The organism is Algivirga pacifica (genome assembly GCF_039543525.1).
Classification (GTDB): domain Bacteria; phylum Bacteroidota; class Bacteroidia; order Cytophagales; family Flammeovirgaceae; genus Algivirga; species Algivirga pacifica.
On the sequence record NZ_BAABJX010000056.1, the window covers coordinates 1 to 46,139 of the forward strand.

A 46,139-nucleotide genomic window follows, 5' to 3' on the forward strand; every position below is an offset into this window, starting at 1 on the left:
GTGAACCGTATCGCTCAGCGCTCCAGACCCATCAGCTACCTTGAACACCAATGTATCCAAGGGACTTCCGTTCAAGTCCGCATCCGGCGTATAAACCAGCTTGCCGATATCTGTTGCACTGATCAGCGTATCCACCGTGCTGACCACATTCCCATCATAACTCAACGTTCCGTCATCAGGGAAAACATGCAGCTGAACCTTACCCAGCGCTTCATTCTCTACATCGCTATAATCCTTGTTGAAGTCTGATAACTCGAAGGTGTAATCTGAATCCTCATCCAGTACCGTGCTATCGCCAGATACCGTCGGTGCATCATTCAATGGCGTCACGTACAACGTGAAGTGAACCGTATCGCTCAGCGCTCCAGACTCATCAGCTACCTTGAACACCAACGTATCCAAAGGACTTCCGTTCAAGTCCGAAGTCGGCGTATAAACCAGCTTGCCAATATCTGCTGCGCTGATCAGCGTATCCACCGTACTTACCGGATTGCCGTCATAACTCAATGTTCCATCATCAGGGAAAACATGCAGCTGAACCGTACCCAGCGCTTCATTCTCCACATCGCTATAATCCTTGTTGAAGTCTGATAACTCGAAGGTGTAATCTGAATCTTCATTCAATACCGTGCTGTCGCCAGATACCGTCGGTGCACTACTCCCTCCACAACCAGTTGTCTGCGTATAAATCGTATCCTTTACAATACTATAGGAAGCATGATATTTATCATTAACCAACTGTATACTGTATATCCCTGCCTGCGTTACAGAAAGTGTGGTATCTGCTGTAATATTAGCGATGGTTGTCGTATCTCCACTTCCCTCCTTAGTCCATTTGATCTCCCAAGGTGCGGAACCGGAAAAGTCCAGTCCCAAGTCGACCGAGCTTCCTGAACATATAGAATCCGGTGCAGAAATCACGATGGAGGGCTGTGGATGTATTTCCAGCTCTACTGACTTAGTTGTTGAATCATTATAATGTTCACATAAGACAGGGCCTAGCTTCACTGCTTTGACAATAATCTTTGTCGTGCTACTCAACACCGCATTGGTCGTCAGGGTTAACGCAGCAGTACTAGAAGCATATTTAGGAGCACTAACTACAGTACTATCTGTTTTTGTCAGTGTATAAATAAACCCTTCTTCTGGGTTCTCAATAGTCACTTCTGTTCCTTCCGGTATCTCCTGATAGAAATCCGTAATGGAAGCTGAGATTGTTCTGTCCGTTATATCCGCACAAGCTACTGTCATCACGTTAGACGGCTCACTCTCACAAGTCCCTCCATTATCGAACGTGAAATACACTTCTGCTCCTGCGTAAAGTACTTCATTAGCTGACAAATTACCTATTGCTCTTATGTCAATGGTATTCTCGCCTGAATTAACAGTAAACTTAGCAATTGTCTCGGATGATGTTCCTCCATCAATATACATCCATACAGCACCACTACTCGGTGCTTCAACAATAACCTGTGTATCTCCCTCTTTCAGTTCTGTTGCAGGTGATACTAATTTCAAAGTAGGAGCAGTAGCAGGTCTTGTCCCTACTGTAACAGAAGAGGAAGCATCACTCTCAATATACTTATAAGTCGTATTGTCCGAGCATTTCGTATTATTCCAAGCGGTCGCATAAATACCCGTTACTCCTGTTAGGTCTACATTATCAATCACCCAGCCTCCTTCTGTGGTTACTGTAGTAGTTCCTTTTTGCGTGCCAGACTGATCATATAAGATAATTGTACTTCCACTTGCTGCAGTCGCACTTCCCATTACCGACACACCATTTCCTTGACAATAGGTCCCTACGATAGAAGGGGTCGCTGTTTTTTCTTTAATGGGCATGGAAACGTCAGGGGTTTCTGAACGTTCCTTTCCTGACTCAATTTGATACGCCGTAATAACATCGCAAGAAGATAATCCTGGAGAAGTAATCGACCAATTCCCAGAGCCATCTACCACAGAAGTTCCAATTTCCAAATCATTAAGAGCGATAAATACTGTTGCTCCTACAACACCTGTACCTGTAATATCTGACGCTGTATTAATGATGTAATCCTGAGATTGATCTGTATCTGTTTTATCAATTGTTGGCTTTGCTGACACCCCTGTCAAGTTTAATTCAAAAGAAGTGAAAGGTGATTCACACTTACCTCCTGACACATCTTCTGCTGTAACTAAAACAACATCACTAAAACATTGACCTGTTTTACATAATTGAATAGACCAAGAACCATCTGCTGCAGCGACTGCTTCAACCTGGCATTGCTGTCCACAACCTGAAATATCAGTTGACGTATAAGGTTCTCCTGTTGCTTTGTATGCCCTGATAGTAGCTCCAGCTGGAGCAGAACCAGCTCCTCCTTTAACACCTTTATTTCCACTTACTGCTGTTAAGCTAATAGGCACTGTTGTTTGCTCACCATCACATATAGCTTTCGGTGTCTTCACTAGAATACCTGTACAACTCCCCGAAAAAGCCTTACCACTTACATCATCGGCTACTGCAGTCAAATAATCTCCTACCGCAAGTGTCAAGCTAGCAATGGACCAACTACCATCTCCAGCGGCTGTGGCTGAACCAATTTCAGTCCCATTATTGTATAAGGTAACTGTTGCTCCTGCCTCTGCTGTTCCAGAAACTGTCGTATCATCACTATCTACCGCATCAATCGTAGGGCAATCTGCCTTTGTTAACTTGCTGTAAGACTGCTGTGACGTTAAATCTGTCATCGATACGGAAGGAAACACACACACCAATTCCTCCAATATATTATATATATCCCCTCCATAGGCCAAATCATCCACACCATTCAAATCGGATACCGGTGGGTTTCCAATCAGTGGTTTATGGTTCATGGTCGTTACCGCTACAAAACGCATAGGTGTAGAAGTCGTAATAGATACTCCCGATGCTGTAGCCGCTGTTTGTAAATCCGTAAAGGGAATATAGAAGTCGTAAAAATAGTCATCTGACCCATCCACCGTTGAATTAGCAATCGACTTCTGCGCGTACTGAGCATAAGGTCTACTAGTACTAGCAATGACCTCAGTTGCCTCAGTCTTTCCATTCACATTATATAGGCCTATACCAAAATGAGATTCCAAGGTCACTTCAATCTCAAAGCCTGGGTTGCCCTCTACCTTGTTGCCTTCCGCATTAGCACCTAACGTACCCACCTTACCATCGGTATCAATCAACACGGTATATCCTTTAGCAGCCTTAGCGGTATTACCCATTCTAAAACGGAAGAGTAGGTTCTCTCCATCAAAATACATGTAGAAAGACTCTTTGCTTTGTGCCGACCCAACATAGTCCGTAAACTTGGTCTTAGGTCCTCTAAGGATATCCTCACTGGGGTCTGTAACCTGAAAGGAAGAGAATGGTATCTCAAATACCTCATCTCCTGTAAACGTGTACCCATCCCCATTAGGATCAAGTACTAGTGTGGTACCGTCGCTTTTTGTTCCCGTAGCAGTCTTGTAAATCAAGCCGGGAGTTTGCCCCCATACCTGTTGTAAGGGAAGCATCAACCATAGCAATACCAGAGGATAATAGTAGTTTTTATGCTGCATACTCTGATTTAGTTAATTGGATAAAATAGTTGGCGGAATTAATGGAATCATTCTTTTTATTGACCCCGGAAAGAGGTTTATATCTCCTCACTTAAGACAGTATTCCCCTAGACAAACAAAGACACAAACGCCTTGACCTTTAATCTTTTCAAAGATAAGGAAAGTACTCATTTACAAATATTTGTAAATATCTTAAAACGCACGTTTAAATGTACTAATTGTTTGGGCAGCTTGTCAGTTTAGTATGAACCTCAGTCCATCGTCATCTATTTTGTCCTGTTCTAATATTTGTTTTTAGTTTTCGTTGTTAATGAAGCATCATCAACATGTTAGTTTTGGAACTACAAAGAATGTTATTTTTCCTTAAGAATGAAAACATTCTTAAGGATAGCCACCTCTTTTCTAAGAAAAATCCAATATCAAGCCTTATATATTCCATAAAAGATCCCTTTGCAAACATAAAGAGTTACAAATTCAATAAGCTCTAATGTAATTTTACAAGGGCTATCTATCTTTTAATGAAATTGAAATACTTTTCATTAACTTATCGGCAAGAAATTATTTTTTTTATTAATATTAGGACATAATTAACAGGGTGACATTATTGTCATAGCTATACACAAGTTCAATTAGCTATTTTTTCACGTAAACCAACATGAATTCCTATGTACCCTACCCGAAAAAACTAAACGCTCAAGCTTTTTACGATTGATCATGGAACTAGAAACAACGGCTAACAAACCGATCACTAGCTATTTTATTGCGAATAACGATATTTTTGAGGCGATGCGAGAGTTGAACGTATCGGACAAATCCTTTATCCTTTATATGTTTTACTTGGCCGTAGGAGATGAAAACGGCGTAAGCCAATACACCAACTCCTATATTGCTCAAGAAATGAGTTGGAGTAAACGAACTGTTATACGCATGAAAATGGAACTTTTACAAGCTGGATTGATCAGTGTAAAGTCCAACTATATAGACAAGCAGCAAACAGCCGATTACGTAAAGGCCTTTTACCTAAAAGGCCCGCAAAATCTTATGGATATTACAGAGGAAGAAACAGAACACACCGGCCGATTGAGTGCATTTTTAGGTGCCTTCGATAGTACCGACCTGAGGGACAATCTCAATGAAGATGAATTGGAGGATGATTTCCCAATCGGAAATCTTATACAAGCCGGAAGAAAAAACACGGAAGACGAAAAGGATATTGTCTATGCTTTTGAATATATCAAGAAGCAATTCATTATGTTAGGGAAATCCGTAAACGACTGGTTACTAACCCCCCATAACCAAAAGCAACTGGAACATTTTCTAACGATGTATTTTCTATGGGGAGAGCAAGAGACCATTGCTCACACCATTAATAATCTATTTGTCAAACATGAGATTTACTTAAAAGAAGCACGTTCTATGGACAACTTCTTTAAGATCACAGGAGTATTGCATAGTCTGGAAAGCTTTGGGAAAGCCGTAAAACAATAGACTATAGTAGTTGAGGCGGCTTGCGCCGCTAGTTTAGTGACACTACGTGTCGTTGAGTAGCCCTTCGGGCTGTTGAGATTTTACAGTACAGTTCTTTCTCAACAGCCCGAAGGGCTACTCAACGAAGCAAAGCTTCTCTCAACGGCACACAGTGCCGCTCAACAAAGCCATTTAGTAGTATGAAAGTTATTGTCTATAAGCGATAAGTAGCATAGTATTCCGTAGACAACGACAAGGTGAACCTGCAAGCCTAAATATCATGAAATGGACCTAACGGGCAAAGATACTTGTTAATAGGATAGATGAACATTCAAGACCACTATCCACTACAATATCATGAAAACGAAACTCTTTGCCCTTTTCATTCTTCTGTTATGCAGCTGTAATCTATACGAAGTAAGAACAGACTATAATAGTCGAACAAATTTTGCCCGATACAATAGTTTTGCCTTTGTTCCACCACAATACCGTCTGCCGGTTAACGAGATAGACATCGGACGTATACGTAACGCCATTACTTACGAACTACAAAACAAAGGATATGTAGAATCCTCTACTCCTGAACTATTAATCTCCTTTCAAGTCACTCAAGAAATGCGGGAGCGCATCACGACCTACGATCCTTACCCTTATGGCGCCTACGGCTGGGGTGGTTGGGGCGGATGGGGTCCCTATGGTTGGGGTGGCTATGGATGGGGATGGGGTGGTTACTGGCGCCCCTATCCTTACTTTGGCTACTATAGCAGTGAGGTCGAACAATATGATGTAGAACGTATTGCCATTAATATTCGAGATGCCAAAAGTAATGAGTTAATTTGGCAAGGCATTGTCTCTTTGGGAGATCTGGATGACTATAACAACCCGAACAAAAAGCAAAATGTGATCAACAATTCGGTTAGTAAACTAATGGAGCAATATCCTCCAGAGCAATAAGGATCTATTGTGAGAAGTTCTTGTTCATGATGTTTAATTGAGCTTCGCTCGTTCAAAATGTTTAGTTGTTATTTCTTTAATTTCAACTAAACATTTTGAACGCAGTTGCAAAGCAACTGCAATTAAACATCATGAACAAACTTATAAGCTCATGTAATAAGCAATACTTTCCTTGGCTTCATCCCAACTCACCACATAATCAAATCCACAATCACCGGTAGCTTCCAACAAAGAACAGTTGATTTTCTCACCTTCATTTTTCTTGTCCTGTAACATATAATCCTGCAAGTGAGGAATATCCGCATCGGTTAATTCCACTTTTCCGTAAACCTTTAGAATATAGTCTTGGATACTATCCAACTCACTTTCTGGAAGCCCTGCCTTCTTTACCGATAAATATGCTTCGCAAATCATACCTATGGCAATAGCTTCTCCATGTAGCAATTTTCGTCCAGAAATATCCAGTAAATAGCTTTCGATCGCATGCCCTATCGTATGTCCAAAGTTCAAGATCTTGCGTAGCCCTTTTTCTGTGGGGTCATTTTCTACCACATTTTTCTTAATGGCTACCGAACGTTGAATTACTCCTTCCCAATCTTGTTCTAACAATGACTTGGATGATAAATCTTGCCACTCTTCCTTATTGGCAATCAATCCATGCTTGATTACTTCTGCATACCCAGAGCGCAGTTCATTTTGTGGCAAAGTCTCCAGGAAGTCTGGGCAGATCACTACATGATCAGGCACTCTAAAGATTCCGATATGGTTTTTCAGTTTTCCAAAATCAACCCCTAACTTCCCTCCTACACTAGCATCTACCTGAGATAATAATGTAGTAGGCATTTGCCAGAAGTCAATTCCTCTTTTGTAGGTAGAGGCACAAAACCCTCCCATGTCACCAATTACTCCTCCACCAAGATTTAGAACAAAACTTTTGCGATCAAAACGGGCATCAGTCAAAGCCTGCCATATCTTAGTACAGGTTTCAATGGTTTTATTTTCCTCTCCACTTTGTATCTGAATGACAGTATGTTCTGGCAACCATTGCTTTATTTTGGGGTAGCAATGAGTTACGGTATTCTCATCCACGATCACAGCCACCTTAGTATACCTTTGCAGTTCCTCAAAAACGGCAGCGTCTAGCTTTTGTTTGAAGCTTACTCTGTTTGTTTGCATGTTGTTTCGTTCTAGTTTCTGGCTGAGAGCTTGTTAAAAAATATAATCATTGAAGGATATACGTTTATAACGTCAAAGGAGAAAGAATGAAGGACAAAAACCTTAATAAGAACATGTTTGGAACCACATCTTTTGGTATAAAACTCCTCAAAATCTGGATTACAAACATGTTCTAAGAAGCTTATCTCCTTTATCCTTCCTCCTTTATCCATTTGAAAATGATTCTATCTAACGATTATGTGATAGCCTCATCAATATAGTTACTGAAATGTTTTCATTAAACATTTTCTTTCTCAGTGTTCACAATTTTAGTCTGTAGCCTGATCGACTCATCGTGGATCAACTTGAACATTTGCTCTACAAACTCTTTGCTCAAACCTAGATCAGAAGCTGCTCCTGGTCTCGACTGGAATACGTTGATCCAACGATCTGCTTGGAAAACCGTAAGGTTGTGATCTCTCTTGTACTCACCGATTTGATTTACTACACCCATTCTTGACGCCAATGCATCCAGGATTTCGTTATCGATACGGTCAATTTTTCCTCTAAGATCATCCAACTGATTAGCATCCAAATCAGATGGATCCAATTGACGCTGCTTAATTTTCACTTCATTCAAGATCTCAGCCAAACGTGCCGGCGTCACCTGCTGTGCTGCATCAGACCAAGCTTCTGTTGGATTGTAGTGTGTTTCGATCATCAAACCGTCGAAGTCCAAATCCATCGCTTTCTGAGATACCGGAAGGATAAGGTCACGGCTACCACCAATGTGGCTTGGGTCACAGATCAATGGAATATTTGGAAGATCTGTTTTTAATTCAATCGCCAATTTCCACATTGGGATGTTTCTATACTTTGTTTTCTCGAAAGAAGAGAATCCTCTGTGCAAGGCAGCGATATCACGGATACCTGCATTGTAGATACGCTCAATTGCTCCTTTCCAAAGTGCCAAATCCGGGTTCAATGGGTTCTTGATCATTACTGGTACGTTGGTTCCTTTCAACGCATCAGCAATCTCTTGCACAGTAAATGGGTTTACCGTACTTCTTGCACCAATCCAAAGAACATCCACATCATGTTTCAAAGCTAGTTCTACGTGCTCCGCATTGGCTACCTCTACCGTAATTGGCATATCTAGCTCTTTTTTCACGTTCTTGAACCACTTTAGACCTTCCTCACCTACTCCCTCGAACGACCCTGGTCTTGTTCTAGGCTTCCATACCCCTGCACGGAACATTGTAATATCAATATTTTCTTTGATTTGCTTACAAGTAGCCATCAACTGCTCTTCGGTCTCTGCGCTACATGGGCCTGCGATAGCAATAGGTGTATTGTTTTTTACTACTGACCACTCGTTTAATGCTCGGATGTCTTTCATAGTTCTAGAAATTTTCGTGTTTGTGTTTTACTAACAACCTGTTTAACAAAAAGGATTAACCGGTATAGAATTATTAAAGAATTAATATGAATTGCCGAAGACGAAAACCATCCAAAGTTCATTAGTCGAAGTCATCTGTCAGCAGCTTAGTTATTTTGGATTCCTTAATAAAGAATAGGAAAAAGGTAAAAAAAAACCTGATTCCTTCTTAGCAAGGAATCAGGTGTCTCATCAGCTTTTAATTTTTGGTATAAGCTATTGCCTGCATTCCTTGCTGGAACGAGTAAAATAAAAAAACCAAAAATAATAATATGTAGTGCTGAAGATATTCATATTTGCTTTTCTCTATGCCGTAGTGTTTTAATGATGAAACAAACATACAATAATAATTCAATTAATTCCAAACATTATTTTATTTTTTTCAAATAATTCCATTAACACCACTGAAATATTAAACGAATAACAATTATTTAAGAACTTATACAATATTTCACATTAAACGCCTTCTATAGAATTTGGCTTGTAGCGTTTATCGCTTATTGTTTATTACTTATTGTTTTTTCATTACTGCTTATCTAAGCAAAGCGATGAGCGATAACTGACAAACATATCTTACACGCTTTCACAGCATTGCCAAAATCAAAGGGAAATCCATAGAAATTATTTTAGACTCTAACTCGAAAAGTGTACCTTTGTCCTTGGAAAAATGTTAATTTTCATAGATTGAAGGTTATATTCTAAGAATTAGAAGTCTTATCTTTAAGGCTATGTAATTAATTGTCTAAGAAATAAGACATTCATGCTCAACCAGAAACATTAACCGATTTTTTGATTTAAAAGACACATAATCGTGGAGCAGACACCAAAATATTTACCTAGCATTCATACCATCGCTGTTATTGGAGGAGGAAGCTGGGCTACTGCATTAATCAAGATATTTACTGAAAACGGTAATACCCGTATTAATTGGTGGTTACGTAACGCTGACGACGTGGCCTATATCAAGCGATATCGTTCCAATCCTCGTTACCTTACATCGGTAAAACTAAATCCGGAATTGGTTCGTCCTTTTGAAGACATCAAGGCTGCTGTAAAAGAAGCCGATGCTATATTACTTGCTGTTCCTGCAGCCTTTATTACTTCTGCTCTCAGTACACTATCTGCTGAAGATTTTGAAGGAAAGTATGTCATTTCCTCTATTAAGGGCATGATTCCTACGCATAATACACTGGTGACAGAATATATAGAAGAGCACTTTCAAGTTCCTCATAAAATGGTAGCAGTCATCGGAGGACCTTGTCACGCAGAGGAAGTAGCTATGGAAAAACAGGCTTATTTAAGTCTTGCCTCTTCCAGTAGCAGATACGCCACTGCCTTGGCCGAAATGATGCACTGTCGCTATATTAATACGACTGTCATCAAAGACTTATATGGCGTAGAGTACTGTGCCGTCATGAAAAATATTATTGCCATCGCCTGTGGCATCGCCCATGGCTTAGGCTACGGAGACAACTATCAAGCAGTGCTGGTATCCAATTCCATGCAAGAGATTAAACGACTCCTTAAAGAAGTATACAAAGTCAAAAGAGACCTAACAGCCTCTGCTTACCTAGGAGACCTACTGGTCACGACTTACTCTCAATTTAGCCGAAACAGGACTTTCGGTAACATGATTGGAAGAGGTTATACCGTGAAAGCAGCTCAAATGGAAATGGAAATGGTCGCTGAAGGATATTACGCAGTGAAGTCCATCCACCAGATTCATACGCAATATGAAGATCTAAATATGCCTATTACCACAGCGGTATATAATATTCTTTACAACAAGGTGTCTCCTTCTGAGGAGTTCTTGTGGCTAAAAGAACAATTACAATAGATCAAAAGCACAAGAGCTTGTTTGGAATACGGACTCCAAACAAGCCCTAAATGGACGCTTATAAAAATTTTCTCGAACCTCCTACAGGTCCAAAAGGTTACTACTATAGTTGGTAACCTTTTTTTTATAGCCATAGCTATATCCATTATAACCTATGCTATTTTCCAACTAACTAAAAGTAGATATCTATGAAGATCAATGATACACTCGCCGTACAACGTACTACCATGGCCAATGACAGAACCCTATTAGCCTGGGTAAGAACCTCCTTGGCCATTATCGCCTTGGCGCTAGCAGTATTACACTTTGGTCCTAGTCATAAAGGAATCACTGCCGGTGCATTTATCTTAGTATTTGCTAGTGGGTATTGCTTCACTTACGGACTTAGAAGGTACTTAAGAAGCCGAGCAAGGTTGTACAAACAACTCAATCGACTTAGACAAGCCCAATCCTTTGAACTGGAAATTGCCCGACGTAAAGCTCAGGGAAAGGCAGAAGGAGAATTTAACCTGTAACCTTTTTACTTTTTTTGTAGTATAATAAGATGATGTGTACCTTATTTACGGTCATTAAACATTCTATTGTTTATCCATTTTAAACGATACACTTAAAAAACTATCGCACTGTAACTACACATTATACTGTCAAATTAATTAATTACTGATTATATGAAAGATACCATCATACCTTATTATCTAGGGAGTACACTTCCTTATGAGGTTGTTACTAAAGTCACTGAACTTCCTGAAGAAGCTCAGCAAGAATTCTTAGGCACCTTCCATTACATGAAGAAATCCCCCATTATTTCTTATATTCTACATTTTTTTCTGGGAGCTCACCATGGGTATATGGGGGAATGGGGCAAGCAAATTCTTTTTTGGTTAACAGGAGGAGGATTTGGTATCTGGTGGTTAATCTTAACCTTTACGATTCCCAGAAACATCAGAAGACGAAATCGTGAAATATCAAAGGACGTCTTGAAGGATGTTCTATTAAGGTATAGAAAAAGACAAAATAAGGCATTGCACAAAGAACCTGCCCGTGTCGCAAGCAAGCGTACCCTTAACATTCCATTTGATCCTACAGATTTGCGGCTGGAAAACCTTGAAAAAGGCTTTATGATTGATTTTGAAACAGAAACTTGGGAGGTTTTAGAGAAGCAACAAATGGATTGGCAAAATGACGAAAGCCATTTCTTTTACCATTTGATACACGGTAGTCAAGAGCGTTACCTATACTTGCATAGAGGTAGGTACTTTACAAAACACTACCTTATGAAAAGTGTCAATAAGTTTATCCTACACGAAAATTTGGAAGCCCTTGTTGCTGGACATAAAAGACCTCCAAATATTCTGGAATACGAAGGTGCCTCTTACTATAAAGAAGCTCACCACTATGGCTTTGGGTTTGATCATAATCACCCTTCCGGCATTAAAGAAGACAGTTGGATCTATTATGACGAACAACAGCAAAATGTCTTATTGATTGTCTTAAAAGGAAAATCGGAAGTCAAAACCTATGCGGGAAAAATCAAAGATGCTGAAGAGTTTATTGATATTCTTCCTAGATAGATTAGCGCTTGTTTGAAATACCCTCGCCATCAGGCGAGGGCCTACAGAAATCCCTTCCTCCTTCCTCCTTCCTCCTTCCTCCTTCCTCCTTCCTCCTTAAAATGACCTCTTTTTCAGGAACACTATAACTTTTTACTACAACCCTGTGTCTTTTGATTAAGAACCAACAAGAAACTATACTTATGAGCGCTAAAACAATCATAGGAATATTCCTCTCACTAATTTCCTTAAGCAGTTGCCAAAACTCATCTCCTGAGCCAGCCCAGCTCCTTCCCATCGACGGTAATCAGCGAACCGTTATTGAGGCAAATAATGATTTTGCTATTCATCTACTAAATACGGTGGGAAAGGATGAAAAAAAGAACTTTATCATTTCTCCTTATAGCTGTAGTATGGCACTAGGAATGACTGTCAATGGAGCTAAGGATGACACTAAAGAAGAAATCCTTTCCGTATTGGGCTTAGAAGGTTTAACCCAAGAGGAGGCAAATCAGTCTTATGCAAAGACTATCAACACACTGCAAGAAGCTGACCCTGCAGTCAAGCTACTGCAAGCCAATAGCGTTTGGTATCGAAATTCTTTTCAAGTCGCTACTCCATTCAAACAAGCTGCAGAAAACTTTTTTGGTGCTAGCGTTGAAGGTCTTGACTTTACTAAGTCTGAGGAGAGTAAGCAATTCATCAATGATTGGGTGGAAGAAAAAACGGAAGGAAAAATCAACAACCTTATTCGTGAGATACAAGACAAGCACGTAATGTTCTTGATCAATGCGTTATACTTTAAAGCCAATTGGTCTACACAATTTAAGAAGGAAGACACTTATACTGCAGACTTTTTGGTGGAAAGTATCGGTCAAAAGCCAGTCGATATGATGCGAAGCGCTGACTACCCTATCGCCCACACGGAGAATGAAACGATTCATTTTATCCAAATCCCTTATGAGAATGGACAGTATAACTTGCAGATACTCCTACCAAAACATGAAGAAAAGATTCATAATTTAGTTGCAAGTATAGACTATAATAAGTTAACAGAATTGCAAAATTCACTTGTAGAAGAGGAAGTTGACTTCCATATGCCCAAGTTTGAGATTACTTATCAGAAAGAATTAAAGGGGCCTTTACAACAAATGGGTATGACAAAATCTTTTACTCCCGAAGAAGCAGACTTCAACAACTTGTTTGAGCAGCAACGGGAGGATTATCATCTCACAGAGGTTTTCCAAAAAGTTTATATCAAAGTAGACGAGGAAGGAACAGAAGCCGCAGCAGCTACTTCCGTAGGTGTAGGAATTGAAAGTGCCCCTATGCCACTGATTATCGATCGATCTTTCCTGTTTTTCATCACCGAGAAACATAGCAATACCATCTTATTTGAAGGCATTGTTTGGGATCCTAGATAAAGTAAGAGGTAAGAGGTAAGAGGTAAGAGGTAAGAGGTAAAGTTACTTTTGAATGAGAACAGATCAAATTTAATTACCTTTTACCTCTTACCTTTTACCTTTTCTTATATTTTCCCTATCGGCATAATTTCTTCCCCATATACTTCATTCAATATCTGGGCAATACAAGCATATAATGCTGACAAACCACACAAAACCCCTTCAATGCCTGCCAAGGTATGGATCATATGACTTCCAGTGAAGTTGGCAGCTGCTAACAAAAAGAATAATACGGTCAGTGAGCCAAATACAACTTGTAATGCCTTATTGATACGAAGTGTTCCGACAAACATTCCGGCCGTAAACAATCCCCATAATCCTAGGTAGAAGCCCATCGCTACAGCGCTGGAAGCATTGGCATTCAACCCTGCAGAGGGCAATAACCAGGTCGCCACCAGTGATAACCAGAAAAATCCATAAGCAGTAAATGCTGTTGCGCCAAACGTATTGTTCTTCTTCCATTCTTGTACTCCGGCAATTACCTGGGCAGAACCTCCCATAAACAATCCCATTCCCATAATCATGGAATTTAGTTCAAATAAACCTGCATTATGCAAGTTGAGCAAGATGGTGGTCATCCCAAATCCCAATAATCCCAATGGAGCGGGATTAGAAGTAGTGTCAGATAGTGTTACTTTCGCCGTGGTAGAGTTTGCTGTAGTCATCGATGTCTATTATTTGATTTAAATGTTTGCTGTGCTTTTTAAAAGCCTGCAAAGATAAATGAATAGTCCATCAAGAATCACTACAGTATGTTAATAGGTGTTCATACCGCTACACGGCGTATGTTAATTGAGCTTCGCTCGTTCATAATGTTTAGTTGTTGAGTCATTGCATTGCATTGCGCTTCGCTTCATCCTTCATCCTTCATCCTTCATCCTTCATCCTTCATCCTTCAATAAGGAAAGACTTTTTATCCAAACCGCTCCAGTGATATGTTCCATTTCCCAATTTTCTATCTTCAACTTACAAAAAGGGCCTTTCCTTAAAAAAGACGCATCAAAAAACCATAATGTTGTTTCTTCTTTTGCCTGAGCATTTTTGACGACACATACAATATAACCATACAGCTCCTTCTCCACCCCTAATAGTTCTGAAAAATGCAATCTAGGCACAAACTGCATCCCTAGTAATTTATCCCCTCGCTCAAACGTATAACTATCTTCAAAGGTCATTTCCTCTGTATTCTGTCGAAGAATGCAAGGAGGCAATTCCTTCTCCGCTAATTGCAGGATTTTATCAGGAGCAGCCATCCTATAGGAAATATCCTTATATAACTCATAAGCATCTTTCATCAGTTGTTTCCCTTCAAGACCATAGCTTTGCCAAAATAAATAAGGGACCTTCACATTCGTTGTTCTTTCTTCTTGATAATAAGTACAGTAACCCAACTCCCAGGTATGCGCATTCCCTTCTTTTCGCCAATCCTCTGCCAATAGACTTTCGGACACTAAATGGGTATACTTATCTGCAAATACATACTTACCGATTTTCCCAATATCCATACAGTTAATTGCACTGCTTCCTACCTTAGTTACTGTAGTACTATTCTCCCAATATTCTTCATCATACTCCCGTACCCATTCACTATAAGGGGTATAATTTCGATGTTGTACATGCAATACCTTAGCTGTATTTTCAGTCGTCAATAACGCGTGTTGTATTTCTCCCTTAATAGGTTCCATCATAATTCGAGCCTCAACCCTATGCGGATTGTTGATCAATGCTGCCTTCTCTACCGCATAAATCACAGACTCAGAAGTGTGTATTTGCAGGTTCAGTTTTCTAAGAAAATCATCAATCAACTCACTCTGAGGGAAAGGATTATTCAATATGAATTTTTCATAAGGTATTACCGACGAATCAATAAGCAATAAGTGCTCCTCGGCATCAATTACCTGATAAAGCTGCCTTTGAAGTTGCAAAGGCTTCCCCCATTCATCCATCAACAACCATTTTTGCAAAGCACCTTCTCCATTCCAGCGATATAGGTAAGCTCCTCCCCCTTGATATAAAAAAAACTTGATAAGTTCTTTTAGCTTTCCTTTGAGAAGGTGTTTCCAGCTTTTCTTCCAAGAGACTTTCCCTAATACTTTACTTAGTATGCGATACCAATCTGTTATACTGTAGTAATCAAGATACCCATAAGCATACGACTGTATCTCTTCCTCTATACTTTCTATTAACCCCTCTATGGTACAAGTATCCAGCAAAAATAGTATATCCTCCAAAGCCTGCTGCTCCTCCGTTTCGGCCTTTACATGCGTAAAGTAAAAAGCGTTTTCACGATCAGCATAGGCTGGATAGAAACAGGTATTACAAAAAGGAAGTAAGAGCTGGTCTAGCACATGAGTATACCAATCGGAAGGGCTTCCCACCGAATCAATAGTTTCTAAAGTATAAGGATTGATTTCAAAAGGCCTTCCTTGCTCCGCAGTGACCAACATCCGCATCCGGTCTCCTGTGCGATACCTAAACGGTATCAGCGTACCGTTAAGGTAATTTCTAACGCCCAAGTTACTAGCAAACACATATCTCCCATAATGATTAGGAGCCTGTATTTTTTCAAACAGTTTTTGACAGGCAGTTTGGATGCTGCGTTCTGTTAAATGCACTTTATCCGGAAGAAAATCAAGACGTACGATTTTTCGCTCCCTGTTCAGTTGAGAAGTATTAGGATACAGCTGTTCTGAGCGACTAGTAATACTTGTATTAAAAAATAGATGACCTTCTATATCCTGAGGGTATACCCCTTCTATTCTTGTTACAAAGGGTTGTTGCTGGTTATTCATTTGGGTTGACATACTATTTTCATATCCCTTATGTGTTGGGTTTACACAATATTAACAAACACAACCCTGTAAACCAACCTGTAAACAGGTATCACCTTCAAATCTCTATAGCAAGTAAGATTCTTTCCTATTTTGCAAAAAACCTCACCAAATCACCTGCTTTTGCTAAAGCTCCTTCTCTCAAGGAAAACAAAGTAACTGACGTGTGTCCTATGATTTGCCACCCTCCTGGCGTGTCCATAGAATATACTCCTGTCTGCTCTCCAGCAATACCCACTGCCCCAGCACGAACAGATTTACGAGGAACCGCTTTTCTTGGACAAGCAATCTGAGGGTTCATTCCTCCCAAATACATAAACCCTGGTGAAAACCCAATCATATACACCCTATACTCCGGCTCAGTATGTCGGAAAATGAGTTCTTCTTTTGTCAATCCTGTGTACTCCAAGACTTCCTGAATATCCGGTCCCTCATAGCGTACTGGTATCTCAATCAGTCGCCCTTCCGGAAGGGTAAGCACATCGATGGCCTTAATCTGCTCTTCAAGCAATTGCGATAAATAAGTAAAATCTACCTTGCTGGAATCATAATGAACAGTCAAGGATGCGTAAGCTGGAACTAAAGCTTTCAGCCAACTAAACTTTTTGGTTAATAATAATTGCTGTAAAGCTAAGACACGATCATTTAATTCCGGGGTAATCTTATCTCCGAATGAGATCACGATCGCTTGTTCTCCTAAGGGGTATAATTTGTTCATATTGTTTAATTGAGCTTCGCTCGTTCATGTTGTTTAGTTGTTGGCCCGATGTCCTCAACTTAAGGAAACAGTGCATATAGAAAGAGTAGTGTAAACCCGCTGCAGGTCGTATCATTACATGACGTGCGGAACGCTACGAGCAGTATCTACTCTCACTTTGACTCCTTAACTTGACAGCATTGGACTGGAGCCTAAGACCAATTTCTAGTTATTTATCAAAACCCCGAAGGGGTAACATCACATAGAGATGGGATTATTAAGTTTGAATATTTATCCGTCACACTACCCAACAGGTTTGTTGAATCGTTGAATTTCAATACTTCGTATTGAGTTGAATTGAGCTTCGCTCGTTGATTCGAGTTGAATCGTTTATTGAATTCAATAAACGATTCAACGTTTCAACAAAGCCATTAGGTAGTGTGACTGTTATTTTTTCAATCCTTGGATTCACGAATCAATAACACAGGGCAATGCCCTGTGTGAAAAAAGAGAACAACTAAACATTATGAACGAGCGAAGCTCAACTAAACATCATGAACAATTTACCTGGTCAATCGCATCACCACTGCTTTTGCAAAAGACAAGGACTCCGGATGATCCCCATGAATACAAAGTGTTTCCGCTTTTATTGGGATTTGCTTCCCTTCGATGGTATCAACTACTCCTTTGTGTAGCATATGCTCTAGCTGTTGTAATGCCTCTTGTTGATCATGAATGACCGCTTGGGGATTACTGCGAGGGACCAAACTACCATCTGATTGGTACCTTCGATCTAAAAATACCTCATGTACAAATTCCAGCCCTATATCAGCTGCTACTTCCCCAACCAAACTACCGGAAAGTCCAAATAACTTCAGTTCATTGTCCACAGCAGCGATTGCCTTCACGATAGCCTGAGCAATTCCTTCATCTCTTGCCGCATCATTGTACAAGGCCCCATGAGGCTTGACATGGTGTAGTTTTCCTCCCATTGCTTCTACCATACCCTTCAAGGCACTCACCTGATACAACATCAGGTTAAATAAGGACTCATGAGTCATTGGAATATGCCTCCGGCCAAAGCCATGCAAGTCTGCATATCCTGGGTGCGCCCCTATATTGACTCCTTGCTTTATTGCCAGCTCTATCGTTTCTCTCATGACATCTGGGTCTCCGGCATGAAAACCGCAAGCGATATTACAGGAAGAAATCAGTTGTAGTAGCTCCTTATCATTTCCGATAGTGTAAGCGCCGTAGCTTTCTCCTATGTCGGCATTAATATCAATCATATCGTTTTGTTGTTGAGGCCGTTTGTGCGGCTGGTTGAGTGACATTTCGTGTCGTTGAGCTTCATCTTCGGTGAGTTGAGTTGCTTTTTGTATATCGGTGATTATTTTGAGCGTGGACGCTCAAATTTTGCTTTGGGTCTGGGCGTCCACGCCCAGACCAGACAATGGAACCAAAAGGAGGGCGACCACGTGGGATCGCCCCTACTTTTACCTTTTACCTTTTACCTTTTACCTTTTACCTTTTACCTTTTACCTTTTACCTTTTACCTTTTACCTTTTACCTTTTACCTTAAATAAAGAAACTAAATAAGTCAGATCTTTCATTTACTAACTCTGCCTGAATACCTTTTTCCTGCATGCGCTGCTGTAATGCCTGAAAATCCTCTTTGCTTTCTACTTCCAATCCTACCAAGGCAGGCCCTTTCTCCCGGTTCGTTTTCTTGGTATACTCGAAGTGTACAATATCATCTTTGGGGCCTAATACATTGACTAGGAAATCCTTTAAGGCTCCCGCTCTTTGAGGAAAACGTACCAGCATATAATATTTTAACCCTTCATACAGTAAAGAGCGTTCCTTAATCTCTTCCATGCGAGTAATATCATTATTACTCCCACTAACTACACAAACGACACTTTTTCCTTTTAAGGTATTTCGGTATAGATCCAAGGCGGCAATGGTTAAGGCTCCGGCCGGTTCTACGACAATAGCCTCCTCATTATAGAGCTTTAAGATCGTAGAGCATACTTTTCCTTCGGGTACGGTGATTACTTCATCCAGTAATTCTCTACAAATCTCAAACGTATTTTCTCCTACACGTTGTACAGCTGCCCCATCCACAAACTTATCAATCTTCCCTAAGGTCACAACCGTTCCTTTTTCCAGAGATAACTTCATGGCAGGTGCCCCTTCTGGCTCTATGCCTATAATTTTCGTCTTGGGGCTAATTTGCTTGAAGTAACTACCAACTCCTGCGGCTAATCCTCCACCTCCTATCGGTACCAATAAATAATCTACTTCATCTGTTACTTCTTCCAGTATTTCCATTCCAACAGTCCCCTGCCCTTCTATCACTTTTGGATCATCAAAGGGATGAATAAACACACTGTGATGTGCCTCTGTATAGTCCATCGCTGCCGCATAGGCATCATCAAAAGTATCTCCGGTAAGGACCACTTCCACATGTTGTTGGCCAAACATTCGCACCTGTCTTACCTTTTGAGAAGGTGTAGGGCTTGGCATAAAAATCACTCCCTTAATATTCAGTTTTTGGCAGGCATAGGCGACCCCTTGTGCATGATTCCCCGCACTAGCACAGACCACCCCCCTGCTCATTTCTTCCTCTGTCAAAGAGGAAATCTTATTATAGGCTCCCCGGATTTTATAAGAACGTACGACCTGTAAATCTTCTCTTTTCAGGTATACTTTGGCTTCATACTCCTTGGATAAATTCAGGTTATACATCAAGGGAGTTTTGGTGACGGTATCCCTTAACCGCATTTGTGCTTTTACAATGGATTCTACACTAGGCAAAACCACCTTTTGCTCTTTTTCAATTGTTGCTTCTTTTGTCATTTTGTTGGTAGTTTATATATGGTTAGTTAATCAATACGGTAAAAACCGAAAAGGCTTCCTCTTACTCGGGGAAGCCTTTTCGTACCTATTGCATACTCGTATCTGGAAAGCCGCTCGTTTAAGAAACTAACTCTGCTGCTTTCTTCTGATCAAATTCCTTTAGAATAGTACTTACATCTTGTCTTTCTTGTGTCAATGCAATTCTTCCGGAACGGGCAAACTGTAGCAACCCGAAGGGCTTCAACTGGTCATACAATTCATGAGTCTCATGCTCATGTCCTGTCTTCTCAATGATCAAGTGCTCTGGCCTTGCAGCCAAAATACGAGCACCGTGCTGGCGAACAATGCGTTCCACCTCATTGCCTGAGTGCAGACCTACTGTTGATACCTTGTATAGCGCTATTTCCTGATAAATAATCTCATCATCCTGATAGCAATAGCACTTGATGACATCAATTTGCTTTTCAATTTGCTTTCTCACCTTCTCAGCCATCACCTCATCTCCATAAAATACTACCGTGAAACGGTGTACGTGGTCAATCTCAGAGGCAGAGGTTGTCAGGCTTTCAATATTGATCTTCCTTCTCGTAAAAATCAGGGTAAGTCTGGTCGTTAGACCAACCGTGTTTTCCGTAAAAATCGATAATGTGAATCTTTTCTTTTCCATGGTTCTATTCTAGTCTAACGTTAGCAACAGATTCTCCTGTAGGAATCATTGGGAATACATTGGTTTCTTTTTCTACCACTACCTCCAGCAAGAATGACTCCTCAGAGTCCAGCATTTGCTGTAATCCGGCATCCAGATGCTCGCGGTCTTCTACTCTCAAGGCATTGATCCCATAGCTATCCGCCAACTTAATGAAGTCAGGGTTCACCATCTCTGTAGAAGCATAGCGCTTGTCGAAGAACATTTGCTGCCACTGACGTACCATTCCCAGGAAGCTATTGTTCAGGATCAATATTTTCACTGGCAACTTCTCCTGCATGATGGTTCCTAGCTCCTGTACGGTCATTTGGAAACCTCCATCACCAGCAATCATCACTACTTCTCTATCAGGTCTTCTGAACTTGGCACCAATCGCCGCCGGCAATGCAAAGCCCATCGTCCCTAAACCTCCAGAGGTAACGTTACTGTCTGTTTCCTCAAACTTATAGTAACGAGTCGCTACCATCTGGTGCTGCCCTACGTCCGTTACGATTACTGCTTTTCCTTCCGTTTTTTCAGAAAGCATACGAACCACTTCCGCCATCTTTGGCTTAAGGGTATCTGCTGCAAAATCACGGGCAAAGACAATCTCTTCTTCCTTCTGATCACAAGCCTTGAATTCTTGTACCCAAGCCTCATGGCTATTTTCCTGTACCTTTTCCGTCAAGCGAGGCAAGGAATCTTTCACATCCCCCAATACAGCAACATCCGCATGGATATTCTTATTGATTTCTGCAGGATCCAGCTCCAAGTGAATTACTTTGGCTTGCTTGGCATAGCGGCTCAAATCACCTGTTACCCTATCGTCAAAGCGCATTCCAATGGCGATCAAGACATCACATTCATTGGTTTTGACATTCGGACCATAGTTTCCGTGCATTCCAAGATAGCCTACGTAATTTGGATGACTCGCAGGTAGTGCTGAAAGTCCAAGCAAGGTACTCGCTACAGGGATACCTGTTTTCTCTATAAATTGCTTAAACTCTTCTTGTGCCTGTCCCAACAATACGCCCTGCCCCACTAAGATATAAGGTTTCTTAGCTTGATTAATCAAAGCAGCAGCAGCATTCAATGCTTCTTCCTGAGGCGTTGACTTAGGCACGTAGCTTCTTACCTTCTCGCATTTCTCATACTCAAAGTCAAATTCTTCGAATTGAGCATTCTTGGTAATATCAACCAGGACAGGTCCCGGTCTACCACTCTTTGCCAAGTAAAATGCTTTGGCGATTGCCCCAGGAATTTCAGAAGCCTTAGTCACCTGGTAGTTCCATTTGGTCACTGGCATAGAAATACCGACCACATCCGTTTCCTGAAAGGCATCCGTACCCAAAAGGTGCTCTGCCACCTGCCCTGTGATACAGACCATAGGCGTAGAGTCGATCATCGCATCCGCAATACCCGTAATCAGGTTCGTAGCTCCCGGGCCAGAGGTTGCCATACACACCCCTACATCATTAGAGACTCTGGCATACCCTTGTGCCGCATGTACCGCTCCTTGCTCGTGTCTGACCAGGACATGCTTCAGTTTATCTTCATATTTATACAGTTCGTCGTAGACAGGCATAATAGCCCCTCCAGGGTATCCGAACAGAACATCCACCCCCTCTGCCAATAAAGACAGAACTACGGCTTCTGCTCCTGAGACCCTGCGTTTTTCAGGCTTTTCAGCACTTTGTTTCTCTTTAGCAACAGTCTTGATCATGCTATCCATATTTACAGTAATCAATTGAAGTCTGGGTTATTTTCCCATACGTAAGTTTTTACAGTTTATCGGTCATCATCAAAATATATACTTTGATGATGACCGATAAACTACAGTATTAAAATTCGTCAGTAACACATCCTTCGGATGCAGAAGATACCGTCTTGATATATTTATAAAGCATTCCTCTATTCGCCTTCATTTCTGGGGCTACCCACTCCTTTCTTCTTTCTGCCAGCTCCTCTTCAGATACATCCATGTTGATACGGTTATTGATCGCATCTACGGTAATGATATCTCCATCTTTAATCAAGGCGATATTTCCGCCTTGTTGTGCCTCAGGAGTAATATGACCTACCACAAACCCGTGTGTTCCTCCAGAGAAACGTCCATCAGTAATCAGAGCTACGTCTTTACCTAGACCGGCACCCATAATCGCTGAAGTTGGCTTCAACATCTCTGGCATACCCGGGCCTCCTTTTGGTCCCGCATAACGAATCACTACTACCTGTCCTTTCTCCACTTCTCCATTCTGTACCCCTGCAATGGCTGCAAACTCATCATTAAACACTTTTGCAGGCCCAGTGAATAGCTCTCCTTCTTTTCCTGTAATCTTAGCAACTGATCCTTCCGGGGCGATATTTCCATAAAGAATCTGTAAGTGTCCAGTCTCCTTGATAGGATTATCCAACGGTCTTAGCAAGTCCTGATCTGCCGGAAGAGGCTGTACATCTGCCAGGTTCTCTGCCAACGTTTTACCTGTTACGGTCATACAATCACCATGTAGCATTCCCCACTCTAGCAATTGCTTCATTACGGCAGGAACACCACCCATATGGTGCAAGTCTTCCATCAGGTATTTACCGCTTGGCTTAAGATCTGCCAGGAATGGTGTTGCATCACTAATTCTTTGGAAGTCCTCCAAGCCCAATGGAATATCTGCTGCTTTGGCAATGGCAATCAAGTGCAATACTGCATTCGTTGATCCACCCAATGCCATAATTACTGTCAAGGCATTCTCAAACGACTTTTTCGTCAGAATATCTTTTGGTTTCAAATCGTCTTTCAATAATTGACGCATCACACGTCCTGCCGCCTCACACTCTGCCAATTTCTCTGGAGAAGTCGCTGGATTAGAAGAACTATACGGCAAGCTCAATCCCAAAGCCTCCACTGCGGAAGACATCGTGTTGGCTGTATACATACCTCCACAAGCTCCTGCACCAGGACATGCATTCTTGATCACTCCCTGATAATCCTCATCAGAGATCGTTCCCGCGAAACGCTCTCCCAAGGCCTCAAAAGCAGAGACAATATTCAGTTTCTTATCTTTATAACACCCTGCGGCGATTGTACCACCATATACCATAATAGAAGGACGGTTCAGACGACACATAGCCATCACTGCTCCAGGCATATTTTTATCACATCCTACGACCGTAACCAAACCATCGTAAAATTGTCCTCCACATACCGTCTCAATAGAGTCCGCAATAATATCTCTGGAAGGTAACGAATACTTCATCCCTACGGTACCATTGGTCATCCCGTCACTCACACCAATCGTATTGAAGATCAGTCCAACCAAGTCTGCCTCCGCAGTTCCTTTTTTCACATAGTCCGCTAGGTCATTCAAGTGCATGTTACAAGTATTCCCTTCGTAACCTGTACTCGCAATACCCACCTGTGCCTTAGACATATCATCTTCTGTCAAACCAATACCATAAAGCATGGCTTGGGCGGCAGGTTGTGTTTCATCTTGCGTAATCGTTCGGCTGTATTTGTTTAGTTCTTCTGACATACAGAGCAATTTTAAATTTCGTTGACTAAAAAAATTGTTTGTTTTCCGGCTATTGATTGCCAGCAATGTATTTTTCACAAAGGATGAGGTATCCTTCTGGTTATTCCAAGATTATGGTTATTGCTTACCGTTTATCGCTTATCATTTATTTAACACGCTTTAATTAAACGACAAGCAATAAACGATAACCTTTACTATATAATAGAATACGTATCGTACTCATTCTGAGCTACCTTATGGCCGTATTGTTCAGCGATCAAGTAGCCTAATGTAGCTTTCCAAGGCTTGTTCATATTTCTTCTGTGGATCGATCGTATTCCAGTAATCTGTGCTGCCGTACCCGTAAAGAACGCTCCATCAATATTCGACAGATCTGCTGGCTTAAACTTCCCTTCGATTACCTCAATGCCGTGGTCCTGACAAATTTCCATCACCACTTCTCTCGTGATTCCAGGAAAAATATGGCCCTTTTGAGGGGTATATAGTTTGCCATCTACCTCAAAGAAGAAGTTCGCTCCTGTTCCCTCTGCCAAAAAGCCTTCTACATCCAACAACAAAGCATCATCAAAGCCATTCTCTTTAGCGGTTGCTGCCGCTACAATACCGTTGGTATAGTTTCCAGAAATTTTCGCTTCTACATCTCCAGACTTAGGGCTAGGACGTGTATAGGTGGAGATCTCGATATCCAACAAGTCTTTTCCTAAGTACTTCTCCCACTCCCAAGTGGCAATAAATAAATTTCCTTCTCCAGCTGGTGTTAATTCCATATTGGCACCAGAGTATAGCAACGGACGGATATATGCATTAGAGAGATTATTTTTCTCCAAAAGCGTATAGGTAATACTGATTAGCTCATCAACCGTATAGTGTACTGGAAGATGCATACGCTTTGCTGATTCCAGAAATCTTGTATAATGTTCTCTTGCTTTAAAAACATGCGCTCCCAAAGGCGTATCATAGGCACGCATCGCATCAAAAATGCCATTTCCGTAGTGCAAAGACTGTGTATAAAGATCTGTTACCGCATTTTCTGCTTTAATAAACTTCCCCTTATGAAACACCACCGTTTCCTTGTCAAAATATTTCATATGCAAATGTGTTTTCTCCCATCATCAATTAGGTCCAATGGGGAGTGGTTTAGTAAATAGACATTCAAGTTGTTAGTAAGGCTTATAAAAAAACCGGCTATTGTCGAGTGTGTATAGACAATGGCCGGCTTCTGTTAAATATTAAGATATAAGGTTCCGCCATTGTCAGTGCACGAGCACTGCAATAATGACAAGTAGACGGACGATATTTTGTACTTTTCTTAACATATAACGAAGTTCTTTTAAACAAAGATAAAGTAGAGATGATTCAAAAAACAAATGTTTTGAAACATTTTTTAATAAAAAAATTCTACAATTTATTACCCTCTTAATACAATTCCTCAAAGCAACTTTTGTATACCGAATAATATTTGGATTTAAAGAGATAAGCAAGAATCGAGTATAAAAATCACTGATTTCAGTACATATTATTTTGTCATTAACTGAAAAAGGGGATTCAAAAAAATAGAACTACCTTTAGCAAAGAAATATTATTTCGCAAAACGAACAAAGATCATTCTTTTGAAGGCTTTCCTTATCTAGGCATCTGGTCACCTTCTGCCGATGCCCCATTTGTTTGCATAGAGCCTTGGTACGGCATAGCAGATCATAAGGATAGCACACAGGTATTTCAGGAAAAAGAAGGTATTTTGTCTTTGGAGAAAGGAGAAGTGTTTGAGGCGAATTATACGGTGAGCAGTGAGCAAGTTATGTTGCTATTTAAATCGATTTGTATTCAGGACCTGTTTATAAAAATAAGAGCAACTTTACAGCTATTGGCAACGCTGTTCTTTCGTGACCCCTCGCGTCACGCGAGGGGCTACATTGCATCATCTTTTGTAAGCAAGTCATATAGTTGCAGATAAAGGTCTTTGATGAAGATGGTTAACTTCTCCCCTTTTTCGTTTCAATTCCTTATAGGTGCAGATGAAGGGTATCGGGTGCGACCTACAATTGGTATACGACAAGGTTTCAATTCCTTATAGGTGCAGATGAAGGCTTGTTAATTTTCATATTTTCCCTTGTTTAGTCTTGGTTTCAATTCCTTATAGGTGCAGATGAAGGTTATCAACGACTGTTTGTAACGTTTCTGTACCATGTTTCAATTCCTTATAGGTGCAGATGAAGGCAAAGAATCTTAGTGACAAGTCACGTTCATAATAAGTTTCAATTCCTTATAGGTGCAGATGAAGGCTTCTATTCAAGTATTCAACCGTTGTTGCGGAGCTAGTTTCAATTCCTTATAGGTGCAGATGAAGGTGAGATGAATTGCAACGAGGTACGTTTGATGAAGAGTTTCAATTCCTTATAGGTGCAGATGAAGGAACAGCTTTTCTAGTCTCATTTTGTTTTAGGTTCAGGTTTCAATTCCTTATAGGTGCAGATGAAGGTAGCAAATTTACTCGCTTCCTTATTGATGTTTCGGAGTTTCAATTCCTTATAGGTGCAGATGAAGGCAAGGGGTTCTTTCAAACTGATCCATCAACCTATAAGTTTCAATTCCTTATAGGTGCAGATGAAGGGAACAATGATCCTCATTGAATAGATGTAGTCCTCATGTTTCAATTCCTTATAGGTGCAGATGAAGGTGTTTCTAAGTGCGCTTGTGCATAAATGGTCATTGTGTTTCAATTCCTTATAGGTGCAGATGAAGGCATTCCTTTGCAGTTCTTCAATGAATTAGCAGTAAGTTTCAATTCCTTATAGGTGCAGATGAAGGAGGCTTTGATCCTTGAGGACACTTGTAAGCACTAATGTTTCAATTCCTTATAGGTGCAGATGAAGGTCAGAGCTGACTCTGAATTATAAGACACAAAAAAAGTTTCAATTCCTTATAGGTGCAGATGAAGGCGGAGCACCTCGCCAGACGTAACGCTCCGGAAATACGTTTCAATTCCTTATAGGTGCAGATGAAGGCCTTTTTTTATACCTAAAATTTAAAAATATCAGATAGTTTCAATTCCTTATAGGTGCAGATGAAGGAGGATTTCAACAAGCTGAGGGAAGCTGCAAAGCTGAGTTTCAATTCCTTATAGGTGCAGATGAAGGAAGTAATCGTGCCACGCTCCGTACTCCTCTGCAAAGTTTCAATTCCTTATAGGTGCAGATGAAGGAATTGTACATTCTCCCTTATCTGCGTTCGTTCCGTAGTTTCAATTCCTTATAGGTGCAGATGAAGGCCAACAAGCAATCATGTAAGATGACTTAGGATCTAGTTTCAATTCCTTATAGGTGCAGATGAAGGTTGTACTTTTTAAGAACTGCCGCTCCTTCTTCTGAGTTTCAATTCCTTATAGGTGCAGATGAAGGAAAGAAGATATTGATTATTCAAGCCTTACTTTTGAGTTTCAATTCCTTATAGGTGCAGATGAAGGCTGGAGGTACATGTCATAGAGGCGGTCCTGCGGCATGTTTCAATTCCTTATAGGTGCAGATGAAGGCTTGTCTAAATCTGTCACTTTTAGCTTTGTTCTAGGTTTCAATTCCTTATAGGTGCAGATGAAGGATCCGTCGTTCCGCGTTAATATCCCTTTTCGATCGTGTTTCAATTCCTTATAGGTGCAGATGAAGGCTTCGCGAAAGAATTAAAATTGGACTTTTAAGAAAGTTTCAATTCCTTATAGGTGCAGATGAAGGGGGAGAACGGTATTAAGGAAAGTGGGATTGAAGAGGTTTCAATTCCTTATAGGTGCAGATGAAGGTTTTGGGTTGACAGGTGCGTAAGGGGGGTTGCATCTGTTTCAATTCCTTATAGGTGCAGATGAAGGATCCCCTGGTCCACATATTTCAACATCACTTACCGTGTTTCAATTCCTTATAGGTGCAGATGAAGGGTCTCCTTCACAAATAGATGTATTACCACCAACCAAGTTTCAATTCCTTATAGGTGCAGATGAAGGTTCCCCTTATACCTTACCGACTCCAGATATGCTTCAGTTTCAATTCCTTATAGGTGCAGATGAAGGAAGTACCCTGAATCTTTTGTAGCATTTCTGTATTGTGTTTCAATTCCTTATAGGTGCAGATGAAGGATTCTTCAAGAAAATCAAAACTAAATTAGATGCTCTGTTTCAATTCCTTATAGGTGCAGATGAAGGTTGGATCGTGAAATACACACGATTTCCAAAATATGTTTCAATTCCTTATAGGTGCAGATGAAGGCGAATGCTCTGGATGATACCATTGAGCAACTGAAAAGTTTCAATTCCTTATAGGTGCAGATGAAGGTGTATTTCCAAGGAGGACGTTTTGCGTTATTGTATAGTTTCAATTCCTTATAGGTGCAGATGAAGGTTGTAAGAGGTGACACAGGAGGTAGTGATCGTATGGAGTTTCAATTCCTTATAGGTGCAGATGAAGGCTCAATTTGATCAACTGTCGCCCAAGAAACCTCTTTGTTTCAATTCCTTATAGGTGCAGATGAAGGCTACAGAATCATTGTCATGCACCCTTAAATCGAAGTTTCAATTCCTTATAGGTGCAGATGAAGGTACGGGAATCAAGTAGCTGGGCATCTTGGGGATTGAGTTTCAATTCCTTATAGGTGCAGATGAAGGTTACATACTTAGTGAGGTATTGAGACAAGCTTCTAGTTTCAATTCCTTATAGGTGCAGATGAAGGCATATACTCAGAGCCTAATGCCTTACCTTCTACCTAGTTTCAATTCCTTATAGGTGCAGATGAAGGCGTATCGAAAGGAGCGAAAGCCGGCGGACTTTCCTTGTTTCAATTCCTTATAGGTGCAGATGAAGGGTGGGGTCTGTCTTCAAGTGTACGTACTTCTTTTTGGTTTCAATTCCTTATAGGTGCAGATGAAGGGTGGGGTCTGTCTTCAAGTGTACGTACTTCTTTTTGGTTTCAATTCCTTATAGGTGCAGATGAAGGGTCGGGCCAGTTTGCAACTCCAACTCCAATTGTGCATGTTTCAATTCCTTATAGGTGCAGATGAAGGAGGAAATTGCTTTTGATTCCAGACAGCGAAAATAGTTTCAATTCCTTATAGGTGCAGATGAAGGTTTGCCCTGTTCTTCGAAATGTGATTTCAAACATCAGTTTCAATTCCTTATAGGTGCAGATGAAGGAATGTTCCTGCCTTAGAAAGTAATCCTTTACGCATGTTTCAATTCCTTATAGGTGCAGATGAAGGCTATAGGAACATCAAAAGACTGTTCAAATCTAACATGTTTCAATTCCTTATAGGTGCAGATGAAGGTCAATTTGGAATGTAATATCTCTTGCCGTCACCTCTGTTTCAATTCCTTATAGGTGCAGATGAAGGATTCACCGTTTAAACGCCCTTTGGAATAGAATTTTAGTTTCAATTCCTTATAGGTGCAGATGAAGGAAAGTTTGAGTGTCCACATTAATTATCTTCTTCGTTGTTTCAATTCCTTATAGGTGCAGATGAAGGCCGTTATAAAAGCCATAAAAACCTCCCCAAAGATAGCTTTAAAACGCTATTGGTCCCAATACTTTTCTTGAAATTATCGTCTACCTCTAATTATACGATTAAGGTGGGGGCACGACAACCCTCATAATATACTGACTCTGTAGGGTTTAAGAAAAAATAAATACGTCAAAGAACTTTTCAATCCATAAAATCAGGGGATCGACGACTTAGAGCTTGTTTGGAATCTAGATTTTGAGAATAAAACTTCTATAAATCTGAATTCTAAACAAGCTTTTAAAGAAAGTTGTCGATGGAGGCACGCTCCTCTCCTACCACTTCCTTGTCCAGCCATTTCTGGTCACGATTTTTGAAAATAATAAGGGAATCCTTTCCACTCATCAGGGCTTCTGCTTCGGATTTAAGTTGTTTTAATTGTATGTCTGTAAGCTCTCCTTCGAAGACAGAATTCTGAATCCAGCTTAGGTAACGTCGGCAAAGCTTAAGCATCTTCCCGACCCGCTTGCCATCCATATCATACACTAAAATTACATACATTTCTTCTAATTTTTTATTACCACCATGCTTTAAATCCTTGGTAAGGCTCTATATCCATCAGCTGTTTGGTGAGTTTGTAGCATTCCAACTTAATGAGGTGTTTATAGCTCACATTTCGTCCTAGTTTACGGTGTTTAATGGTGTCACTCAGCTTCGTATCCCAGGCCTTCAGTATGTTTTTTCGGCCACTTTCTTTCAGGATACAGGCATTCACTTCGGTCTTAAAGTCTTTAGGCTGTATGATTTTTTTATTCACCAAGGAGAAAATCATCCGGTCCACCAATAATGGTTTAAAGATTTCTGCTAGATCCAATGCTAAGGAAAATCGACGTACTCCCGGTTCATGCAAAAAACTGATCGTCGGATCCAACTGGGTATGGTAAATCATATCCAAGCAAGCTGTATAGCAAAGCATATTACAAAAGCTAATCAGCGTATTCATGGGATCTGTGGGTGGCCTTTTGATCCTTTTTTCCAATGGAAAAGTGGCACATATATCCGTAAAGGCAGCATAATACGCCTGCCGTATATTTCCCTCCAACCCCATCAGTTCTTCCACATTGGTGGTCACAAAAATCCCCTGCCGATATTCTTCAATCGCCTCGACTGCATCCTGTATCTCACGTCCCCGGTTATAGTAATACTTCAAGGTTTTTAGCATATTAAAAGAAGCCGCATCAATCAATGGTTGCGCCAATGCCATCCGCTTTTGGGGATCCGCATAATGCAAACTTTGCTGTACATGCAACTGTCCTGCCTGTAAATACTCCTTGGGATAAAAGGAACCAGTATAATGCTCATAGAAATCAAAAAAATGCACCCCTATCCCATTCTTTCCTAAGAAATTATACAAAGCTGAATTGGCATCCAAACTACCAAACACATAGAGGTTCGTAATTTGTTCTACGGGAAGATAGCGGGGCTGCCCTTGATTCCCCTCTTCATCTTCTGGAACAAATTTCAGGGTATTATCTTTTCTACTCAGCCGACCCGGGTTAAATAAATAATAGGATTTTTTCATAGGTATCATCAGTTATTCCTCTCCACTCCAACAGAAGTCAAAGTAGGAGCATTTTTTACATTTCGTTTTGGGGAGCTTCTTGGGACACGATCCCTGAAGAATTGCCTGCGCTTCTCCTAACCATCGCTCTACGATTTCTTTGTCGGTTTCTCCATCCCACTCAACGGCTTCCGTTATACGGAGTTTGGGATACTCCAGCACACCACGAGGATTCTCCACCCCCATCTTTTCCAAAAGGTATAAGTAATACTTCACCTGTGCCCGATGCGCATCTTCCTTTTTATTGGACTTCTTCACCTCATGTACCGTATGGGTTTTGGGATCAAAAAAGTCAATCTTGGCAATTCCAAGATCTAGCTCCTGCCATTTGGCAGCCCGCTGTGGATAGGTCGTTTCTCCAATCAATTTTCCTTCAGCGACCAGCTCGGAGCTGCTTTCCATGCGTAAATGCTTCGCATGCAGCCACATTTTTCGGGGGCAGAGGTGGAGGTAGGATATTAGGGTTGGGGTTATAGTCATAGCTTTTAAAAAGTCACTTAACTTTACTATGTATAGGATAAAACATTTTAACCGCAATGTAAAAGCTGTTGCGAACAAGCATTTACATTGCGGAACCTATTCAACACAATAGTTACTTAAGGTTAAAGTGCAAATTCAGGCAATGCTTCATAAGCATATGAAGAAAGAATTTCAATTAATTTTTCTTCTGCATCATCCATTGCCTCAATACTTTCTGTAGTTGTTGCAACATATCCGGCAGCGGTAGGAGTAACAAAAGTATCAATCCCTTTTACTTGTTCTTCTACAACAGGTATAGCCTGCTCTGAATTCTCTTCAGATAGCTTTGCTCTAATAGCTCCTGCTATTTTATTTGCATTACCCCCTATAGACACTGCTAAAGTTTCCATTAAGCTAAATGTACGAGCCTGATTGGACGTAATCTTCCAGTTAATAATAGCATATGCCAATATAGGTATTAGCTTTTCCCTTAGTTTTACAGGAGCGATAAGGCATCTTCCAAAAACATTCTCACCCTCTACCCAACCGGACTCTCTGAGTTTCTCTTCTACTTCCTGAGAGATTTCAGGCTCAAAGTCATCAAGTCTTATAGAGAATAAACGACGTAAATCAATAGCTATATCCTGAATAAACAAGCCTGTTGCTTTATTGGAAGCCGGAATCCATTTACGGGTTAAACTCCTATCTTTACCTTCAAGGATCGTATTTATCTCATCTTCATTTAACTCTTTTCCATCCTCTCCTCTTACAATAATTTTATTGTGAGAATGTCCACTACGATCAAAGGAAGCACTGTCTTTATTGACTCCTGCTAATAGCGGATGTAATGGCTTCATTGCAGAAACCGAGAGAGGACTTCTACGCTTTAAAGTTCTGCTTCCTCCTCCTTTTGAAGCTTTCATCCAACCTCCTATCAGTTGATCAGGATAAGTAGGATCACAAGTACCAAAAGCTTCCCCCTCTTTTAATTCCTTCTTTTTATTAAAATCCCAATAAAACGTTGTTGGCGATATTTTTATATTTCCTGCATCACAAAAAGAGTCTAATAAAGATCTTTTAACCTGCTGCCCACTAGCATAAGGTAACATTCTTTTAAATTGAGGGTCATAATATGTTTTCTGACCATCTTCTACGCAAAATACAGTGTGTTCTGCTCTTTTTAGCGTTCTGATATAGATTGTATGATTCTGCATTTTTATAGTTTTAGATTAATTGTTACGTTCTTGAAAAGAATAATCAAATTTTAATAGCGTATTGAAGTAGCCAAACTCTTCATTGGTCATCAGGTGCACTTCATCTCTCAGTTGCTTAATAGGTTGTAGATATTCATCACTTACACTTCTTATTATCACCTCTAATGCTTCTATAAACTTTTTCTTTGAAGGTGCCGCAAGAAGTTCTTTTTCCAACAGGTTTACTCTGTCTGTTTTACGTCCTGCAGAACGATATTCGTGCAGCATTCTTGCTAATTCTGTAGTATAGTCAGTGATTTCTTCTTTGTTTCTTGATAGCATAGCAATTAACCAGGTTTTATAAACTTTATATGTTATAAACTTACTTTGATAGGCAGCACTATTCTTATCTACCCGATCTTGATATTCTTCTTCTGTTTCACCTTTTTTGGGCTTAAGTGTTTTTTTATCAAGCTTTAATGAACTCTCATTAGTGAAATACTCTTTCAATTTCTCTGGGCGAAGTGCCTGTAAACCAATACTTCCCAGTTTAGCTACTTGTAAAATATGCTCTCCGAAAAGGGCTTCTACCACTTTTATATTTGCGTAACTCTCTTTTGGAAACAATTGGTCATATACTTTTTTAATTCTTCTTCCTGCCTTCAATTGAAAAGGCACAAAACCTACAGTTGTGTTACTTTTATTTAAAATATATAAATAACTATTCAAATGTTGATTTGGTAAAGCATACGATAAACTAAAAAATAACCTAGGCCATTCTATTAATCTAATTACAATTGTTTTTTCATCCTTTTCTTCAAAAAAGCCAAAGTTATCCAAACTCGCATAATCATAACTTGGATCAAAATCTTTACCTGTACAGTATGTAAGCCATTGTCCATTCCAAGAATTGATTTTATTAGGTGCTAAATTGGTATTTAATGGGTCATCTAATAAGTTTCTATAGACTTTCCATCCTTCGAGTAATTTTAATAATATGTATGAGTCATCAAATAATATTGAAATTCCTTTGACTGTAACTCCTAAACAAGCTCCAATCCAAGAACAATACACTTCCTCTTCCGAAACATCTCTTTGCAAATCAGTCACTAAACCTGACGTAAGGTTATACCCCTTTTCATCACTTGCAGAATACCCAATTGCTATAGATGCATCTCGTTGTCCATTAATCACTTTCCTGTGAAATTGCTGTAGTAAGTTTAATCTCTCACTCTTATTATAAAAAGGTTTATATTTAGGTGAATTAGGATCTTTTTTACTTATTCCTTGAGTAAATGGCGTGTTTTTTTCCCAAAAAAGATACTTTTCAGAATCTAGAACTACTGGAAAAAATACTTCCTCAAAAAACTCCTTTGCAGATAGATTTTTTGAATGCTTTTGGTTGTAAACAGTTATTAATTTTTTACCTGCTACTGCTGTAATCATAAGCTTATAATGAGTTATAGAAATTGCATACTATTTTGCGTTAAATTTTCCGGCATAAGGCCATATTCCGAATAAGCCTCATTCGGGATAACATAAGGTTCTGTTCCAATCTTTTTTAGTTGTTCCAAACCATAAGTTTTTGCCATCCAATAGGCCATAGGTATTTCCAATAAGGTTCGGGTTTCATAATCTCCTTCCATGTATTCAATACGATCTGCATCCACAATACAGCTTACCGAATCTATCTCTAGCAACTCTAATAAAACGGCTCTCTTATTATGCATCAATAGTCCTGTATTCCATTTTCCACTTTCTTTATATTGTGCGTGATTTTCAATACTAAGCATATCCAGTTTAGGATATACAACATCAATTTTATGCTGTAGAGAAACTTGCTTTAACACCTGACTATTGGGTAGTACTTCGTAACTCTTTTTTAACACCCCCAAATCATATGGAAGCGCTTGCTTTTTATCTTCTGGAGGACCTATGACATAAACAGGTTTATAAGTACCGATTGTATTTAAGGAACGCTTTCGATGCACTCTCCCAAATCGCTGAATTAAAGCATCTAAAGGAGCTACTTCTGTAATCATCACATCAAAACTAATATCGAGGCTAACCTCTACAATTTGAGTAGAAACTACTAAACAAGCTTCTTGAGCTGTATTAAACCGCTCTATAGAATTCCCCTTTTTATCTACTCCTATAAGTAATTGCTCTTTCTTATTTCTATCTCCCCTTTTGAACCTGCTATGTACAAGCATCTTATCTACAGAAGGATATCTATTTTTAACCTCCTTATAAACCTTCTGAGCATTACCCACTCTATTACAGACTATTAAAATTTTCTCCTTCTTTTCAATCGCCTTATCAATCTCAGAATAAGCAGTTTCCCAATCTTGTATTTGATGGATAACGTGTCTATCAAACTGTTCTTTGATCCTATCATCAAGACTTACTTCTAACACATTACCTCTACCTAATACATTTAATATTTTATCGTAAAGTACTGTAGGTATAGTTGCTGTTCCGATATGAATTCTACAATCCAATGAAACTAATACTTGCACTATTTTTAAAACAATCGCCTGAGATACTCCTGTATATGTATGTACTTCATCAAGAATAATATCACACCCCTTCAAATCGAGAAGCATAGCCTCGTACCCTTTTAAGGCAAAAACAATCCCTGCCATTTGATGAGGTGTAAGTACTTTGATACTAGCTCCTGCCAGACCTTGCAACACCTCTTCCGATTCATTCTTACCAGTTTTAACGACTTTAGAGCCTGCATGCAACACTCTTATATCTAAATTAGGATTATGGTGTTCCAAGTCGTTCTGTACTCTATAAAACATCGCATTGATAGAGGCCTGGAAAGGCAAAGTATAGAAAACTCGTCCTTTACACCTTCTAAATAAATAATCCGTTTTTCCAGCACCTGTAGGTGCTATGACTATCGTATGTGGCTTTGAACAGTTTTCAACCTCTAATAAAGACAAAGGATAAAGCTCACTTCTACGGTCGTAAAATGATAACACAGGTGACTTAAACTTATTTTTAAGTGCTAAGTATGTACCCTTACCAAGAGCAGATGCAAAATGATCCGCTGCCATCAATAAACCTCTCCATTGTGAATACCCTTTATTTTTCCATTTACGTTCACAATAATCAACCACATACTCAAAAGCTTCTTCTGCTTCTTGCTTACTGATTCTTCGTACAGTAATTCCAAAAGATGATAGAATACTCAATGCTTCAACTTGCCATCCTTCCCAGCTCCCGAGATGATAATCAATAATTTCTTCATCATATTCATCCATCAAATCCAAAATACCCTTTCTTCCTGAGTCGGATTTTATCGACTTATGATGCGCTACACACATCTCTATTAGAACTGGCCAAAATTCTTCTGAAAAAAGAGGTAAAAAGAATAAAGAGGCTAACTCATGCCTAAAAGGTTTTTTAGGTCTTACACCTTCTAATTGGTGTTGAAAAATAGGGTGAGCCTTTCCTATATCATGTAGAACTGCTCCATATCCAGCTAATGTTTTATCCATACTCCATTCATTAGCAAAAACTAATATGGCTTTATAGACATGATCAAGATGATCTAAAAGCAATGTATTTTCAGGGTTACCTTTAGCTTTTAATTTTGGTTTTTCAGTCATAGAATTCTTTAATTGGAGTACCTACTATCCTAAGCCACCCGTACATAGGACTTGCTTCATTAAACCGGTTATACCCCGTTAAAAAAGAGCTCTCATTTTTTTCAAAAACCAATTCAAAACCACTGTACTCCTCTGATGAATTGAAATCATCTACAGTAGTTCGCATGATCTCTCCTTCCGGATATAAAATATCTTCATTTCTAGTTAAACACAGATGTTGAGTAGCTGCCTGCTGGGCATCCTCTTCATTATCAAATACTAAATATAGTACAGGATTGATCAATACTCCTCTCTTCAAAATAGACGTTGGTCGTTCATATAACTTTCTGTTTTTCGTACCCTTTATATTATATCCTCTAGTTTGCACCTTTTCCTGCTGCTCTCCAATAGCATCATAGGTTAAACGATAACCAGTAATTTTTTGAATACCATAAGGTTCTTTTAATAGCTCCGGAAACAACTTTCTTTCTATTCCAAAAATCATCGACTCTGTTAAAAACTGTTGACTGAATGTCAACTCATCTCTCACTGCTGTCCATGGTTTTATAAAACCAAAAAGCCCTGAATACTTCACTAAATATATCTCCATAATATTTATCTGATTGCTCCAAAACCTGTACCTGTAGAGTTCCCAACACCCACATTCCACGCATACGCAATTGCCTCAGGGTTACCCGAAATAATTACAGGACAAATACTACATTTATTCTTCACCCCATTGTAAACAACAACAGTAGTATTTGCTCCTTGATATGACCTGTCAAAGGTTATCTGTATTTCATCTGTCAATCCTACACTTTTTAATTTTCGTTTCATGAGATTAGTCATGATTTCATCAGCTTCAGGATCTTGAAATGTTAAATGATCTACGCCCCTATTTTCTGTTCGTTTTTTCTTCACTAAAATCGGACTATCTGCTAGAAAACGAACTTCTTTCTTAAACTCCGGATCTTTCAAAAGCTGAATTTCTTCTACTTCTAATCCAAAAAACATAGAAGGATCTTCTTGAATACCTCTTATCACTCGCTTAATAAAAGCAGTATCAGGAGAACTTATAAACCAAAATGCTCCTTTGGGGTATGTTAAAAAATCTTTTGAGAAAGAGACTCCTCCATTCAGCTTAGAAAATGAAAAAGCTCCAAGTTCTCCATGGTAATCCCTTCCCCCAATCCATTTATGAATAGTTCCTTTCAGCTTTTTCAAGTGATGTCTAGGCACCTGTTTATTACTAGTTGATGATGTTTTTATTTTTACTCTCATAGTTTATATGGTTCAACAGTTCACAATAACTAGTTCTTCACTCCCTCAATATATTTTCGTAGATCGTAAAATAATTACGTACTTCTCAAAATCATTGAATATTAACAACGTGATCTATTCTTAAAAATAGAAAAGAATTGTGCAGTCTATCTACACAGACTTTTATCATGAATGAAATAATTTATGGTTCTTGTTATTGAAATATTCTATTCCAATGAAAAAATTATCTAATGGGTATCACTGATTTAACAGAAGTAAAGATAACATTCTTATGCCCAATTTCACTGTGCACTTAAAGAAATATGTCCTCTGAAATCAACTTTTTAAGTTCTTCTTTAAACTTTGAAGGCTGGATCTCCCCTATGTGTCTTGACAACCCAAGTATAAAGCGCCCCACGGCCTCTACTCCTGCCACAGGCCCCTTAAATTGGTACTCTGAATCAAAAAGTAACCCTTTCCTTAACTTCTGAACATATTGCTTAGCCTCCTCAAATTCTTCACAAAGCAAGCGATAGGCCGTTTCACTCATATGAAAAGAAATATTTATTTCCTGACCAGCATCACATGACCATCCAAAAGCATCATGAAACTTGTCCTGATATAAATGTTGTTCACTGCAGGGAATTGTGGTGGGTTCTAAACTACCGACTCTTGAAAGCTTATAGTTTTTGCATATCCCCGCCTCCACATCCAATGCATAGAGTTGCTGGTTGGCTGTCGTTAGTTTGATGGGCTCCAAAAGGTAATCCTTGGGCTGGTCAGAGCTATTATGACGATAGTTATACAACTGAATGCGACACTGTTTACGGATAGTATATTGTATATGATCTACGAAAAAGAAGCTATGGTGTGGCAATAGTGCCGTATCATTGATCAACCATTCCATCCTCTTTCTCAAACGCTCATAACGAATAGGGTCCTCCTGTTTCAACGGTTCAAGAAACTGCTGCATCAATGCCATATCATCTCTGATGGCTTCTCTTTCTAAAGCTTGCTCACTACGGGAAAGAAAAAATCGCTTCTGACGTCCACTCTCCACCTTAGAAATAATCGTAGCAGGCAGGTATATTTCTGCGATCATTTCCCGATCCTCTATAAATTGGTTTCTATGTCGACCATACTTTTCGGTATACTCTGCTGTAGTAATCCCTTTGGTATTAAGCAAGTGAATCAACTCCACCATACGGTGAATGTATTTTTTATGATTGGCCATAACATTAACTTTTTCACCTTATCTGACTTTTCTGATTATTATAAGGCTGTTGCATGATATATGTTTATCGCTTATCGTTTCTAAACAATAAGCGATAAGCGATAAACACTATAGTTATTCAACTACACTCGTAGAAGAATACTTCTCCAAAGGCAGCAAAATTTTATCCGTTACCTCTTTTCTTGCATCCCGATGGTTTCTCATATCGTCCAGAATTGCTTGGTAATTTTGCTCAAAAAGCTGCAATTGCTCAAGGATACGTTGAGGGTCATAACTGATTTCTACAGGCACTTGCTCTGCTGCAAATACTCTGTCTGAGAGTAACGCCCACCAGTTTTCACGTGCAATTTCAATTTTCATCAAGCCGATCACCTCTTGGAGTCTTTTAAAAGCTCCCACTTTACCGTACAACAACTCCTTTTTATCCTTATACGTTTCAGAATACGTAATTTGAATCTCAATGGTACTTGACAGCGATTGTGCTGGAATAGAAATACTCGTCATCAACTCATGACCATCATAGTTCCATTTTTTGGGTGTCTTGTTTTCTGCATACCCATATTCCTCACCATTTACTTTCACCATGGCAGGCGGAAAACTGACAGGCAATTGAATTTCATAACTCCTAGCTGTTGGCATCCCCTCATAAGTTCCTTTGGTCGGGGCTATGGTAATCATTTTGCTATTTTGATTTTCAGATTGCGCTAGTTGGGTAAAAGCAAAATCACCTGACTGATAACCTTCTGTATCTCCCTGATCTTCATACAAATTAAAAGAGCCCCCTTCCCCTGGAAATACCTTTACGATTAAGTGATTGGGGATTTCTTGTAAATTAGAGATCTTGGGATACATAGGGATAATGGAGCCTGCCTTGATGTAAAGTGGCAACTCCCTGAGCATATAATTCTTATTAATTACTTTTCCCCCTTCATGCTTTTCTCCTGTCGACCATTGGTACCACTCCCCTTCCGGAAGCCACACTTCCTGCTCTACAATTAAATCCTCTCCGGTTGGCTCATATACTGGTGAAAAAATCATCTGCTCACCATACATGTATTGATACTTGAATGCATAGGCATTTTCCTCTTTTGCATAATCATAATACATCGGGCGGCAAAGGGACACTCCATCATCATAGGCCTTTCTCGCCATCGTATAAGTATATGGTGCCAGCGCATAGCGAAGATGAAGTAACTCCACCATATGTGGCAATTCATTCGGGAACATCCAAAACCTTCTTTCTATAGAAGAAATCTTGGCACTATGCGTTCGCAGTATTGGACTGAATATTCCAAACTGTAACCAACGGGTATACAACTCAGGATCCCTATCCAGCTCTCCTGAAGCATGTCCTCCTATATCGTGACTCCAATAGCCATACCCGACATTAGATGCTGTTGCGGTAAAGTACGGTTGGTACTTTAGCGACTCCCATGAAATCTTATAATCACCAGAAAAACCGATTTGATAACGATGATTCCCTAAACCTCCCCATCGATGAAAAATCAGTGATCGTTTATTAGATCGCTCTGACATGGAGGAGAAGAAGGTGTGATTTAGCCACCAAGTGTTACTCAACCCATCGACCACTTTACTATTAGGGAATTGTTGCCAATCCAGCCACCAAAAATCTATCCCCCACTCCTCATAAGGTTTTAATATGGTCTCAAAGTAAGTATCCGCCCACTTCTTCTCTGCCATACGGTAAGGAATCCACTCCTGCTCAGAAGTATCAAAGCCATAGCTTTTAGCAAATTCCTCGTATTGAGCTTCCAAGGGTGCAATACCCGATGCAGGATGGAGATTGAGCGCTGTCTTTAGCTTCTCCTTATTGGTCCACTCGATAAACTTTTTAGGCTCCGGAAATAATGCTTTGTTCCAGGTATACCCCGTCCAACCCAATAATTCTCCAAAGGGATCTTTTTGTGGATTCTTAATGTTTTTCAGCCCTCCGTGCGTAAGGTGCCAATCCATATCGATGATTAACACATCAATCGGAATATCATAGCGTCTGAAATCAGCGACCAACGCCTTAAATTCCCGATCAGAATACGCCCAATATCGAGACCACCAATACCCGAAGGCATACCTTGGCGGCATGGGGATTTTTCCGGCTATGGTTGTATACTGTTTGAGTGCTTTTTTATAATCATAGCCATAGGCAAAGAAGTACCAATCCTGTTCAGAAGCATTTTTTGTTTCCGAAACCCAATTTCCTTCCGAATTATCAAACAAAAAATTGGGAGAATCATCCAATAAGAACCATCCCTCTTTAGAAATGATACCATCTTCCAAAGGGATAGGGTCTCCATTCCAGGTCTTTCCTCCATTACAGCCATCCAAGGTACGGGTGGTTCCCAAGAGGTTTCCGCTATTTTCCATGCCAGGAACCCAGTGAACCTCATCTCCATCCTTATGGAAGGAGATGCTTAAATTGGTCTCGGAAAATTGTCCGGAACCTTTTTTGTAACGCAGTTCCATAGCTTCTGTCTTGATGACCAGCCATCCCTTCTTTTCTTTGACCTTAAACTTAGGAAGCGTCGTATTTCTATTGACAACCGTAAAAGAGGCTCTGTCTTCAAATTCACCCTCTTGGTCCCACTCAAGGCGTATCATCTCAGGAGCCAGTACCGTAAAACGTGCTTCCCCTGAAATAACCACTGCATCAACATTCGCTTTCGGGTTTTGGGCAAAAGCATGCCCCTGTATCAGCAGCGTGATTAAAAAAAATAGCAGTTTGTTTGTTGGTAATTTCATCGTATTAATTTTTGAATTGGATCGTTTTATTTAGTTCAGCACTTTTCTTGGCAGCTTCCAAGATTTCTACGACCAGCATATTATTTTCCAAGGCATTCAAATCATAGGCATCTAGTTGTATTTCATTATTGACAACCGCAGCCAACAAAGCAAAAGGATCATCGAATGGAGCCGGACGTTCATCCAGTTTCATCACTTGCTCTTCATAGCCGTCATACCCTTCCGAAATACGCATGCGGAGATCGTGTCTATTGTCTGCATAAACGACTCCATTCACCCCATAAATTTCCATATCCTTTCTACCGATAGGCCAGTTCCAAGAACCCTGAATTACCGCTACCATGGAATCATATTGCAATAAAATGATGGACTCATCATTGACTTTAGGATTATTCTCAGGCTGTAGCTGTTGTGTAATAGCCGTGACACTATTGGGCTTCTTCCCCTCCATAAACCACGTCAATAGATTTACTCCATAACATCCAAAATCCACTTCTGCTCCACCCCCATTTTGCTCAGGGTCCGTAAGCCACTCTAAAAACTCTTGATTGACCCCTATTTTTTTAGGTCCCTTGTGCCCATCATGCACCATGATCTTTCTAATTTCACCAATTGCACGCTGTTCTTTCACCAACTCATAGGCTTTATGCGTGGTTGGATACCAAGTGGTTTCGTAATTGGTCAGCAAGTGAATATTGTGCTTTTGAGCGAGTTCCTTCATTCTCTTAGCATGTGACATACTCACTGCCAGAGGTTTTTCCACCATCACATGAATCCCCCTTGGTGCAGCAGCTTCCACAACTTCCAAGTGCTCATAAATTGTCCCGAATGCCGTGACTGCTTCTGGCTTCACCTCCTCCAACATCTCTTCCATAGAACTATACACCAACTCCATAGAGAATTTATGTTGCTCAGCATACTTTTGCGCAAGAGCTCTATTGGGCTCTACAATTCCCACAATTTTTATATCTCCCCTTGGTTCACTGCCGAATATCCAATGCACATGGGTATGCGTTAGTCCAATTACCCCAACTTTTAATGGTTCCATATTCTTCTGACTATAAGCATTAGTAATCAAAAAATTCACTCCGAGTATTAAAAAAAGTAACTTCTTCATTGGTGTTTATCACGGTTAATTGTATATGAATAAAAACTACTGAACTGCTTCTAGCGTGGATTAATTTTCAATGATCAATTTTCAATTTTTAATTAAAATGAATCATCCAAATAGGCTGCTGAGCTAGCTCTAGAGTGTATTGATCATTGAAAATTATAATGGAGTTATTGATAAAAAAGCCTACAAATCAAAAAGTCCCAAAGCAACCTCCTACTCGTATTGGGCTACGCAAAAACGCATATCAAGCCGAGTAGAACATCTGAACTTTGGGACTAGCCTTTTTTAGTTTTCAATGATTAATTTCCAATTTTTAATCACTCCTCATCACTGTTCACTGCTTACCGTTTCTTCCAGCTTTTCTGAATGTTCTGTTTTCGATATATCAGAAGAACTTTTTAGTCTACGGGACGAAAGATGGTGCTCAGACTGACAGCGGTGGTTTTCAAAACCAGTGCTGATCAATGCTCCTCCTTCTTTTGTGAACTTATTCTGCATACCATGTATGTTATTCAGGAAGGTATGGTCAACAAACGATACTTCACTGAAATCAAGTACTATCTTTTGGTTTTTTGGTTGATTGTCAATCAGTGACTTAAACTTGAAGTAATTGATGAAAGAGGCTACTCCTGAAAACTTCACGACCAGACTATCCTGACCCGCTGAGATTTGCGTTTTCAGTTTAAATACTTCTTTGACTTTCACTCCTTGCACAAATTGTATCACAATTTTCAAGGCAATTCCGGCTGCAACCCCTACCAGAAGATCCGTCATCAAGGTTACAATCAGCGTGGTCAAGAACTGTAGCAATTGATCCGCTCCAATGCTACTGATTCTTTTAAACTCCTGAGGAGAGGCTAATCTAAATCCTGTAAAGACAAGCATAGCTGCCAGGGCTGCGTTAGGGATCGTTCTAATCACAGAAGCTGCTAGCAATACGAAAAGGAAAAGGAAAAGACCATGGTAGAAGTTACTCATTCTCCCCTTCGCTCCTGCATTGATATTGGCAGAACTCCTCACGATTTCTGAGATCATCGGCAATCCTCCGATCAATCCGGCAATTGTGTTTCCAACACCGACCGCCACAAGGTCTTTATTCAGGTTGGTTTCTCTTTCTTCTGGATCTAGAGCATCAATTGCTTTTGCACTCAATACAGATTCTATACTCCCCACCAAGGCAAACATGATGATGTATTTTATAGAAGTATACGTCAATAGCTGAGAAAAATCAGGGAAGGTTATTCCTCCTAAAAAGCTATCCGGAAGCACTACCAAGAACTGTGAAGGATCAATCGTATAATCGAAAGCTCCCAAGCTATAGCTATGCTCCTCTGACAGGTTAAAAACAAAGCCTAACGGAATCGCAAGCAATAAAATAAGAAGTGGCGCTGGTAATTTCTTTATCGTTTCATTTTTGAAAAGCGGATGAACAAATAACAACAGTAAACTCAGCACCCCGATTACGGTCACTTTAGGATTTAGGTGCATGATACTATTGGGAATTTCAGCCAACAATCCCATTGGAGATTTCGCTTCTGGAATCACCCCCATGATTACGTGAATCTGTTTGCTAATAATAATCACACCAATCGCTGCCAACATCCCTCGGATTACAGAAGTGGGAAACATTTCGCCCAGTTTTCCAAACTTGGCCCACCCCATAAGGATCTGAATCAAACCTGAAACGACAATAACGGCCAGGGTAAGTTTGTAACCAAGCATAGGGTCGTTACCCCCCAGTTCATAAACGGCACTAACGGCAATAGCGATCAACCCTGCTGCAGGGCCCTTGATGACCAAAGGTGCACTGGATAAAAAAGTAACCACAAGTCCTCCGATAATGGCCGTGTATATTCCGGCAATCGGTGGGAAACCACTTGCTTTGGAAATCCCCAGACAAAGCGGCAGTGCAATTAAAAAGACTAAAAAGCCTGATATAAGGTTGGATTTGGTGAATTTGTTAATCATTGTTTACCATTAATAGGTTCGAAATGATCGTAAATTCTGAAATCCACCCCAGATAACTACCACAAAGAATATTAATATATTTTATAAAAATAATTAAAATAATTAATAAATATCCCTTATGACCTCGTTTTCGATCACTTACCAAAAATACGGTGATAACTCTCACCAAAATACCCTATAGCACATTAGCCTAGCAGGTGAGCTTCATCATCCAATCAAAACTCAATTTAAACAACATCTTTTAAACTTTTGCCCACTCCCACATGGACAAGAATCGTTTCGACCTGGTGCTATTACTTTTTTAAACAGGTCCTGATCGATCACTTCCGTGGTGTCCTGATTGAATATTGTGGAAAGCTCTTTAAACAGCACCGGATGCTTTTTCTTTAACAGATGCGGGCGTTCAAAAAAATATTCGCTGGCTACTGCGAAGAATTCCTGACGATTCGTAGTGGCATACTCATCGATATCCGATTGATTATGCATAATCTGTTCGGTCTTTACCCGCATAAAGTCTATCCAAGGCAACGAATAGGCTCTGCTGTCATAACCAGGAGGAATGCCATCGATGATTCCATCTTCCTTATCGAAGAGGTGTACAAACTCATGGATTCCTACATTCCTTTTGTCATTAGAAATATCGAAACCAAGGTGCAAGGAAGGTTTTGACAGGATCATCTTGCCTTCCATCGGACCGTTGCCCACCATACCCGTGATGATTTCCTCCTTACTTCCTATGGTAAAGTTGCGGTCAAAGGAAGAGGGATAAAGAATGACCTCATTGAGGTAAGTGTAGTTCCATTCAGGGAATCCAAATAACGGTATAACCGCACTACTGGCTACGAGCAGACGATCCTCCAAGGTCACCTCTACCTGAACGCCGGTAATTTTAATTTCCCTCAAGAAGTTCTGTATATCGGACTCAAACCGAAGTCTTTTTTCATCATTGAGACCTTTATAAAAAGTCACCTTCTCCAGCAATATCTTTTTCCACTTTTCAGGGGTTTTGACTTCTTGAGCTTTTTGCTTGGTTGTTTTTTTCCGACGGTTCCAGGTCAAGGAAATATAAAGAAAGATACTTGCCGTAAAAATAGTAAGGTAAATCATGGTCGGCCCTTATTTATTAGTTAAAAAAATAGTATTTGTGTTAAAGGTATGAGCTAATCTAAGCTATTTTTTAATCCCCTTTATTCCTGTAGCACAGCCAAAAAAGTGCTGTACATACTCCACTTCAAAGCCTACTTCTTCCAGCATCCTTTTGAATTGTGATGCGTTTTTAAAGTTCTCAGTATAGTAGCCCAACATCCTGTAACTTTCCAAATCATCAGCAAAGTGCTTCCCTATTTGTGGAATGATATATTTTAGGTAAAAATGCGAATCAAGGGTTAAAACCCCATCAAAATAAAAAGGGCTGAAGCAAATTTT

The 46,139-nt window shown here is 40.0% G+C and carries 32 protein-coding genes and 1 CRISPR repeat array; of the genes, 6 read left to right on the top strand and 26 right to left on the bottom strand.

Features of this window, described 5'->3' with window-relative positions:
* Positions 1–3,573: Ig-like domain-containing protein (locus ABD985_RS17895; protein ID WP_345374148.1), on the bottom strand; the 3,573-nt coding region annotated here is incomplete at its 3' end.
* 714 nt (positions 3,574–4,287) lie between these two features.
* Here ABD985_RS17895 and ABD985_RS17900 point away from each other — a divergent pair.
* Positions 4,288–5,061 (top strand): hypothetical protein, encoded by a 774-nt coding sequence (locus ABD985_RS17900; RefSeq protein WP_345374150.1) that lies wholly within the window; start codon positions 4,288–4,290, stop codon positions 5,059–5,061.
* 336 nt (positions 5,062–5,397) lie between these two features.
* Positions 5,398–5,994, top strand: a complete 597-nt coding sequence (locus ABD985_RS17905; RefSeq protein ID WP_345374152.1) for a DUF4136 domain-containing protein — start codon at positions 5,398–5,400, stop codon at positions 5,992–5,994.
* A gap of 141 nt (positions 5,995–6,135) precedes the next feature.
* Here the strand turns inward: ABD985_RS17905 and aroB are convergent, their stop codons facing one another.
* Both aroB and ABD985_RS17915 read right to left on the bottom strand, forming a co-directional pair.
* On the bottom strand, positions 6,136–7,170 hold the full coding sequence (aroB, locus tag ABD985_RS17910) for a 3-dehydroquinate synthase (protein ID WP_345374154.1): 1,035 nt from the start codon (positions 7,168–7,170) through the stop codon (positions 6,136–6,138).
* Between the two features lie 277 nt (positions 7,171–7,447).
* A complete protein-coding gene (locus ABD985_RS17915; protein WP_345374156.1) occupies positions 7,448–8,548 on the bottom strand; it encodes a chorismate mutase in 1,101 nt (366 codons plus the stop codon).
* An 850-nt stretch (positions 8,549–9,398) separates the two neighbouring features.
* Here ABD985_RS17915 and ABD985_RS17920 point away from each other — a divergent pair.
* From ABD985_RS17920 to ABD985_RS17935, 4 genes are all read left to right on the top strand, one after another.
* Positions 9,399–10,424 carry an NAD(P)H-dependent glycerol-3-phosphate dehydrogenase gene (locus ABD985_RS17920; RefSeq protein WP_345374158.1) on the top strand — a complete coding sequence of 342 codons (1,026 nt, stop codon included), beginning with the start codon at positions 9,399–9,401 and terminating at the stop codon, positions 10,422–10,424.
* A 188-nt stretch (positions 10,425–10,612) separates the two neighbouring features.
* Positions 10,613–10,939, top strand: coding sequence for a YidH family protein (locus ABD985_RS17925; protein ID WP_345374160.1), 327 nt, complete (start codon positions 10,613–10,615; stop codon positions 10,937–10,939).
* 153 nt (positions 10,940–11,092) lie between these two features.
* Positions 11,093–11,995, top strand: a complete 903-nt coding sequence (locus tag ABD985_RS17930; protein ID WP_345374162.1) for a TM2 domain-containing protein — start codon at positions 11,093–11,095, stop codon at positions 11,993–11,995.
* A gap of 182 nt (positions 11,996–12,177) precedes the next feature.
* Complete coding sequence (locus ABD985_RS17935) at positions 12,178–13,398, top strand: serpin family protein (RefSeq protein ID WP_345374164.1); 1,221 nt, start codon at positions 12,178–12,180, stop codon at positions 13,396–13,398.
* 104 nt (positions 13,399–13,502) lie between these two features.
* On the opposite strand, the gene ABD985_RS17940 is transcribed toward ABD985_RS17935, so the two are convergent.
* The 23 genes from ABD985_RS17940 to ABD985_RS18050 form a co-directional block, all read right to left on the bottom strand.
* Positions 13,503–14,102 carry an acetate uptake transporter gene (locus ABD985_RS17940; RefSeq protein WP_345374166.1) on the bottom strand — a complete coding sequence of 200 codons (600 nt, stop codon included), beginning with the start codon at positions 14,100–14,102 and terminating at the stop codon, positions 13,503–13,505.
* Between the two features lie 216 nt (positions 14,103–14,318).
* Positions 14,319–16,229 (bottom strand): hypothetical protein, encoded by a 1,911-nt coding sequence (locus ABD985_RS17945; protein WP_345374169.1) that lies wholly within the window; start codon positions 16,227–16,229, stop codon positions 14,319–14,321.
* A gap of 127 nt (positions 16,230–16,356) precedes the next feature.
* Positions 16,357–16,986: a 5-oxoprolinase subunit PxpB gene (gene pxpB, locus ABD985_RS17950; RefSeq protein ID WP_345374172.1), complete on the bottom strand. Its 630-nt coding sequence runs from the start codon at positions 16,984–16,986 to the stop codon at positions 16,357–16,359.
* 542 nt (positions 16,987–17,528) lie between these two features.
* Positions 17,529–18,254, bottom strand: coding sequence for a 5-oxoprolinase subunit PxpA (locus ABD985_RS17955; RefSeq protein WP_345374174.1), 726 nt, complete (start codon positions 18,252–18,254; stop codon positions 17,529–17,531).
* A gap of 289 nt (positions 18,255–18,543) precedes the next feature.
* On the bottom strand, positions 18,544–19,827 hold the full coding sequence (gene ilvA, locus ABD985_RS17960; protein WP_345374176.1) for a threonine ammonia-lyase IlvA: 1,284 nt from the start codon (positions 19,825–19,827) through the stop codon (positions 18,544–18,546).
* A 118-nt stretch (positions 19,828–19,945) separates the two neighbouring features.
* Positions 19,946–20,494, bottom strand: a complete 549-nt coding sequence (ilvN, locus tag ABD985_RS17965) for an acetolactate synthase small subunit (protein ID WP_345374178.1) — start codon at positions 20,492–20,494, stop codon at positions 19,946–19,948.
* 4 nt (positions 20,495–20,498) lie between these two features.
* Positions 20,499–22,235, bottom strand: a complete 1,737-nt coding sequence (gene ilvB, locus ABD985_RS17970) for a biosynthetic-type acetolactate synthase large subunit (protein ID WP_345374180.1) — start codon at positions 22,233–22,235, stop codon at positions 20,499–20,501.
* A 118-nt stretch (positions 22,236–22,353) separates the two neighbouring features.
* Positions 22,354–24,036: a dihydroxy-acid dehydratase gene (gene ilvD, locus ABD985_RS17975; protein WP_345374182.1), complete on the bottom strand. Its 1,683-nt coding sequence runs from the start codon at positions 24,034–24,036 to the stop codon at positions 22,354–22,356.
* Positions 24,037–24,230: 194 nt separating this feature from the next.
* Positions 24,231–25,124, bottom strand: coding sequence for a branched-chain-amino-acid transaminase (ilvE, locus tag ABD985_RS17980; protein WP_345374184.1), 894 nt, complete (start codon positions 25,122–25,124; stop codon positions 24,231–24,233).
* A 904-nt stretch (positions 25,125–26,028) separates the two neighbouring features.
* Positions 26,029–29,536: a CRISPR direct-repeat array (repeat unit 30 nt; unit sequence GTTTCAATTCCTTATAGGTGCAGATGAAGG).
* A gap of 273 nt (positions 29,537–29,809) precedes the next feature.
* Positions 29,810–30,070 (bottom strand): CRISPR-associated endonuclease Cas2, encoded by a 261-nt coding sequence (cas2, locus tag ABD985_RS17985; protein WP_345374186.1) that lies wholly within the window; start codon positions 30,068–30,070, stop codon positions 29,810–29,812.
* Positions 30,071–30,086: 16 nt separating this feature from the next.
* A complete protein-coding gene (gene cas1b / locus ABD985_RS17990) occupies positions 30,087–31,091 on the bottom strand; it encodes a type I-B CRISPR-associated endonuclease Cas1b (RefSeq protein WP_345374188.1) in 1,005 nt (334 codons plus the stop codon).
* A gap of 12 nt (positions 31,092–31,103) precedes the next feature.
* Positions 31,104–31,610 carry a CRISPR-associated protein Cas4 gene (gene cas4, locus ABD985_RS17995; protein ID WP_345374190.1) on the bottom strand — a complete coding sequence of 169 codons (507 nt, stop codon included), beginning with the start codon at positions 31,608–31,610 and terminating at the stop codon, positions 31,104–31,106.
* A 122-nt stretch (positions 31,611–31,732) separates the two neighbouring features.
* Positions 31,733–32,803: a CRISPR-associated protein Cas7 gene (locus ABD985_RS18000; protein WP_345374192.1), complete on the bottom strand. Its 1,071-nt coding sequence runs from the start codon at positions 32,801–32,803 to the stop codon at positions 31,733–31,735.
* A gap of 15 nt (positions 32,804–32,818) precedes the next feature.
* Positions 32,819–34,228, bottom strand: a complete 1,410-nt coding sequence (locus tag ABD985_RS18005) for a hypothetical protein (RefSeq protein WP_345374194.1) — start codon at positions 34,226–34,228, stop codon at positions 32,819–32,821.
* Between the two features lie 14 nt (positions 34,229–34,242).
* Entirely contained in the window at positions 34,243–36,402 is a 2,160-nt protein-coding gene (gene cas3, locus ABD985_RS18010) for a CRISPR-associated helicase Cas3' (protein WP_345374196.1), read from the bottom strand.
* Positions 36,395–36,991: a hypothetical protein gene (locus ABD985_RS18015; protein WP_345374198.1), complete on the bottom strand. Its 597-nt coding sequence runs from the start codon at positions 36,989–36,991 to the stop codon at positions 36,395–36,397. Before ABD985_RS18015 ends, cas3 begins: the two co-directional genes overlap by 8 nt.
* Positions 36,992–36,996: 5 nt before the next feature.
* Positions 36,997–37,662: a CRISPR-associated endoribonuclease Cas6 gene (cas6, locus tag ABD985_RS18020; protein ID WP_345374200.1), complete on the bottom strand. Its 666-nt coding sequence runs from the start codon at positions 37,660–37,662 to the stop codon at positions 36,997–36,999.
* Between the two features lie 292 nt (positions 37,663–37,954).
* Positions 37,955–38,875 carry a WYL domain-containing protein gene (locus ABD985_RS18025; protein WP_345374203.1) on the bottom strand — a complete coding sequence of 307 codons (921 nt, stop codon included), beginning with the start codon at positions 38,873–38,875 and terminating at the stop codon, positions 37,955–37,957.
* Between the two features lie 114 nt (positions 38,876–38,989).
* Entirely contained in the window at positions 38,990–41,632 is a 2,643-nt protein-coding gene (locus ABD985_RS18030; RefSeq protein ID WP_345374205.1) for a glycoside hydrolase family 31 protein, read from the bottom strand.
* A gap of 4 nt (positions 41,633–41,636) precedes the next feature.
* Positions 41,637–42,749, bottom strand: a complete 1,113-nt coding sequence (locus tag ABD985_RS18035) for a Gfo/Idh/MocA family protein (RefSeq protein ID WP_345374207.1) — start codon at positions 42,747–42,749, stop codon at positions 41,637–41,639.
* Positions 42,750–43,073: 324 nt separating this feature from the next.
* A complete protein-coding gene (locus ABD985_RS18040) occupies positions 43,074–44,714 on the bottom strand; it encodes a SulP family inorganic anion transporter (RefSeq protein ID WP_345374208.1) in 1,641 nt (546 codons plus the stop codon).
* A 222-nt stretch (positions 44,715–44,936) separates the two neighbouring features.
* A complete protein-coding gene (locus ABD985_RS18045; RefSeq protein ID WP_345374210.1) occupies positions 44,937–45,821 on the bottom strand; it encodes a zinc-dependent peptidase in 885 nt (294 codons plus the stop codon).
* A gap of 63 nt (positions 45,822–45,884) precedes the next feature.
* On the bottom strand, positions 45,885–46,139 hold a 255-nt coding region (locus ABD985_RS18050), incomplete at its 5' end, for a class I SAM-dependent methyltransferase (protein ID WP_345374211.1).

Coding starts and splice junctions, on each gene's coding strand:
- ABD985_RS17905 (WP_345374152.1), top strand. CDS start 5,398: ATGAAAACGAAACTCTTTGCCCTTTTCATTCTTCTGTTATGCAGCTGT.
- ilvA (WP_345374176.1), bottom strand. CDS start 19,827: ATGACAAAAGAAGCAACAATTGAAAAAGAGCAAAAGGTGGTTTTGCCT.
- cas1b (WP_345374188.1), bottom strand. CDS start 31,091: ATGAAAAAATCCTATTATTTATTTAACCCGGGTCGGCTGAGTAGAAAA.
- ilvD (WP_345374182.1), bottom strand. CDS start 24,036: ATGTCAGAAGAACTAAACAAATACAGCCGAACGATTACGCAAGATGAA.
- ilvB (WP_345374180.1), bottom strand. CDS start 22,235: ATGATCAAGACTGTTGCTAAAGAGAAACAAAGTGCTGAAAAGCCTGAA.
- ABD985_RS17955 (WP_345374174.1), bottom strand. CDS start 18,254: ATGATTGATATTAATGCCGACATAGGAGAAAGCTACGGCGCTTACACT.
- ABD985_RS18030 (WP_345374205.1), bottom strand. CDS start 41,632: ATGAAATTACCAACAAACAAACTGCTATTTTTTTTAATCACGCTGCTG.
- ABD985_RS18035 (WP_345374207.1), bottom strand. CDS start 42,749: ATGAAGAAGTTACTTTTTTTAATACTCGGAGTGAATTTTTTGATTACT.
- aroB (WP_345374154.1), bottom strand. CDS start 7,170: ATGCAAACAAACAGAGTAAGCTTCAAACAAAAGCTAGACGCTGCCGTT.
- cas6 (WP_345374200.1), bottom strand. CDS start 37,662: ATGAGAGTAAAAATAAAAACATCATCAACTAGTAATAAACAGGTGCCT.
- ABD985_RS18025 (WP_345374203.1), bottom strand. CDS start 38,875: ATGGCCAATCATAAAAAATACATTCACCGTATGGTGGAGTTGATTCAC.
- cas4 (WP_345374190.1), bottom strand. CDS start 31,610: ATGACTATAACCCCAACCCTAATATCCTACCTCCACCTCTGCCCCCGA.
- ABD985_RS17915 (WP_345374156.1), bottom strand. CDS start 8,548: ATGAAAGACATCCGAGCATTAAACGAGTGGTCAGTAGTAAAAAACAAT.
- pxpB (WP_345374172.1), bottom strand. CDS start 16,986: ATGAACAAATTATACCCCTTAGGAGAACAAGCGATCGTGATCTCATTC.
- ilvE (WP_345374184.1), bottom strand. CDS start 25,124: ATGAAATATTTTGACAAGGAAACGGTGGTGTTTCATAAGGGGAAGTTT.
- ABD985_RS17940 (WP_345374166.1), bottom strand. CDS start 14,102: ATGACTACAGCAAACTCTACCACGGCGAAAGTAACACTATCTGACACT.
- ABD985_RS17925 (WP_345374160.1), top strand. CDS start 10,613: ATGAAGATCAATGATACACTCGCCGTACAACGTACTACCATGGCCAAT.
- ABD985_RS18005 (WP_345374194.1), bottom strand. CDS start 34,228: ATGATTACAGCAGTAGCAGGTAAAAAATTAATAACTGTTTACAACCAA.
- ABD985_RS17945 (WP_345374169.1), bottom strand. CDS start 16,229: ATGAATAACCAGCAACAACCCTTTGTAACAAGAATAGAAGGGGTATAC.
- ABD985_RS18040 (WP_345374208.1), bottom strand. CDS start 44,714: ATGATTAACAAATTCACCAAATCCAACCTTATATCAGGCTTTTTAGTC.
- ABD985_RS18000 (WP_345374192.1), bottom strand. CDS start 32,803: ATGCAGAATCATACAATCTATATCAGAACGCTAAAAAGAGCAGAACAC.
- cas2 (WP_345374186.1), bottom strand. CDS start 30,070: ATGTATGTAATTTTAGTGTATGATATGGATGGCAAGCGGGTCGGGAAG.
- ABD985_RS18045 (WP_345374210.1), bottom strand. CDS start 45,821: ATGATTTACCTTACTATTTTTACGGCAAGTATCTTTCTTTATATTTCC.
- ABD985_RS17900 (WP_345374150.1), top strand. CDS start 4,288: ATGGAACTAGAAACAACGGCTAACAAACCGATCACTAGCTATTTTATT.
- ABD985_RS17935 (WP_345374164.1), top strand. CDS start 12,178: ATGAGCGCTAAAACAATCATAGGAATATTCCTCTCACTAATTTCCTTA.
- ilvN (WP_345374178.1), bottom strand. CDS start 20,494: ATGGAAAAGAAAAGATTCACATTATCGATTTTTACGGAAAACACGGTT.
- cas3 (WP_345374196.1), bottom strand. CDS start 36,402: ATGACTGAAAAACCAAAATTAAAAGCTAAAGGTAACCCTGAAAATACA.
- ABD985_RS18015 (WP_345374198.1), bottom strand. CDS start 36,991: ATGGAGATATATTTAGTGAAGTATTCAGGGCTTTTTGGTTTTATAAAA.
- ABD985_RS17930 (WP_345374162.1), top strand. CDS start 11,093: ATGAAAGATACCATCATACCTTATTATCTAGGGAGTACACTTCCTTAT.